56 protein-coding genes, 1 tRNA gene and 2 riboswitches are annotated in these 57,204 nt (G+C 43.9%); of the genes, 44 read left to right on the top strand and 13 right to left on the bottom strand.

Annotated features, from left to right (window positions below; translation table 11 throughout):
- Positions 1–67 precede the first annotated feature (67 nt).
- From NBH03_RS01310 to NBH03_RS01275, 9 genes are all read left to right on the top strand, one after another.
- A tRNA-Leu gene (locus NBH03_RS01310) sits at positions 68–150 on the top strand.
- 55 nt (positions 151–205) lie between these two features.
- Positions 206–337: a hypothetical protein gene (locus NBH03_RS15830; RefSeq protein ID WP_284703401.1), complete on the top strand. Its 132-nt coding sequence runs from the start codon at positions 206–208 to the stop codon at positions 335–337.
- 189 nt (positions 338–526) lie between these two features.
- Positions 527–3,091 (top strand): YhgE/Pip domain-containing protein, encoded by a 2,565-nt coding sequence (locus NBH03_RS01305; RefSeq protein WP_250796224.1) that lies wholly within the window; start codon positions 527–529, stop codon positions 3,089–3,091.
- Positions 3,091–5,271 (top strand): YhgE/Pip domain-containing protein, encoded by a 2,181-nt coding sequence (locus tag NBH03_RS01300; RefSeq protein ID WP_250796223.1) that lies wholly within the window; start codon positions 3,091–3,093, stop codon positions 5,269–5,271. Before NBH03_RS01305 ends, NBH03_RS01300 begins: the two co-directional genes overlap by 1 nt.
- 154 nt (positions 5,272–5,425) lie before the next feature.
- Positions 5,426–5,944, top strand: coding sequence for a peptidylprolyl isomerase (locus NBH03_RS01295; protein WP_015513423.1), 519 nt, complete (start codon positions 5,426–5,428; stop codon positions 5,942–5,944).
- Between the two features lie 94 nt (positions 5,945–6,038).
- Positions 6,039–7,046 carry a tetratricopeptide repeat protein gene (locus NBH03_RS01290; RefSeq protein WP_250796221.1) on the top strand — a complete coding sequence of 336 codons (1,008 nt, stop codon included), beginning with the start codon at positions 6,039–6,041 and terminating at the stop codon, positions 7,044–7,046.
- 74 nt (positions 7,047–7,120) lie between these two features.
- A complete protein-coding gene (locus tag NBH03_RS01285) occupies positions 7,121–7,864 on the top strand; it encodes an NAD-dependent protein deacylase (protein WP_250796218.1) in 744 nt (247 codons plus the stop codon).
- Positions 7,865–7,987: 123 nt separating this feature from the next.
- A riboswitch (FMN riboswitch) is annotated at positions 7,988–8,126 on the top strand.
- 219 nt (positions 8,127–8,345) lie between these two features.
- A complete protein-coding gene (locus NBH03_RS01280) occupies positions 8,346–9,887 on the top strand; it encodes an FGGY-family carbohydrate kinase (RefSeq protein WP_250796209.1) in 1,542 nt (513 codons plus the stop codon).
- Positions 9,888–10,316: 429 nt separating this feature from the next.
- Positions 10,317–11,390, top strand: a complete 1,074-nt coding sequence (locus tag NBH03_RS01275) for a hypothetical protein (protein ID WP_250796206.1) — start codon at positions 10,317–10,319, stop codon at positions 11,388–11,390.
- 100 nt (positions 11,391–11,490) lie between these two features.
- Here the strand turns inward: NBH03_RS01275 and srtB are convergent, their stop codons facing one another.
- A complete protein-coding gene (srtB, locus tag NBH03_RS01270; RefSeq protein ID WP_250796204.1) occupies positions 11,491–12,282 on the bottom strand; it encodes a class B sortase in 792 nt (263 codons plus the stop codon).
- A gap of 559 nt (positions 12,283–12,841) precedes the next feature.
- Between srtB and NBH03_RS01265 the strand changes: the two genes are divergently transcribed.
- Entirely contained in the window at positions 12,842–14,041 is a 1,200-nt protein-coding gene (locus NBH03_RS01265; protein ID WP_015513430.1) for an acetate/propionate family kinase, read from the top strand.
- Between the two features lie 225 nt (positions 14,042–14,266).
- Positions 14,267–14,521 carry a hypothetical protein gene (locus NBH03_RS01260; protein WP_250796202.1) on the top strand — a complete coding sequence of 85 codons (255 nt, stop codon included), beginning with the start codon at positions 14,267–14,269 and terminating at the stop codon, positions 14,519–14,521.
- A 290-nt stretch (positions 14,522–14,811) separates the two neighbouring features.
- Here NBH03_RS01260 and NBH03_RS01255 read toward each other — a convergent pair whose 3' ends face one another.
- Complete coding sequence (locus tag NBH03_RS01255) at positions 14,812–15,162, bottom strand: winged helix-turn-helix transcriptional regulator (RefSeq protein WP_117541071.1); 351 nt, start codon at positions 15,160–15,162, stop codon at positions 14,812–14,814.
- A gap of 248 nt (positions 15,163–15,410) precedes the next feature.
- Between NBH03_RS01255 and NBH03_RS01250 the strand changes: the two genes are divergently transcribed.
- The 11 genes from NBH03_RS01250 to NBH03_RS01200 all read left to right on the top strand — a co-directional run bounded on the left by NBH03_RS01250 (position 15,411) and on the right by NBH03_RS01200 (position 25,861).
- Positions 15,411–15,935 carry a nitroreductase family protein gene (locus tag NBH03_RS01250; protein WP_250796198.1) on the top strand — a complete coding sequence of 175 codons (525 nt, stop codon included), beginning with the start codon at positions 15,411–15,413 and terminating at the stop codon, positions 15,933–15,935.
- Between the two features lie 76 nt (positions 15,936–16,011).
- The gene (locus NBH03_RS01245) at positions 16,012–16,941 is read left to right on the top strand and encodes a SpoIID/LytB domain-containing protein (protein WP_250796187.1); all 930 of its coding nucleotides are present in this window, start codon (positions 16,012–16,014) and stop codon (positions 16,939–16,941) included.
- A 97-nt stretch (positions 16,942–17,038) separates the two neighbouring features.
- Complete coding sequence (locus NBH03_RS01240; RefSeq protein WP_250796164.1) at positions 17,039–18,304, top strand: FtsW/RodA/SpoVE family cell cycle protein; 1,266 nt, start codon at positions 17,039–17,041, stop codon at positions 18,302–18,304.
- A gap of 129 nt (positions 18,305–18,433) precedes the next feature.
- The gene (locus NBH03_RS01235) at positions 18,434–19,291 is read left to right on the top strand and encodes a M23 family metallopeptidase (protein WP_250796156.1); all 858 of its coding nucleotides are present in this window, start codon (positions 18,434–18,436) and stop codon (positions 19,289–19,291) included.
- A gap of 298 nt (positions 19,292–19,589) precedes the next feature.
- Positions 19,590–19,765: riboswitch (cobalamin riboswitch) on the top strand.
- Positions 19,766–19,888: 123 nt separating this feature from the next.
- On the top strand, positions 19,889–21,121 hold the full coding sequence (locus NBH03_RS01230) for a sirohydrochlorin cobaltochelatase (RefSeq protein WP_250796154.1): 1,233 nt from the start codon (positions 19,889–19,891) through the stop codon (positions 21,119–21,121).
- Positions 21,122–21,181: 60 nt separating this feature from the next.
- A complete protein-coding gene (locus NBH03_RS01225) occupies positions 21,182–21,646 on the top strand; it encodes a hypothetical protein (RefSeq protein ID WP_250796152.1) in 465 nt (154 codons plus the stop codon).
- A 153-nt stretch (positions 21,647–21,799) separates the two neighbouring features.
- A complete protein-coding gene (locus NBH03_RS01220; RefSeq protein WP_331476016.1) occupies positions 21,800–22,252 on the top strand; it encodes a hypothetical protein in 453 nt (150 codons plus the stop codon).
- A 3-nt stretch (positions 22,253–22,255) separates the two neighbouring features.
- Complete coding sequence (locus NBH03_RS01215) at positions 22,256–23,416, top strand: ABC transporter substrate-binding protein (protein WP_250796150.1); 1,161 nt, start codon at positions 22,256–22,258, stop codon at positions 23,414–23,416.
- A gap of 7 nt (positions 23,417–23,423) precedes the next feature.
- Positions 23,424–24,437, top strand: coding sequence for a FecCD family ABC transporter permease (locus tag NBH03_RS01210; RefSeq protein ID WP_250796142.1), 1,014 nt, complete (start codon positions 23,424–23,426; stop codon positions 24,435–24,437).
- Positions 24,438–24,441: 4 nt separating this feature from the next.
- On the top strand, positions 24,442–25,545 hold the full coding sequence (locus tag NBH03_RS01205) for an ABC transporter ATP-binding protein (RefSeq protein ID WP_250796138.1): 1,104 nt from the start codon (positions 24,442–24,444) through the stop codon (positions 25,543–25,545).
- Between the two features lie 67 nt (positions 25,546–25,612).
- Positions 25,613–25,861 carry a GIY-YIG nuclease family protein gene (locus NBH03_RS01200; protein WP_117541136.1) on the top strand — a complete coding sequence of 83 codons (249 nt, stop codon included), beginning with the start codon at positions 25,613–25,615 and terminating at the stop codon, positions 25,859–25,861.
- Here NBH03_RS01200 and NBH03_RS01195 read toward each other — a convergent pair.
- Positions 25,831–27,195, bottom strand: a complete 1,365-nt coding sequence (locus tag NBH03_RS01195) for a citrate/2-methylcitrate synthase (protein ID WP_250796136.1) — start codon at positions 27,193–27,195, stop codon at positions 25,831–25,833. The genes NBH03_RS01200 and NBH03_RS01195 overlap by 31 nt on opposite strands.
- 497 nt (positions 27,196–27,692) lie before the next feature.
- On the opposite strand from NBH03_RS01195, the gene cls reads away from it, so the two are divergent.
- Complete coding sequence (gene cls, locus NBH03_RS01190; protein WP_250796133.1) at positions 27,693–29,225, top strand: cardiolipin synthase; 1,533 nt, start codon at positions 27,693–27,695, stop codon at positions 29,223–29,225.
- Between the two features lie 2 nt (positions 29,226–29,227).
- Here the strand turns inward: cls and NBH03_RS01185 are convergent, their stop codons facing one another.
- Complete coding sequence (locus tag NBH03_RS01185) at positions 29,228–30,106, bottom strand: radical SAM/SPASM domain-containing protein (protein ID WP_250796129.1); 879 nt, start codon at positions 30,104–30,106, stop codon at positions 29,228–29,230.
- 239 nt (positions 30,107–30,345) lie between these two features.
- Between NBH03_RS01185 and thiD the strand changes: the two genes are divergently transcribed.
- Together thiD and NBH03_RS01175 are read left to right on the top strand one after the other, a co-directional pair.
- Positions 30,346–31,125: a bifunctional hydroxymethylpyrimidine kinase/phosphomethylpyrimidine kinase gene (gene thiD, locus NBH03_RS01180; protein WP_015513446.1), complete on the top strand. Its 780-nt coding sequence runs from the start codon at positions 30,346–30,348 to the stop codon at positions 31,123–31,125.
- A gap of 33 nt (positions 31,126–31,158) precedes the next feature.
- Positions 31,159–31,974, top strand: coding sequence for an MBL fold metallo-hydrolase (locus NBH03_RS01175; protein ID WP_117541091.1), 816 nt, complete (start codon positions 31,159–31,161; stop codon positions 31,972–31,974).
- Between the two features lie 7 nt (positions 31,975–31,981).
- Here NBH03_RS01175 and NBH03_RS01170 read toward each other — a convergent pair whose 3' ends face one another.
- Complete coding sequence (locus NBH03_RS01170) at positions 31,982–33,496, bottom strand: sigma-54 interaction domain-containing protein (protein WP_250796112.1); 1,515 nt, start codon at positions 33,494–33,496, stop codon at positions 31,982–31,984.
- 285 nt (positions 33,497–33,781) lie between these two features.
- Between NBH03_RS01170 and NBH03_RS01165 the strand changes: the two genes are divergently transcribed.
- From NBH03_RS01165 to NBH03_RS01145, 5 genes are all read left to right on the top strand, one after another.
- On the top strand, positions 33,782–34,624 hold the full coding sequence (locus NBH03_RS01165) for a beta-keto acid cleavage family enzyme (RefSeq protein WP_250796099.1): 843 nt from the start codon (positions 33,782–33,784) through the stop codon (positions 34,622–34,624).
- A gap of 30 nt (positions 34,625–34,654) precedes the next feature.
- The gene (locus NBH03_RS01160; RefSeq protein WP_015513450.1) at positions 34,655–34,843 is read left to right on the top strand and encodes a hypothetical protein; all 189 of its coding nucleotides are present in this window, start codon (positions 34,655–34,657) and stop codon (positions 34,841–34,843) included.
- Positions 34,844–34,928: 85 nt separating this feature from the next.
- Complete coding sequence (locus tag NBH03_RS01155) at positions 34,929–35,876, top strand: 3-hydroxyacyl-CoA dehydrogenase family protein (protein WP_015513452.1); 948 nt, start codon at positions 34,929–34,931, stop codon at positions 35,874–35,876.
- 106 nt (positions 35,877–35,982) lie between these two features.
- Positions 35,983–37,368 carry a short-chain fatty acid transporter gene (locus NBH03_RS01150; protein ID WP_215689142.1) on the top strand — a complete coding sequence of 462 codons (1,386 nt, stop codon included), beginning with the start codon at positions 35,983–35,985 and terminating at the stop codon, positions 37,366–37,368.
- A gap of 298 nt (positions 37,369–37,666) precedes the next feature.
- The gene (locus NBH03_RS01145; RefSeq protein ID WP_250796093.1) at positions 37,667–39,022 is read left to right on the top strand and encodes an MATE family efflux transporter; all 1,356 of its coding nucleotides are present in this window, start codon (positions 37,667–37,669) and stop codon (positions 39,020–39,022) included.
- Between the two features lie 41 nt (positions 39,023–39,063).
- On the opposite strand, the gene NBH03_RS01140 is transcribed toward NBH03_RS01145, so the two are convergent.
- The 5 genes from NBH03_RS01140 to NBH03_RS01120 are packed head-to-tail and all read right to left on the bottom strand — an operon-like array spanning position 39,064 to position 42,335.
- Positions 39,064–39,783 (bottom strand): PHP domain-containing protein, encoded by a 720-nt coding sequence (locus tag NBH03_RS01140; RefSeq protein WP_250796085.1) that lies wholly within the window; start codon positions 39,781–39,783, stop codon positions 39,064–39,066.
- A complete protein-coding gene (locus tag NBH03_RS01135) occupies positions 39,776–40,111 on the bottom strand; it encodes a hypothetical protein (RefSeq protein WP_250796077.1) in 336 nt (111 codons plus the stop codon). Before NBH03_RS01135 ends, NBH03_RS01140 begins: the two co-directional genes overlap by 8 nt.
- A complete protein-coding gene (locus tag NBH03_RS01130; protein ID WP_250796074.1) occupies positions 40,101–41,534 on the bottom strand; it encodes a [Fe-Fe] hydrogenase large subunit C-terminal domain-containing protein in 1,434 nt (477 codons plus the stop codon). The genes NBH03_RS01135 and NBH03_RS01130 overlap by 11 nt, the downstream gene beginning before the upstream one ends.
- Positions 41,535–41,560: 26 nt before the next feature.
- Positions 41,561–41,986 carry an ATP-binding protein gene (locus tag NBH03_RS01125; protein WP_117541104.1) on the bottom strand — a complete coding sequence of 142 codons (426 nt, stop codon included), beginning with the start codon at positions 41,984–41,986 and terminating at the stop codon, positions 41,561–41,563.
- 1 nt (position 41,987) lies between these two features.
- Entirely contained in the window at positions 41,988–42,335 is a 348-nt protein-coding gene (locus NBH03_RS01120; protein WP_215689148.1) for a DRTGG domain-containing protein, read from the bottom strand.
- Positions 42,336–42,708: 373 nt separating this feature from the next.
- On the opposite strand from NBH03_RS01120, the gene NBH03_RS01115 reads away from it, so the two are divergent.
- From NBH03_RS01115 to NBH03_RS01085, 7 genes are all read left to right on the top strand, one after another.
- Positions 42,709–43,203, top strand: a complete 495-nt coding sequence (locus NBH03_RS01115; RefSeq protein ID WP_250796065.1) for an NADH-quinone oxidoreductase subunit NuoE family protein — start codon at positions 42,709–42,711, stop codon at positions 43,201–43,203.
- Positions 43,204–43,205: 2 nt separating this feature from the next.
- Positions 43,206–43,763 (top strand): ATP-binding protein, encoded by a 558-nt coding sequence (locus tag NBH03_RS01110; RefSeq protein ID WP_227082569.1) that lies wholly within the window; start codon positions 43,206–43,208, stop codon positions 43,761–43,763.
- Between the two features lie 17 nt (positions 43,764–43,780).
- Entirely contained in the window at positions 43,781–44,155 is a 375-nt protein-coding gene (locus tag NBH03_RS01105) for a (2Fe-2S) ferredoxin domain-containing protein (protein WP_117541110.1), read from the top strand.
- A gap of 13 nt (positions 44,156–44,168) precedes the next feature.
- Positions 44,169–45,953: an NADH-quinone oxidoreductase subunit NuoF gene (gene nuoF / locus NBH03_RS01100; RefSeq protein ID WP_227082568.1), complete on the top strand. Its 1,785-nt coding sequence runs from the start codon at positions 44,169–44,171 to the stop codon at positions 45,951–45,953.
- 14 nt (positions 45,954–45,967) lie between these two features.
- Positions 45,968–47,713 (top strand): NADH-dependent [FeFe] hydrogenase, group A6, encoded by a 1,746-nt coding sequence (locus NBH03_RS01095; protein WP_250796062.1) that lies wholly within the window; start codon positions 45,968–45,970, stop codon positions 47,711–47,713.
- A gap of 138 nt (positions 47,714–47,851) precedes the next feature.
- Positions 47,852–48,073 carry a UDP-N-acetylenolpyruvoylglucosamine reductase gene (locus NBH03_RS01090; protein ID WP_227082566.1) on the top strand — a complete coding sequence of 74 codons (222 nt, stop codon included), beginning with the start codon at positions 47,852–47,854 and terminating at the stop codon, positions 48,071–48,073.
- A complete protein-coding gene (locus NBH03_RS01085; RefSeq protein WP_227082564.1) occupies positions 48,063–48,488 on the top strand; it encodes a type II toxin-antitoxin system VapC family toxin in 426 nt (141 codons plus the stop codon). The genes NBH03_RS01090 and NBH03_RS01085 overlap by 11 nt, the downstream gene beginning before the upstream one ends.
- 32 nt (positions 48,489–48,520) lie before the next feature.
- Here the strand turns inward: NBH03_RS01085 and NBH03_RS01080 are convergent, their stop codons facing one another.
- Together NBH03_RS01080 and NBH03_RS01075 are read right to left on the bottom strand one after the other, a co-directional pair.
- Positions 48,521–49,189: a YczE/YyaS/YitT family protein gene (locus NBH03_RS01080; RefSeq protein WP_215689152.1), complete on the bottom strand. Its 669-nt coding sequence runs from the start codon at positions 49,187–49,189 to the stop codon at positions 48,521–48,523.
- Positions 49,182–49,628, bottom strand: coding sequence for a MarR family winged helix-turn-helix transcriptional regulator (locus tag NBH03_RS01075; RefSeq protein WP_250796053.1), 447 nt, complete (start codon positions 49,626–49,628; stop codon positions 49,182–49,184). Before NBH03_RS01075 ends, NBH03_RS01080 begins: the two co-directional genes overlap by 8 nt.
- A gap of 664 nt (positions 49,629–50,292) precedes the next feature.
- On the opposite strand from NBH03_RS01075, the gene NBH03_RS01070 reads away from it, so the two are divergent.
- From NBH03_RS01070 to NBH03_RS01040, 7 genes are all read left to right on the top strand, one after another.
- Positions 50,293–51,474, top strand: a complete 1,182-nt coding sequence (locus NBH03_RS01070) for a M24 family metallopeptidase (RefSeq protein WP_250796036.1) — start codon at positions 50,293–50,295, stop codon at positions 51,472–51,474.
- Between the two features lie 15 nt (positions 51,475–51,489).
- Positions 51,490–52,674 carry a MalY/PatB family protein gene (locus tag NBH03_RS01065; protein ID WP_250796034.1) on the top strand — a complete coding sequence of 395 codons (1,185 nt, stop codon included), beginning with the start codon at positions 51,490–51,492 and terminating at the stop codon, positions 52,672–52,674.
- A gap of 23 nt (positions 52,675–52,697) precedes the next feature.
- The gene (locus NBH03_RS01060; protein WP_250796030.1) at positions 52,698–53,621 is read left to right on the top strand and encodes a transporter substrate-binding domain-containing protein; all 924 of its coding nucleotides are present in this window, start codon (positions 52,698–52,700) and stop codon (positions 53,619–53,621) included.
- Positions 53,622–53,636: 15 nt separating this feature from the next.
- Positions 53,637–54,311: an amino acid ABC transporter permease gene (locus NBH03_RS01055; RefSeq protein WP_250796022.1), complete on the top strand. Its 675-nt coding sequence runs from the start codon at positions 53,637–53,639 to the stop codon at positions 54,309–54,311.
- 6 nt (positions 54,312–54,317) lie between these two features.
- Positions 54,318–55,058 carry an amino acid ABC transporter permease gene (locus NBH03_RS01050; protein ID WP_250796020.1) on the top strand — a complete coding sequence of 247 codons (741 nt, stop codon included), beginning with the start codon at positions 54,318–54,320 and terminating at the stop codon, positions 55,056–55,058.
- Positions 55,055–55,807: an amino acid ABC transporter ATP-binding protein gene (locus NBH03_RS01045; protein ID WP_250796011.1), complete on the top strand. Its 753-nt coding sequence runs from the start codon at positions 55,055–55,057 to the stop codon at positions 55,805–55,807. The genes NBH03_RS01050 and NBH03_RS01045 overlap by 4 nt, the downstream gene beginning before the upstream one ends.
- 85 nt (positions 55,808–55,892) lie before the next feature.
- Positions 55,893–56,531 carry a DUF1847 domain-containing protein gene (locus NBH03_RS01040; RefSeq protein ID WP_015513466.1) on the top strand — a complete coding sequence of 213 codons (639 nt, stop codon included), beginning with the start codon at positions 55,893–55,895 and terminating at the stop codon, positions 56,529–56,531.
- A 107-nt stretch (positions 56,532–56,638) separates the two neighbouring features.
- On the opposite strand, the gene NBH03_RS01035 is transcribed toward NBH03_RS01040, so the two are convergent.
- On the bottom strand, positions 56,639–57,175 hold the full coding sequence (locus NBH03_RS01035) for a hypothetical protein (protein ID WP_250796007.1): 537 nt from the start codon (positions 57,173–57,175) through the stop codon (positions 56,639–56,641).
- Positions 57,176–57,204: the final 29 nt, after the last annotated feature.

Here is a 57,204-nt window from a genome sequence, read left to right as displayed (position 1 = left end):
AAAAATTTAAATTTTTTCAAAAAAAGGCTTGCATTTTTCAAAAGCATCTGGTATTATAAGTGAGCACGCAGAAGTGGCGGAATGGCAGACGCGCTAGATTCAGGTTCTAGTGAGGTAACACTCGTGTGGGTTCAACTCCCATCTTCTGCATGATTTATAAAACCTGAGTAGAGAAGGAATCCTAAGTGGATTCCTTTTTTGCTTTATGCAATATGTGATGTGGCTTATCAGGTATATTTGTGAGAAGGTCGGCATTGCAGACAGTCAGGATTCGTGGCGTTCCTATGACCGGATGAATAAGAAAATCATCGAAAGACTGGACAAAACACAGCTGTAAGCAGCACGCAAAGGCACCGGTTGAATGACAAAAATCACAATTAGACACTTTTTAAACAAGTGACCATTAATGAACAAAAAACATACAATTGATGGTTGTAAATTATGCTGTCCATTAATATAATATTTTTTATGAGAAAATCAACATGTTATCTATTAATGGAACAATTTATGAAAAAGGAGCATTTTTATGAGAAATGCATTTCGGATTTTTCGCCGGGATTTGAAGCGGATTTTGCGCAACCCGGCAGCATTACTGGTTATCATAGGTGTGTCGATCATTCCGTCGCTCTATGCATGGTTCAATATTGTTGCAAACATTGATCCTTATGCCAACACCTCCGGTATTAAGGTAGCTGTTGCCAATAATGATCAGGAGGCGTCGAGCAATGGCCTTTCGATCAATGCGGGTGACGAGATCATTACGAATCTGAAGGAAAATGATCAGCTGGGATGGACCTTTGTGTCGGAAGATGAAGCCGTTGAAGGCGTCAGATCCGGCAAGTATTATGCAGCGATTGTTATTCCGGACAATTTCAGTGAATCATTGTTAAGTGTCCTTTCAGGCAAGCTTAATACACCGGAACTGGAATACTATATCAATGAGAAAGCCAATGCCATTGCACCGAAGATCACGAGTACGGGTGCAAGTACGATCCAGTCTCAGATCAACAGTACATTCTCATCGGTTGCAGCAGAGTCTGTGTCGGATGTTGTTAAAAATTCTGTGACAGATGTAGCAGATGCTGTAGGCAATGTGAATACGGACATCAATGAGATGCTGAAGAAGGCAGATGCCAATATTCAGGCGTACGAAGATTTGTTGGACAAGTTTAACAACAGTTCTGATTCTACCAAGGATCTGATTTCAGATGCCCAGAAGGCAGCAGGTTCACTGGATGACGCAGCGGCCTCAGGCGCATCTGCTCTGGATGACGCGGATACGATCATTCAGAATACGAGAACAGCAGCCGGAGATTTTTCCGCCATCCTGTCCTGGTCACTTTCCAATGGAGAGCTACTTTTGAACCAGGCACATAGTTCTGCTTCAGAGGGGCTGACAGAGTTGGAAGCCAAGGCAGGCAAGATTAATACGACGGTTGGCGATGCACTGGATTCAGCCAATTCTGTTGTATCATTAAATGGTGAGATCCTGAATAATATGCAGGATCTTGTGAATCAAGTGAATGATGAAGTGGATGGACAGATTGCCAATGATATCATTGACAGACTGAACAGCAATATTGCCAGTCTTCAGGAGCAGAATGACAAGAATCAGAAACTGATCGACAGTCTGACTGTAGGTAATAACAGCATTTCGGATGCAATCTCCACAACATCCACAACACGTGAACAGCTGTCAGGAATTGCTTCTGACAGTATCGGCAGTATCCATGCTTTCAGGATTTCCATGGCTCAGAATGTTATTCCTGAACTGGACAAAACACTGGATACATTCTCAAGTCTGACGGGTGAGTTGTCCGGTCTGCTCAATGGCGTACCGACAGCTTCCGAGCAGTTCCAGTCGGTTTTTAATCAGCTGGATACAAGTCTTGCGGATATCAGGGACGCTTTAAGCGGTACGACCTCTGCACTGGCAAGTGTCAGTGGCAAGCTGAATGACATCCAGAGTGATGTGAATGCGCTTGTAAGTTCCGATGCATATAACAAACTGCTCAAACTGGAAGGCATTGATGCTGACCAGATTTCTGAGTTTATGGCATCACCGGTTGAACTGGATACAGAGACTTATTTTGCAGTGAAGAATTACGGTTCTTCCATGATTCCATTCTATTCCAACCTGGCAATCTGGGTGGGCGGTATTGTTCTGATCGCGATCATTAAGATGGAAGTAGACAGAGACAAATCTATGAAAAACTATACGGCATCAGAGATGTATATGGGCAGATGGCTGCTGTATGTCGTGATCGGTATCATTCAGGGGTTTGTTGTGTGTCTGGGTGATACGCTGCTTCCGGGGGCGCAAGTCGTGCATCCGGTAAGGATGGTTATTCTTGGTATGATTCTTTCTTTTGTCTATGTTAATATTATTTATGCATTGTCTATTTCATTCAAGCATATCGGCAAGGCACTGTGCGTTATCCTGGTTATTCTTCAGATTCCGGGATCATCAGGTACATACCCGATTGAAATGACACCGGCATTCTTCCAGAACCTGCACCCGTTCCTGCCGTTTGCGTATGGCGTCGGTGCTATGAGAGAATGTGTAGCAGGTGTATATGGACATGTCTATGAGAAAGATATACTGATTCTGTTATTATGCTATGTGCCGATTTCACTGCTGATCGGACTTGGTCTCAGGCCGGCCCTTGCCGGACTGAACCGCCTGTTTGACAGAAAGCTTTCAGAGACAGAGTTTATGATCTGTGAAGAACCGGATGAAACACTCAGCCGTCATGAACAGCTGAGAATGCTTTTGAAGGCATCTCTGTCTGTTGACAATCTGAGAGAAGAGACAGCTGCAAAGGCACAGGCTTTTGAAGGCAATTATAAGAAGATGGTGCGTTTCGGATTCCTGGCGATCATCATTATTCCGCTGATTTTCCTTGTTCTGATGTTCAGTCTGGAATCAAAGATCGTATTCCTTGTCCTGTGGATCCTTTCGATCATTATTATCGCTGTATGGCTGATCGTTGTTGAATTTATTCACAATAATCTGCAGGAACAGCAGAAGATTGCAGGTATGTCCTTTGATGAAATGCTTGAGAAATTCCGTGGAAAGGAGAAGGAATAATGAAGAATATTCTGCGTGTTTTTAAGAATGACTTAAACAAGATTCATAATAATGTTATTGCCATGATCGTTATCATGGGTATTCTTGTTATTCCGACTCTTTATGCATGGTTCAATATTGCAGCCAGCTGGGATCCGTATGGCAGTACGGATGGCCTGAAAATTGCCGTGGCCAGCGAGGATGCAGGGTATACAAGTGAACTGATCAACGTGGATCTGAATCTTGGTGATGATGTCATTAAGGCATTGAAGGAAAATGACAATTTCAACTGGGTCTTTACAGATGCAGATGATGCAGCCGATGGAGTTAAATCCGGCAAATATTATGCGTCCCTTGTTATTCCTGAGGATTTTACCAAGGATATGATGAGTGTTTTTACCAGTGATGTGACACATCCTCAGATTATTTATTATATTAATGAGAAGGAAAATGCCATTGCACCGAAGGTTACTGAAAAGGGTGCCAGCGCTGTACAGCAGCAGGTGAATGACACTTTCATTGAAACCGTTTCAAAAACAGCGCTGGAGGCAATTCAGCTTGTCAGCAATGCTGCTGATGATGAAGATGATCAGGAGTTGGCAGACAAACTGTCAAAAACCCTGAACCAGGTAGCTTTTGATTTGAGCAGTGCGGCCAATACAGTGCAGTCCTTTGCAAATCTGACAAAATCGGGTGCGTTGATGCTGGATTCAACCACTGAATTTCTGAAGCAGTCCGGCTCTGGTGCAGAAAACAGTGTCGAGGCTTTTGATAAAGCCGGTGAGGGCATTGATTCATTAAACAGCGCTTTGACAGGTACCACAAAGACGATTTCTGATGCATTGGCACAGAACAAGGAATTCTATACAGCTGTGTCAGATGCGGTGGGCAAAGCGCTGGATTCTTATAATACAGATGCGGAGGCCTCCGCCGATGCTTTATATGCCGTGTCAGACAGAATCCAGGATGTGATCGACCGCTATACAGAGATAGAAAATTCCCTGACAGACATCGGCAATGATTTTGATTCCCTGAAGATTTTAAACACAGCCATCAGAGATATCAATGGTTTGATCGATACGGCGATTGCAAGACAGACAGCCATTCGGGACAAGATCAATGAAGCCGCCGGCAGTCTGACAACACTGACAGGGGATGCATCGGATCTCAAGAAAGAAATAAATGATCTGATCGCACAGACAACGGATTCCGTTGAAGAAGTAAAGACAAGCTATGAAGAGAATGTCAAGAGTGGTCTGAATGATCTGGCCGGCAGTCTGTCATCCACAGATTCTTCCATTACATCTATGTTCACAGCGTTGAATGACAGTGTCCAGGATATTGCAGGTGTCACCGACAATGCATCCGGGGATCTGTCGGATGTTCAGAAAACATTGGAAGATTCGGTGAATCTGTTAAAAGATGCTTCTGACAAACTTACCACAGCATCCAGGAAAGTATCAGACAGCGGCAATATGGATGCCCTGACCGATCTTCTGGAGGAAAGTCCTGAGAGCATGGCTTCATTCATTGCTTCTCCGGTAAAACTTCATGAGAACCAGATTTATCCGATTGAGAACTATGGTTCTGCAATGGCACCGTTCTATTCAACACTGGCCATCTGGGTTGGTGCGGTTGTAATGGCGGCTATGCTGAAAGTTACTGTGTCAGAGAATGCGAAGAAGAGACTAAAGAATCCAAAGGAACATCAGCTTTATTTTGGACGAATGATCCTGATGGTTTGCCTCGGTATTCTGCAGAGTGCACTGATCTGTCTGGGAGATTTGTATTTCCTCGGTATTCAGTGTGAACATCCGTTGATGTTTATTATCACGGGCTGTTTTTCAAGTCTGATCTATGTCAATATTATTTATGCTTTGACGGTTTCCTTTGGCGATATCGGTAAGGCAGTTGCTGTTGTGCTGATGGTTATGCAGGTAGCCGGAAGCGGCGGTACATTCCCAATCGAATGTGCACCGAAGTTCTTCCAGGTTGTATATCCACTGCTGCCTTTCGTACACAGTATGAATGCGATGCGTGAGTGTATTGCCGGATTCTATGGCAATTATTACATGGTTGAGATGGCTAAGATGGCATTATATCTGATCCCATCCCTGCTTCTCGGTCTACTTCTCAGAAAGCCGATTGTCCGACTCAATGAAGTGTTTATCGAAAAACTTGAAAGTACAAAACTGATGTAACGGGAAACCGGTACAACAAGAAACAGATACAACAAGAAAAGCCCCTTTACAGAAAGGGGTTTTTTCTGTACAATGGAACTATTGAAGAATAAGATATTTTGCAGCTGCAAAGAGGTTGAAGGGCTGCAGAATGATAATGAAAGGAAGATATACAATGACAAATCCAGTTGTAACAATTACAATGACAAACGGAGATGTGATGAAGGCAGAATTATACCCTGAAATTGCTCCGAATACAGTGAATAACTTTATTTCCCTCGTTCAGAAAGGCTTTTATGATGGCCTGATTTTTCACAGAGTTATTTCCGGTTTTATGATTCAGGGCGGTGATCCGCAGGGTACAGGTATGGGCGGTCCAGGCTACAGCATTAAGGGTGAATTCGCCATGAATGGTGTGAGAAATGATCTGAAGCATACAAGAGGTGTTCTGTCTATGGCACGTTCCATGATGCCGAACTCAGCAGGTTCACAGTTCTTCATTATGCATGCCAATGCACCGCATCTGGATGGACAGTATGCAGCATTCGGCAAGGTTGTTGAAGGTCTTGATGTGGTTGATAAGATTGCATCTGTCAGAACAGGATGGCAGGATAAACCGGTTGAAGAGCAGAAGATCCAGTCTATGACAGTGGAATTGTTCGGTGAGACTTATCCGGAACCGGAGAAATGCTAATAAGCAACAGCTGAGTATGGCTGCCGCAAGATGCCGTTATCGCAGAGTGATCTGCGGCATTTTGGGCGGCCATTTTTAGAAGGGAGGGTGAGAGATGGCGATTCTTGTTGTGCGGATTGAAGATGTGTCAACCCTTTTAATGAATGAGTTTTTTGACTATAACGGAAGGTGTTATGCCCTGACACGCTCAAGGAAAGAGAATACGGATGTTTGTATCAACCTTGAGGATTTTTATGAGGGAACGGTTCAGAGCGAAAGTCTGGAGGACATACCGGTGGTCTTTGTAAAAGCACAGGATGACGGCTGGGCTGTGATCGGGTACTATAAGCGGGCAGAAGTGCGCAAGAAGATCATGCGTCCGTCTCTGTTCCTTGAAGGTAATATCCGGGCAGACGTCAGAGAAGCATGGCTGTTTTCTGAGGATGAGCGGAAGCAGATATTTGCAGCACATTTCGGAGAGCGGTATTATGAGGTTGTAGAAGATGATGATGCTCGTTATCAACCGTTGATGGCGTGTATGACAGACAACCCTGGACAAAACAGTCTGCTGCGGTATGATTGTGTGGATATCTTTCTGCAGAGTACCATCCGGAATCAGTATGAGGCGTGTCTGGCAGAATGCGAACGACTGGCTTCGGCGCTGATGTGTGAGACATGTACGGATCTGAGGGAAATCAAGCGGCTTGAAGTGTGTGGACGGCAGGCGGCTGTGCTGAATGGCAGAGAAGCAGACGGCTATTATTATGAAGCGATGGCGGATGAGCAGTTGGGCAGAGTACGACAGGGCATGAAAGCCATCGAGAAAGCCCTTCGTATCGAACCGGAGGGGGCGGATCTGATGGCGCTCAAAGGACAGCTCCTTGTGGGTATGGGAAAGGCTGATGCAGCGGCACAGTGGTTTCACAAGGCCTGGTATGAAAGTGGAGATGATGATTATCTGATGTTGGAAGGCCGGGCATGGCTTTTGGATGAAAAGCCGGATGATGCACTGGATTGTTTCAAGAAGATTAGCGACAAAGGACTTCTGGATGCGGCCGGGATCAACCTTAAAGACATGGAGCAAAGGTGGCCGCCGGTCAGCGCCAGAGGGGTTCGGGGTTAACAGAAGAAACTAGTACATCGTTTTCGAAATAACTACACCATTCACTTGCCAGCGGAATGAAAGGAGCGGATTTCATGAGTGAACAGGAAAACATTTTCAAGTTAAAAGCAATGATTGAGGCATCGGATAATATTGTATTTTTCGGTGGTGCAGGGGTATCTACAGAAAGCGGTATTCCGGATTTCAGAAGTGAGACAGGTATCTATAATACCGTTCACAAATACGGCTGTTCACCGGAACAGATTCTTTCTCATACATTTTTTATGAGAAAGCCGGAGATTTTCTATGATTTTTACAAGTCAACCATGGTTTATAGAGAGGCAGAACCTAATGAAGCCCATAAGGCACTGGCGAAACTGGAGAAGATCGGTAAGCTGAAAGCAGTTGTTACACAGAACATTGACGGACTGCATCAGAAAGCCGGTTCAGAGAAAGTCTATGAGCTCCATGGCACCATTATGAAGAATTACTGTATGAAGTGCGGTCAGTTCTATGATCTGGATTATGTGACGGCTTCCGAGGGTGTGCCGAGATGTGAGAAGTGCGGCGGTATGGTGAAACCGGATGTTGTGCTCTATGAAGAAGGTCTGGATGATACCACCATCAGCAAGAGTGTGCGGGCCATTGCGGAAGCGGATGTGCTGATTATCGGCGGTACATCACTGAATGTTTATCCGGCAGCCGGTTTTATTAATTACTACCATGGCAATAAGCTGGTACTGATCAATAAGAGTGAGACACCATACGATCATGAGGCCAACCTGCTGATCCATGACAGCATTGGCAAGGTATTGAAAGCCTGCGTGGCAGATTTGTAGAAAGTGCAGTGCAATCTGAGAAATGCTTTTGTACATTCGATGATAAATGTATATTTTTAGGCATTTTAACTAAAAATATATTGAAATAGGAGATATAAAGCGTTATAATGTCTATGTTGTAAAACATCTTTTCAGGGCAGGGTGCAAGTCCCTACCGGCGGTAAAGCCCGCGAGCGAAGAAGAATGGCATGATTATTTTTCTGATGCATGATCCGGTGAGATTCCGGGGCCGACAGTATAGTCTGGATGAGAGAGAAGAAGATTTGCATTTTATTTGAATGTTGACCTTTGTATGTATGCCCTGAATTCTTTGTGTGAGGATTCAGGGCTTTTTCTTTATGAAATATGAAAAAGAAAATTCTGACAGGATTCTTCGCCGGAATTTCCTGATGTGACTTTTGATAAAATGTAATCTCCATGAAAAGAATGCTGTACAGAGTCGCAGATGACTGACTTGCAAGAATGTATCGGAGGTATGGAAATGGAAAAGTTTTATCTTGGATTTGACGCAGGAACACAGAGTGTAAAAGTAACCGTATATAATGAGAAAATGGAATGCGTGGCATCTACATCAGCACCGACAACACTGACTTACCCTCATCCGGGATGGGTGGATATGGATGTGGATGAATATCTGGCGTTGACGATAAACGGCATGGCTGAATGCAGTCGGCAGATGCGCGAGAAAGACCTGGATCCGAAACAGATCCAGTCTATTATGGGGGATGGTATCATCTGCGGAATCGCAGGTGTGGATGAAGAGGGCAATGCCATCACACCATATATTAATTATCTGGATTCAAGAACCCAGGAGGATGAAGTGCTGATCAACAGCTGGGATTTGGATATCTGGGGCAGGGAAACAGGCAATCCTGAGGCAAAATGCATGTTTCCGGCACTGTTTGCCAGGTGGCTGCTGAAGAATAATGAAGCTTTTAAGGCCCGCGGAGCAAAGTTTATCCATAATGCGCCTTATGTACTGGCACATCTGGCGGGTCTGAAAGCAAAGGATATGTTTATCGACTGGGGCGCTATGTCCGGATGGGGCATGGGCTATAAGGTTGAAGAAAAGTGCTGGTCACCGGAGCAGTTGAAGATTCTTGGTATTGAGGCTTCCATGATGCCGAAGATTGTCAAACCATGGGATATTGTCGGACATTTGACAGAAGAAATGGCAGAGAAGACGGGACTGGCAGCAGGAACACCGATTTGCGGTGGCGCTGGCGATACGATGCAGTCCATGCTTGGCAGCGGCAATATGGGAGCAGGACAGGCTGTGGATGTGGCAGGCACCTGTTCTATGTTCTGCGTTTCCACAAAAGGCATTATTCCTGAACTCAGTAAGAAGGGGGCCGGACTGATTTTCAACAGCGGTACATTGCCGGATACCTATTTCTACTGGGGCTATATCCGTACGGGCGGCTTGGCGCTGCGCTGGTTCAAGGACTCTGTCTGCGGGCAGGAAAAAGACGGTGATTATTTTGATGTACTGAACAATGCAGCCAAAGATGTCCCGGCAGGCTCTGATGGCGTATTATTCCTGCCGTATCTGACGGGCGGTACCAATGACGTGAAAGAGGCCACAGGCTGTTTCCTTAACATGACGCTGGATACAGATCAGGCTACTCTCTGGCATGCGGTATTAGAGGCTATCGGCTATGACTATATGGAAATTACAGACCTGTACCGTGGTGCCGGTGTGGATATGAGCCGTATCACCATCACAGAAGGCGGCAGCCGCAGCGAAATCTGGAACCAGATGAAATCCGACATGCTGGGCAGCGAAGTGATCACATTGAAGAATGCCGGCGGCGCTGTGGTGACAGACTGTATCGTCGGTGCCTATGCACTGGGACATATCACGGATATGAAAGCGGCATTGACAGAAAGTCTGGAGATTAAGAAACTGTATTATACCAATGCGGAAAATCATGATTTTTACGCTAAACAGTATGCGCTGCAGAAAAAACTGGTGAAACAGGATATGAAAGAGGCGTTCCATACACTGAAAGCGCTGCACTAAAAAGGTGGGCTGCCCTTGAAAAATGATTGGCCTGCAGCTAAGAAGTATTGATAACGGGATTAAAATGAGCAGCGCGCAGACATAGAATATCGACAAAAGACTGGCAAATGAACCGTTCAACACAGGTACACTTTCGTTGACAGACACTGGCAGCAGTACATAAGGTCCTAAAAGACAGAATTTAAGTACCGGCCGTGTCTGAAACACCTGTGTTTGAATGGTTCATTTGTCAGTCTTTTTTGAAGTTTTTGGCTGTACGCTATTCATTTGAATCCCATTTTGAGGGTATTTGAGCTGCAGACAATTTGTTTTTGAGCAGTCCGCATAGATAATATTGGACTCGAAAGATTTAGATTGTTGGTGTAAAATAAAAATATCGGAATGGGAATAGAAATTAAAAAATGGATTTATTGGGGAGATGATGTGCGGATGGAAGAACCTTTGATCATTCGGCGGGATGAGATAATTTTTAAGATTGGATTTTATATATGTTTGATTGCGCTTCTGTGCCTTATCGTATCCTTTGCAGTGATATCGTATAATCAGTGGTGGCATGGTTCGGTTTATGATGAAAGTTTAATAGCCGAAATTTTTCTGTGGATATTTTCATTTTCTATTGGCGGAGTTCCGCTTGGTTTGCTGTTAATTTGGGATAGTTACAGACATGATTATAAGTTGGATGAAAATGGGATTACCATAAGATATCGCAGCAGTGTATTTCGAACGGTCAGAAGGTGGGGTGAATGTGATTGTCTGGGGGTGGAATGTCTGATTTACCCTAAAATCACCTGTTCAAGAGATATTGGCGGCTCTGTGCTGGAAATAAGTTATACGCCGGAAATATGGGACAAGATGAGTGTTTATATGGCACGGCATGGTGTTAAGGTATTGGAACCGGATTTGCAGCAGATTTGGTACAAGCAGCAAAGGAAAAATCCGAAAAGTATTTGTGCTTTGCAAGATATACAGGGTGAATTGAAAATTAGTGACCAGACGTTTTATGGGAAAAAATTAAATGGCGGGATAAAGTCGTTATCTGCGATTGTTATAGCTTTAATGCTGTTTGGTGGGTATGTTATTTTAGCGTTTGAATATGGTTCATTGCTTCGATATGCATGGTTATTATTGATTATTGCGGTAATTGCCGGATGGATTATTTATGGCGAAGATGCAGAATGGGGAAACGAATGGATAGTCAGCAGAACTGGGATACAAATTACGACACGGCGGAGTAAAAAAGTGATTTTTTATGAGTGGTCGCAAATCAATCGAGTAGGAGTGGGCAGTTGTGGTTCGGAGGCGGCATTTTTTTATATCTTTTTTACTGCAAATGGTAAATTTAAGAAAATGAGAGTACGGTTTACAGAAAAAAGATATAAAGAATTTCTTGCATTTGTGCCGGAGGGAAAAGAAACAGACCCAATGACAAGTGATTATCAGATTAGATGGCGTTCGGCGATGAGAAGCTACGGCAAAAGCCGGGATGACTTCGATGAATGGTAGAAATGAAACAGAAGAAAATGGCGTGCAGTCCAGAAAATCCATTGGAAAATCTGGATTAGCACGCCATTTTGCTGTTAAGACAAAGTTACTTGCAGCAAAGCTATTTAATTCGTTTAGCCAGTACGGCAAATCGTCCGTCCGTTGTATAGTAATCGCAGGTGGACAGTGTAATAATCTCATCTCCGAATGACGGTGCATTTTCCTCGTCATAGTACAGGGAAAGGTTTTTAATGTTGTTTAGATATTCTTCAAAATCATAGGCAGTCTCTGCGTTGATGAAATCATAGTATTTGAATTCTTCTGAATCCGGGTCATAGGCCTTGGACTGGAAGGAGGCAAATATTTTGTAAGTGCCCGGACGATACATGGTATCAAAAGTAACAACAGAGTGTTCTTTCAGATAATCATTGTCCTGGAAATCCATCAGCGGGCCGAACATGGTGCCGTTTTTCATATGATGGCCGTAAATAATGGTGTCAGTGCTGGATGGGTTGAAGGTACATCTGGAATCGACAAAAAGCATACCGCCGATATCATAATCGCCGTTGAAGTTCTTGCGCAGATAGTGCTCAGGGTCATCCGGGGTGTACATGACGGGATTGTTGATATTGGTGCCTTCAATGGAAAGCCAGCCGATGAAATCCTTATTCTCATTGTATAAATCACCGTATTTCTCCATCATGGCCTCAGATTCAGCCACAGGGTCTTCTTCATCGGAATCATCGGAATCATCGGAAGCCTCAGTGACATCAGTGTTAATTCTGTCAGCCAGTTGGTCAATGTTCTTCTGGGTTGTGTGTGCCTGCCATGCGTATTTGCCAAGGGAAAAGGCACTCCAGCCAAAGCAGATGATGGCAATGATCAATATGATTGTTCCAATTACTCTTTTCATATAGTATTCCTTCTTAAATATATTATTGTAACTGTTCAGAGCCAGCCTCCAAAATGCTACGCATTTCGTCGGTGTGGCGTATCCGCCAAATAAAATTTCAAAAACAGTTTTAAAAATGCAAGCATTTTATACCTGCTTTTTGAAATTTTGCCTGGCTCTGAACAGTTACATATTATTTTGTTATGCACTAAGTATAAGCGGGATTTTTATGACTGTCAATGAAGTAGTTTATTTTAATGTCAGAGCTTATGACCATAGGCTGGTTACCGACTATTTATCGCCATCCAACCATTTGTTGATGCAGTGGCAAACTACACCAGCCGCAACGGCGATAATAAAAGAAAGCATAAAAAATATTTTATTGAAATGATTTGCAGAAAATACCAGATTTTTTAAATTAGATATGGCGTTTTAAAAAGTAGTATGCTAGAATACATGTAGGTATGCTTTGGGTAATATGAACAGATTGATAATGATTTAACGAAATAAAATCGTGCAATTTGTACATTTAACAAAAAGCAGCAGTTACATCATTCAATTTTAAGGAGGAATTATTCCAATGAACATTTTAGTTATTAACTGTGGTAGTTCATCATTAAAGTTTCAGTTAATCGATATGACAACAGAAGCTGTACAGGCAAAAGGCCTTTGTGAAAGAATTGGCATTGACGGCAGCCGTATTGTTTACACACCAGCCGGCGGCGAGAAGATGACAATCGAATCTCCAATGCCTACCCATACAGAAGCAATCAAGCTCGTTCTTGATTGTCTGACAAACGCTGAATACGGCGTTATCAAATCTCTTAAAGAGATCAATGCAGTTGGTCACCGTGTTGTCCATGGCGGTGAGAAGTTTGCAAGCTCCACAATCATCACTGATGAAGTCATCAAAGTTATCGAAGAATGCAACGAACTTGCACCACTTCATAACCCAGCTAACTTAATCGGTATCAATGTTTGCCGTGAACTGATGCCAGGCGTACCGATGGTAGGCGTATTCGATACAGCTTTCCATCAGACAATGCCTAAGAAAGCATATTTATATGGTCTGCCGATCAAAGCTTACACAGACTACAAGATCAGAAGATACGGTTTCCACGGAACATCTCACAGCTTCGTATCCAAGAGAGTTGCTGAATTCCTTGGCAAGCCAGTTGAAGATCTTAAGACAATTGTTTGCCACCTTGGCAACGGTGCAAGTATCTGTGCAGTTGACGGCGGCAAGTCTGTAGATACAAGTATGGGCTTCACACCACTTGCAGGTCTTGTAATGGGTACACGTTCAGGTGATATCGATCCAGCTATTCTTGAGTACTATGCGAACAAAGAAGGCCTTACATTAAGCGAAGTAACAACAGTTCTGAACAAGAAATCCGGTATGGAAGGTCTTACAGGCGGCAAGAGCGACTTCCGTGATCTTGAAGAAGGTTACGAAGCAGGCGATCAGGCTTGTATCGATGCTATCGAAGTCTTCTGCTACAATGTAGCAAGATTTGTTGGTGCCTATGCAGCATCTCTTAATGGTGTTGACGTTATCGCTTTCACAGCTGGTATCGGTGAGAACAGCGGCTTCGTAAGAGGCAAGATCTGCGAATACCTTGGATACCTTGGTATTACAATCGACGCAGAGCAGAACAGCAAACGTGGTGAAGATATCATCATCTCCACACCAGATTCAAAGGTTACAGTTTGCGTAATCCCTACAAATGAAGAGCTGATGATCGCTAGAGATACAAAGGCTTTAGTAGAAGCTCAGTAATCGGATCAGATTCTATATGAATACAAAGGGACGTATGAATTTTTCATACGTCCTTTTTATGTTGAGAAAGTATAAGAGGGTGCGATATAATAACCACACAATGAGTGGTTGTTGGGGGATAAAGATGAATATTAGTAATAGGATAAAAGAAATACGTGCTATCACAGGATTGACTAGAAAGGATTTCTCGGACAAATATGGTATACCATTGAGAACTTTGGAGGAATGGGAAGCTGGACGAAGATATCAGAAAATGGCAGTTATATAGAGAATAAGAACCAAAAGCATAATTTAGATGCAAAATACGGATGGTATCGATATGATTCCAGGTTTGCAATTGCAATCTATAATAATGATAATGAAGTGGAAAGATATAACGTGTACAAAGTAAGAATGATTATACGGTGTGATGCCGATGGAAAGAAATATCTATATGATATGATTAATATAAAAAAAGAACCGAGTACCCCGCTTGGCTAGATAAAAATCTACGTACGGTAAAAAACCGGTTCCTTAAAAAGAATTTTAACACATTTGTCTTGAAAAAACAAGAGATAAAAAAATTAATACGAAAGTATATGAAGTCTCATTTCAACACCTTCAAAAATCGAAAATGAGATGGAAACATTTTTGGATATTCTTAAATCCGTACACAGTCAACAGGTATTTTCGCCGGAGGCAGAAGAAGCACGAGATTTAATTTATAAAGAAAACCGTATAGACCGGAGATGATCAAAGGTCTGTATGGTTTTCTTTTCTGTTTTTAGCCTTTAATTCTCCATTCCCCAGTCGGCAATGGCCAGCAGCACATTTGAAAGTGTTCGGCCCTTCTCGGTGAGAGAATACTCCACATGGGGCGGAATTTCATTGAATTGATGACGAAGAATAATGCCGTCTTTCTCCATATCCCTGAGACATCCGGAGAGAACCGTATTCGTAATTCCCGGAATATTCTTCGACAACTGGCTGAAACGCAGTTGCTCAGAACCAAACAGCTGGAGCACGATAAAAAGCTTCCATTTCCCGCCGATGATATCTAATGTGTGCTTGATAGGACACGTCATATTAGGATGGGCTTTCATAAAAGAAATATAATCATTTACGGACTCAAATTGACTCATAAGAACTTCTGATTCTCCTTTCTATTGTGAGAACATACCATGATTATTCATCCATAATACTTCCGAAAGAGTGTGCTGAATGCACCTGTTTTTAAACCATTCTGGTTCACAACCGTTTGAGTGGCCATGGTATGTTCCACCGTACTATGTTAGATTTATCTGCGTAATTGACACATCTTTAAACAGCATGTATCATGTACTTAGTATATAAAACATACCATAAATTGAAATGGAAAGGAAGATACAAAATGAAATTTAATAAAACAATTGCAGTAAGACAGTCCGTCAGAAAGTTTACAGAGGCCCAGATTACAGATGAACAGTTAAAGGCAATTCTTGAAGCTGCCAACGCAGCACCGGCCTGCATGGGCCAGTATGATCATCTGCATCTGACAGTTGTTCAGAAACCGGAGATTCTGGCACAGATCAATGCGGCATTCCAGAAGGCAGTGGGTGATCCGAACATGCAGGTTACATATGGTGCACCGACAGTGATTTATGTTTCATGCAAGAATGAGGATGAAGAGATTATCAAAGGATGCAATGCAGGTGTTGTCATGGAGAATATGCTGCTTGAAGCGGCAGATCTTGGTCTTGGTGCCGTTTATCTGTTTGGCGTAAGCCAGGTGCTTTTTGCCAATGAAGAAATTACAAAGCTGCTTCAGATTCCAGAAGGCTTCAGAACAGTTTCTGCTATTGCTGTTGGTACATCAGCTGATGCCCTTCAGGAAAGAACACTGGGTACAGACAAAATCAGCACAACAACGCTGTAAAACATATACCGAATTGGCACAATAATCCTGTTAATACATATATTGAATCAGGAGTATTGAGTGACAGGGAGGCCCTATGCGCCGATTTCTGATTGGATGGATTCTGATTGTCCTTTTACTGCCTTTTGCAGCAGCGTGGATTTATAGTGAATGGTCAGAGAAAAACCAGCAGATAGAACAGGAGTCATCGCAGCTTCAAATTGATGTTCAGACGGTATCGGGTGTGCAGAGAATGGGGACTTCAGATTTTCTCATCGGTGCTATTGCAGGCCAGATACCGGCGGAGTTTGAGGTGGAGACGTTGAAAGCGCAGGCAGTCATGGCAAGAAGCTGTCTATACAAACAGGCCGGAGATAGATATTATATTTCGGCTTCGGATACGGGGATGACCTGGTGCAGTGAAACAGAACGAAAAAAGATGTGGGGAACTTCCTACAAAGAGAATAATGACAGAATCCGTCAGGCGGTCCGGGAAACGGACGGGCAGATTCTGTATTCTGAAGGCGGGCAGATGATTTTGCCCGCCTGGTTTTATATAGGGAATGGAAAGACAAGAAGCGCGAAAGAGGCATGGGGAGAGGAAACGTCGTGGTTTCAGTCAGTGGAAAGCAGCTGGGATATAGAGAGTCCAGAGTATGAGACTACGACAGAAATGACAAAAAGGCAGCTGATCCGACAAATGAAACGGTATGATCCGGCATTTGATTGCCCGGCAGAGACGTTGACCTCAAATTGTGAGATTACAGCGGTGGACAGTGCAGGCTATGTGACAGAGATCCAGATCGGCAACCGGCTGATGAGTGGAGAAGATTTCCGCTATGCTCTGGAACTGCCTTCTGCCTGTTTTAAAATAGCCTTTGAAAGCAATCAGGTACAGATCAGAGTCTATGGCCGTGGACATGGTGTTGGCTTCGATCAGTATGGAGCCAATCGTCAGGCAAAAGAGGGTAAAAACTACGAACAGTTATTACAATATTATCTGACAGGGGTGAAAGTAGGGGAATAGGCTTGTTATGTCTGCTGCTTTTGTGATAAAATGAGCGTTAGCGGACAGAAGCAGAAAATCTGTTTTGGTTGAATGGCGAAAGGAGGCAGAAAGGCAAGTGGCAGGTCGGAGTAAAAAGAAGCCATTAAGTCGTCGGCAGGGGCTTGCGCGATATTTGCGGGAACTGGAAGTTGTTGATTATCGACTGATTATATCGATTGTTTTTTTGTGTGTGTTTGGCTTGATCATGATCTACAGTGCCAGTGCTGCGGAATCAGGAGTGTCTTTGGTGTTGAAGCAGTTCGGAATCGGTGCGGGCGGATTTGTTTTAATGTGGATCGTTTCATATGTAGATTATCATTTTTATGAGAAAATAGCAGGAATTATTTATATTGGGGCTGTTCTGTCCATGTTTCTGGTCAAGGTGCCGGGACTTGGTGTGACCAGAAATGGTGCCAGCCGATGGATTGATATTGGTCCCTTTTCTTTCCAGCCGTCAGAGTTTGTGAAGCCGGCAATGGTGATCCTTATGGCCTATTTGCTGACACGTATGGGACGAAAACTGTCGATATTGAAAGCGGATATTGTGCTGCTGATCCCAGGCGTGATTGCGGTAATGGTGATTCTGGTTGTGACCAAGAATCTGAGTACGGCTTTGATTGTTCTGGGTATCATTGCATTCATGTTTTTTATTGCTTATCCGACGAAGAAGATATGGCGGCTGATTGCAGTAATAGGCGTGGTGATCGTGGTTGGTTGGCTTGGCTATTATCATTTTGTCATTGTGCCGAACCATACGATGACATTGACCAACACTGTGACAGAGGCGGCCAGCAAGTCTTTCCGAGATGACCGTATTCTGGCATGGCTTTACCCGGATGATTATCCGCAGGCTTCCATGCAGTCCAGATATTCCATGTATGCCATTGGTTTTGGAGGTATCCTTGGCAGAGGTCTGGGAAGAGGAACCATGAAGTATTATCTGCCGTTTTCCACGAACGACTTTATTTTTGGTGTTATCGGTGAGGAATTGGGCCTGGTAGGATGCGGACTGGTTGTTTTCCTTTTTGTTTATCAGGTGTGGCGTATCTTTACTGTGGCGCAGCATGCCAAGGACAAATTGGGAAGTTATATGGCATTTGGTGTCGGTATTCATGTGGCGCTGCAGGTAATCCTGAATATTGGTGTTGCCACAGGCGTGCTGCCGAATACAGGTATCAGTTTGCCTTATATCAGTTACGGTGGTACAGCCCTTCTTCTACAGTTGTGTGAGATGGGAATTGTACTCAATATCAGCCGTCAGATTCCGGGCAGACGGGTTCGAATCGGTGATTCATCGCAGAAATCAGAGCACGAAGAGCACCGTCAGATACATGCGGCTTAAATCACATCAGTATTTTGATGTCTCAGCAAAGAAAATGAATTTTGCTGAGACATTTTTTTATGAAAATGTGTATACTTTCTTTGCAGTCTGGTCAGAATATGACCAGAGGTGATAAGAGTGAAAAATATAATGAATATTTTCAAAAAGAATGGGTTTTATGTCATGGCACTTGTGCTTGTGGCAGGTATTCTGGCTGTATCGGGTATTGCCGGATATGTTTCGGGACAGAAAGAACGCGGTGCGGAAAATGCAGTGGATTTCAAGGATGATGGGGCCGGAACGGCCTTGAATGAACCGGCATCTGCTGAAACGGATACACCCATCGTGGATGAGATGACGGGTTATAATGCGGATCTGGTACAGAAAATATTGTCAATGATCGAAAATGGCAGTCTGGCACTTGAAGATTTTGAAGATGAAGGGTCTATGAATGGACAGTCAGGTCAAAATGTTTCACAGGAAGCGTCTGCAGAGCTGGCTGATGATGCAGCAGGAACAGAGGCGGATGCAGCGGTTAATGCTGAGTTGGATGAATCGGATGCAGAAATGGCAGGCAGTGTGATCAATGCAGGCTATCAGTCAGGTGATCCGATGACATGGCCGGTTCGCGGAGAGATTGTGATGGATTACAGTATGGATGCAACCACATGGTACCCGACACTTCAGGAGTACAAATGCAATCCTTCGATTTTAATTCAGAGTGAAGAAGGAACGGATGTAGCGGCCGCTTTTGAAGGAACGGTCACCGATGTTTACAATGATGTCCGGTTGGGCAATGTAGTTGAGATGTCTCTCGGAAATGGTTATGAGGCTTCTTACGGGCAGCTTGAGAATGTGGATGTGGCTGTGGGTGACACAATAAGTCAGGGAGAAGTCATTGGTGAGGTCAGCCAGCCGACCCGCTACTATTCAGTTGAAGGCAGTCATTTGAATTTTATGCTGACACAGGATGGAAACCCTGTTGACCCGCTGGATTATCTGGATTAAAGACAATGGAATGATCCGGAGAAATTGTAGATGGTACCTTTTTGAAAACCGGGCATAAGATATAGAGGCGGATGAAAAAATGGTACATATTGAAAAATATGCAACCGTTTTTTTACAACAGCCCTGCACAGATATCGGCTGTTAAATAACAATTTTCATCGGCTGCTTTATCATATAAGGGCAGGTGTCAGTAAGACATCTGTCCTTTTTTTCTGTGAGGGAGTTACAGTGAAATCAGATTGTCTATTGTGTAAATTTCCTTATATGGTATAATATTGTCAGGACAAATTTGAAAACGGAATAGGAAGCAGCTGGTGCCGCGGGGAGCGGAGAATAGGGAAGCAGGTGAAAGTCCTGCGCGATCTCGTCACTGTAAGCAGGAGTCCATTGCTATTATGTCACTGAGTCATCGGGAAGGCAGCAATGGGTGTATGAACTGTGAGCCAGGAGACCTGCCAGACTGTGGTACGGGGAATATAGGTTCCGGGTCACGAGGATTGGCTGTACCGAATGTATGAACATTTTTTGTTTTTTCTCCCGACTTTTCCTTTTCGTTTATGATTTGTCACAATATTTCTATTTAGGAGGAAGAACAACATGAAGAAAATGACAACATTCGTATGTGTTGCAGCCATTACAGCCTCTCTTTTAGCAGGATGCGGCAGCAAGACAGCAGAGACAACAGCAGCATCAACAGAAGCAGCTGCAGCGACAGAGGCAGCATCAACAGAAGCAGCTGTTGAAGGTACAGATGCAGACAAGGAAGCAGCCAAGAAGGTTGCAGACCTTATTGATGCAATTTATGTACAGGAGAGAAATGACAACACAGATGAGCAGTGCAAAGAAGCAAAGGCTGCATGGGATGCCCTGACAGATGCACAGAAGGAACTGGTTGAAGGCGAGAATGCAGATCCTGATTATTTCGGCAGAGATACAGGTGATGCATCCAAGGATGACCCGCGTAATCAGGATGACATCGGCGAGAACGAGCTGCTGGTAGTCAGCTTTGGTACATCTTTCAACGACAGCCGTGTGAAGGATATCAAAGGTATCGAAGATGCTCTTCAGGAAGCCAATCCTGACTGGTCAGTCAGACGTGCCTTTACAGCACAGATTATTATTAACCACGTAGAAGCCCGCGATGGCGAATGCATTGACAATATGGATCAGGCGCTGGAACGTGCCGTTGCCAACAATGTGAAGAACCTGGTTGTTCAGCCGACACATTTGATGCATGGTGCAGAATATGATGAATTAACAGCAGCCGTTGAGAAATATCAGGACAAGTTCGAATCTGTGAAGATTGCAGAGCCATTACTGGGTGAAGTTGGTGATGATGCGTCAGTGGTTAATGATGACAAGAAAGCAGTTGCAGAAGCCATTACAGCAGAAGCAGTTAAGACAGCGAATTATGATTCACTGGAAGCAGCGAAGGAAGACGGCACAGCATTTGTATTCATGGGTCATGGTACATCTCATACAGCGAAGATTTCTTACAGCCAGATGCAGGCCCAGATGCAGGAACTTGGTTATGAAAATGTCTTTATCGGTACCGTTGAAGGTGAACCGGAAGATACAGCATGTGAAGCAGTCATTGAAGCAGTGAAGAATGCAGGTTACAAGAAAGTCGTTCTGCGTCCTCTGATGGTTGTTGCAGGTGATCATGCCAACAACGATATGGCCGGTGAAGATGATGATTCCTGGAAGAGCCAGTTTGTTGCTTCCGGCAACTTTGACAGTGTAGACTGTCAGATCGCAGGTCTTGGTGAAATTCCTGCAATTCAGGATATTTATGTAGCACATACAGCTGCAGCGACAGCGATTAAATAGATACAGCAGACTGAGTGCTGAATAGAGAGAAATAATTACGAGTAAAGGATTGGACATAAGATGAAGAAGAAAGTGATTGTATTATTATGGGCAGTTATTCTGTGCTGTACACTGGCAGTGGGCTGCGGCAAGAAGAATACATTAGCAGATGGTACATATACGGCAGATTTCAATACAGACAGCAGTATGTTTCATGTGAATGAAGCTTATGACGGAAAGGGCATATTGACAGTTGAGAATGGACAGATGACAATTCATGTTTCCATGCCGTCCAAGAATATTGTGAATCTTTATCTGGGAAGTGCCGAAGATGCACAGAAGGATGGCGCAGAGCTGATCCAGCCTGTGACAGATACAGTAACTTATTCTGACGGGACAACAGAAGAAGTGAATGGATTTGATGTGCCTGTACCTGTTATCGATGAAGAATTTGATCTGGCCTTAATCGGCAAGAAGGGTGTCTGGTACGATCACAAAGTCAGCGTATCCAATCCTGTTGCTGTTGAAGAGACAGAAAGCAAATAAAACAGTTGACAAACAACAGATAAAAGCTGACAATAATAAAGACGGGGCTGCTGCGGAATGTATAGGGCGTTTTGCAGCAGCCCTTTAGTAATAGGAGATTTTGCAGCAGAATTTATAAAGAGTTGGTTTTAACATAGGGGGAGGATTGCGTGTATGGAAGCATCAGAAATGAATCTGGCGGACGGTGAATATACGGTTGAAGTGACCATGGAAGGCGGCAGCGGCCGGGCTTCAATACAGTCGCCAACAGAATTGACAATAGAAAACGGACAGGCACAGGCAGAAATCGTCTGGAGCAGTTCTCATTATGACTATATGATGGTGAATGGTGACAAATATCTGCCGGTGAATACAGAAGGAAATTCCACATTTGAAATTCCGGTGTCGGTTTTTGATGAACCTATGACAGTGATCGGTGATACCACAGCAATGAGTGTGCCCCATGAGGTGGAGTATACGCTGACATTTGCCTCAGAGTCTGTTGTCTCGGTACAGAGCAGCGGCGGAAACGGCATGGGCGGAGCAGGTATTGCGATTGTACTGGCGCTTGTGGTGGCAGCTGTATCATCCATGAGATTGCGCAGACGTAAAAGCAGAAGGATATAGAAGATGAAGAAAATAATTTTATTATTCATAGTGACAGGTATACTGGTCGGGATGATGACCGCTTGCGGTTCTTCCGCTGACGGTACTCAGAAGACACATGACACAGAAATCAGTCAGCAGCTGACCTTCGACCACAGTGAGACGTTGGATTATGCACAGAAGTTTTCAATCGATAGGTATCAGGATGATTATGCTTTGGTGACGATTACAGATGACAGCCGGTATCTTGTTGTTCCGGAAGGAAAAGCGGCACCGGATGATCTGGATTCTGATATTGTTGTGATTCAGCAGCCGGTACAGAATATTTATCTGGCGGCTTCGGCGGCTATGGATATGTTTGTGTCTCTGGATGCATTGGATAGTATCCGATTCAGCAGTCTGAAAGCGGATGGGTGGTATATAGATGAGGCCAAACAGGCAATGGAAACCGGAGATATTCTTTATGCTGGCAAGTATTCAACCCCGGATTATGAAAAGATCGTTGAACAGAACTGCGGTCTGGCCATTGAGAATACCATGATTCTGCATACACCGGAAGTGAAGGAACAGTTGGAGAAGTTCGGTATACATGTGTTGGTGGATTATTCCAGTTATGAGCCGGAGCCCCTTGGCCGGACAGAATGGGTGAAACTTTACGGCTTACTGACTGGGCATGAGGTGCAGGCGGATAAGGCTTTCGCAGAAGAAAAGTCTGCTTTTGAAGAAGTGAAAAACAGTGTGGCGGATGAAGCTGATCAGGAACCGAAGACTGTGGCATTTTTCTATATCACAAGCAATGGGCAGGCAAATGTCCGCAAGAGTGCAGACTATCTACCGAAAATGATCGAGCTGGCCGGCGGACGATATATTTTTGATTCCCTGGGGGATGAGGATGATGCCATGTCAACCATGTCCATGCAGATGGAAGAGTTTTATGCCGGAGCGAAAGATGCGGATTATATTATCTACAACAGTACCATTGAAGGAGAATTATCTTCAGTGGATGATCTGTTGGCAAAGAGTCCGCTCTTTGAGAAGTTCAAGGCCGTGCAGGAAGGGCATGTTTACTGTACATCAAAGAATCTGTATCAGTCAACAATGTCGCTTGGAACGATCACATCGGATATCCGCCGGATGCTGACCGGCGATGATGCGGATCTGACATATATCTACAAACTGGAGTGAAAGATGAATGAAGAGTAGACGATACGGCGCAGCTTTTGTGATATTGGCAGCCTTGCTGCTGATTTTGCTGGCAATGAATTTGTGTATTGGATCGGTGAATATACCATTGTCTGAAATTCTACATATACTGATGAAAAACAGCGGCAGTGACACCTACACGGATATTGTGATGAACATCCGTTTTCCAAGAGCACTGGCTGCGGCTGTGTTGGGCGGTGGTTTGGCACTGGCAGGCTATCTGCTCCAGACGTTTTTTCATAATCCCATTGCGGGACCTTTTACGCTGGGCATTTCTTCCGGTGCAAAACTGGTGGTTGCCCTTGTGATGGTGGCCTCTCTCGGCAATGCCCTGAGATTGAGTTCATGGGTGATGATTGCTGCGGCTTTTGTGGGGGCAATGATCTGTATGGGATTTGTGATCCTGATGTCAAGTGTGATTGAGCAGATGGCTATGCTGATCGTCAGCGGTGTGATGATCGGCTATATCTGTTCTGCAGTGACGGATTTTATCGTCACCTTTGCGGAAGATGCGGATATTGTGAATCTGCATAACTGGTCCAAGGGCAGTTTTTCCGGTATGACATGGGAGAATGTCAAAGCCATAGTGCTGGTGACGGGAATTGCCTCTATCGGTGTGTTTCTGTTGTCGAAGCCGATCAGTGCCTATGAGATGGGTGAGGCTTATGCGGCCAATATGGGACTGAATGTGAAGAGATTCAGAGTCCTTCTTGTATTGCTGTCCAGTGTGCTGGCTGCCTGCGTAACGGCATTTGCGGGTCCTGTATCCTTTGTGGGGATAGCAGTGCCGCATCTGGTGAAGTGGCTGCTGGGCACCGCGCGGCCTATTCTGCTGATCCCGGCCTGTTTTCTGGGCGGTTCCGTGTTCTGCCTGTTCTGCGATCTGCTGGCAAGAACCATGTTTTCTCCGACAGAGTTGTCCATCAGCACAGTGACAGCCGTGTTTGGCGCACCCGTTGTCATTTATATTATGATACACAGAAGAAGAGAAAAGGCGGCATAGGATAATGAGGGAAGATTACTTTTACACAGAGGGGCTGACTGTTGGTTATCAGGGTGTGCCCCTGATCAGAGAGATTGCGTTCCAGCTGAAGAAAGGTGAGATATTAACGCTGATCGGACCCAATGGTGCGGGAAAAACAACCATATTAAAGAGTCTTATCCGCCAGTTAAAGCCACTGGCCGGCGTAGTCGTTCTGGAAGGACAGAAGACCGGTGAGATGAGCGGCAGAGATTTTGCAAGAAAGTTGTCAGTGGTATTGACGGAAAGAGTTCGTCCGGAGATGATGACCTGCAAGGAAGTGGTGGCAACAGGGCGATACCCGTATACCGGTAAGTTCGGGGTTTTGTCGAAAGAAGATTGGAAAATTGTCGATGAGGCAGTCAGATTGGTACACATTGAGGATCTGGCTGAACGGGATTTTACAAAGACCAGTGACGGGCAGAAACAGCGTGTCATGCTGGCAAGGGCTTTATGTCAGCAGCCGGATATCCTTGTGCTGGATGAGCCGACATCTTTTCTGGATATCCGCTATAAACTGGAATTTCTCTCGATCATTCAGGAGATGGCAAGAAATGACAGGCTGACGGTGATATTGTCCCTGCATGAGCTGGATCTGGCGGAACGTATTTCAGATAAAGTTCTGTGTGTCAGAGGGGACAGGATTGACCGCTTCGGAACACCGGAGGAGATTTTTTGCGGAGACTATATTTCTGAACTTTATGGGATGACGGCGGGTCATTATGATGCCGGCACCGGGGAGTTGGAGCTGCAGCCTGTTTCAGGGGTACCGAAAGTATTTGTTATTGCCGGGGGCGGCAGGGGCAAGGTTGTTTTTCGCAGACTTCAGAGGCAGGGCATGCCATTTGCGACAGGAATTCTGTGGGAGAATGACCTGGATTATCCGTCAGCAAAAGCATTGGCGGTTCAGACGGTTGCGGTGCGTACATTTTCAGCTGTCGATGCAGAACATATTGAGAAGGCAAAAGAGCTGATAGATAGTTGTGAAACCGTTTTGACAGTATTTGACAGAACAGAATGGACGAAACTGCCGGAAGGGTTGAAGGAGATTCTTGCGTATGCAGAAGAAAAAAGCAAACTCACAGAATAATGAGAAGAAAAAGGTTGATGTCTGCGGAGAGAACGGTGCCGCGGAAAAGGACAGATGCTATACGTATATGGTGCGCTGCTCGGATGGTTCCCTGTATACAGGATGGACGGTGGATCTTGAGATGCGTGTAGTGGCTCACAACAGCGGAAAAGGGGCAAAATACACAAAAAGCAGACGCCCTGTGACTCTGGCTTACTATGAAGTCTTTGAGAATCGACAGGACGCCATGCGACGTGAATATGCAATTAAGCAATTGCCGAAGAAAGAGAAGGAAAGGCTGGCAGCCTACCACCATCTGTCTTCAATGGCAACGTAGTCTTTGTGGTGGCCGACATACTTGTAAGCCGGACGGATGATCTTGCCTTCATTGGCCAGTTCTTCAATACGGTGCGCACACCATCCGGAGATACGGGAAATGGCAAAAATCGGTGTGAACAATTCCATCGGAAGGCCAAGCATGGTGTAGACAAAACCGCTGTAAAAGTCCACATTGGCACAGATCGGTTTGAACAGCTGGCGATGCTGTTGCATGAGTTTGATGGCAATGCCTTCAACACGGTTGTAAAGTTCGAATTCTTTGGTCAGGCCTTTCTCGTCGGAAAGTGCCTGGGCATATTTCTTCAGAATAACGCATCGTGGATCGGATTCTGTATATACCGCATGACCGATGCCATAGATGAGGCCCTTGCCGTCAAAGGCTTCGCGGTTCAGGATCTTGGTCAGATACTCAGTAACTTCATCATCATCATCCCAGTTGGTAACATGTTCTTCGATATCTTTGAACATTTGTTGAACCTTCAGATTGGCACCGCCGTGTTTTGGCCCTTTCAGGGAGCCGAGGGAAGCAGCGATGGCTGAATAGGTATCAGTGCCTGTGGAAGTAACAACATGAGTGGTGAATGTGGAGTTATTACCGCCGCCGTGTTCTGCGTGAATGATCAGTGCAATATCAAGAACCTTGGCTTCAAGTTCGGTATACCGGCCATCCGGACGGAGCAGGCGGAGAATATTCTCTGCTGTCGAAAGTTCAGGCTTCGGACGGCGGATGACAAGACTCTTGTCTAATATGTAATGACGATAGCTGTGGTAGCCATAAACAGCGATCAGCGGGAATCGTGCGATCAGCTGAAGAGACTGACGCAGAACGTTATTGACTGAAATGTCTTCAGGATGGTCATCGTAGGAATAAAGTGTCAGAACACTCTTCTGGAGTACATTCATCATGTTGGCATTCGGTGCATTCATGATGATGTCACGGACGAAGTTGTCCGGGAGTTCACGATAATTTCCAAGAATATCAAGAAATTCCTGAAGCTGGTCCTTGTTCGGCAGTTCGCCGAAGAGAAGAAGATAGGTAATCTCCTCAAAACCAAAGCGGCTTGTCTTATTGCCTTCAACAAGATTCATGACATTATAGCCCTGATAATAGAGCTGGCCATCAATCGGAATCTTGCGTCCATGTACGGATTTGAAAGCGACGACATCGGAGATCTCTGTCAGACCGGTAAGGATACCTTTACCGTTGGAGTCACGCAGACCACGTTTGACATCGTACTCAATATACAGATCCTGGTCAAAACGCCCTGAATTCATGCAGTATTCAGCAAGCTTGTCCAGACGGTTATTAAATTCTGTCATTTCTTTAGCCATTATTGTTCAATCCTTTTCTATAAAAATTTACATAATTGCATTATAATATGAAAATACTTTATCATTATATTGGTGTTTTTGCAAGTTGTTTTTTTGATTTTATGCGTCAGTGCAGAAGAATGGATGAAAATATTGATATGCAATTATAGAAAATAAAAATGTCAAAATGTATAAAAATGAAGAAAAACCGCAAAAAAAGTAGATTTATCGAAGAAAAACCACGGATAAATACAAAAGAAACTTACGCTTTTTGAATAGATTGTAAAAATTTGTATAAAAAATGCAAGATATAAAATGCGTTTATTCAAAATGTGTAGGCTTATTCTATGCAGCAAATAAAGAAAACAGAGAAAAAGGATGAATAATATAAGACATAAATGTATAAATATGCACAAAGGCGATAAAAAAGAAAAGGAGGGTGTTGACGGTTTAAAAAAGAACTGCTAGAGTATTATAACAGATACAAGGAAATACAAGGAGTTTGGAAAGGTGAGAAAATGGAGGCATTAAAAAATAATTCCCAGGCAATTGTAAGGGCATTGACAGTAGCGGTGGCTGTTGTTTTGCAGGCGATTACAATGGTTCTGGTGGGACGGTATCTTCATGAATATGCTTCCTGGGCTTATGTCCTGTTGGAAATTATAAGCTTTTTGCTTGTGTTTGGTCTCATTAATGATCAGGAGTCCTATCGTCAGTTCTGGTGTGTCATCGTTCTTGTTTTTCCGGTGACAGGCCTGTTTCTGTATTATATGTGGGGACGGCGAAGAAGAAACAGCAAGACACATATTCTGATCAGAGAGACAGAGGCGAAGATGCGCCAGTATGTGCCGCATCAGCCGGAAGTTATGGAGGAATTGCAGGAACTGCATCCTTATAAAGTTCAGATTGCTCGTTTTTTGGGAAGTGAAGGCTTTAACATGTATCGTCACACCGATGTGAAATATTTTCCGCTGGGTGAGGAAATGCTGGATGCAATGATCGAGGATCTGAAAAAGGCAGAGAAGTGTATCTTTTTGGAGTATTTTATTATCAGTGACGGCGTGATCTGGAAGAGAGTCAAAGAAGTGCTGATCGAGAAGGCAAAAGCGGGTATAGATATCCGTTTATTGATCGATGACTTTGGCTGCCTGGGAATCAACACCGCAGAATTTCGTGATGAGCTTGTCAAGTCCGGTATTCGACTGGCGGTGTTTGCCCCTATCCATAAAAACGTCGACAGATTGTCCTTTAACTACAGAAACCATCAGAAGATTACAATTGTTGACGGCAACATCGGCTATTGCGGCGGTATTAATCTGGCGGATGAATATGCCAATATTATCCAGCGTTTTGGACACTGGAAGGATACGGCGCTTCGTCTGGAGGGTGAAGGTGTGTGGGGGTTGACGTCAATTTTTCTTGAGATGTGGGAAGTGGCAATGGGGTATGAGATTACCACGGATTATACGGTTTACATGCCGACGGTCAAAATGCCCAGTGACGGATTTGTGCAGCCGTTTTGTGATGGACCGGCAAATAATCCCAATAATCCTGCGGAGGATGTGTATACGCATCTGATCAATAAGGCCCGGGATTATGTTTATATTACAACACCGTATTTGGTTATTGACAGGAAGATGACGGAAGATTTGTGCCGAACAGCCCGAAGCGGCGTGGATGTGAAGATCATTGTGCCGCATATCTATGACAAATGGTATGTCTATATGGTGAATGTGGCCAATTACGGGCCGCTGATTGCGAACGGTGTCCATGTCTATGAATACATGCCCGGCTTTATCCATTCAAAGACGGTTGTCTGTGATGATGAGTGTGCGGTCTGCGGAACCATCAACATGGATTACAGGAGCTTTTATCTGCACTATGAATGCGGTGTGTTCACTTGTGAGTCATCGGCTGTTGCGGATATCCGGGATGATATTCATGAGACATTGAAACAATGTCAGGAAATCTATCTCGATGAGTGGCAGAGCCGTCCATGGTACGAAAAGATCGTTCAGTGGATATTGCACCTGTTTGCCCCTGTATTGTAATATCAGAAACGTGTACGGTAGCCGCAGCGACGGCACAGATTTTCATGAATATGGTGAGAACGGAAGTCTTCGATGATTCGGAGACTTTTTTCTTTGCACAGAATCGTATCCAGGGATTCTATGAAAATATTGCCCAAAGCCAGATGGCCGTTGTGGTCCAGACAACATGGAACGACCTGGCCATCTGCCAGAATCGCCAATTGATGCCGCAGGCCATGGCAGGTGCCGTTGAAACCGTAATCCGGTGCGTGTTCATCCGGCCATTCAAAAAGCTGGTCAAAATTCACATAGGTATGGGGTGCAATGGCGTTGCCGTGAACCTTGCCCACATAGGCGTCAATGGGCTGGGCCAGATGATAGGCCTGCTCAAGGGTTTCGAGAATAAACTGGTTGCGAAGGCGCTGGTCAGCTTTGGCAGTACCATCCAGATTCCAGAGTCGGAAGCTGATATAGCCCGGTGTTGTCATTGTAAAAGTCCGGGCAAAATCAATGGCATTCTCAAGATAGGAGCGGAAATCCCGGGTATGCATGGTATTGGCATCAAAGCTGTGCAGGGACAGAGAAATCTGACGGGGTGCTGTTTCGCCCAGAAGCAGCTGATGTTTTTCGGGAAGAAGCAATGCATTGGTGGTTAGATTAACTTTTAATCCGTTTTGATGGGCGATGGCCAAAATATCGCCAAGCCATGGGTGCATCAGCGGTTCGCCTTTTACATGAAGGCAAATGTAGTCTGTAAAAGGGGTTACCTGTGCAGCAATCTTCGCAAATTCATCCACAGACATCATTCTTGCCGGACGGTCACTGGTGGGACAGAAACTGCAGCTGAGATTGCAGCGGTTGATGATTTCTATATAAATTTTCTGAAAACGTTTCTTTTTCATGATAAAACCTCTTTTTATAAAGTCATAATTCAATAATATAGATTCTGTTGAAAAGTGTCAAGTTGTTGAAAATCATTAAAAGAATGGCTGAATGCGCTGCCAAGCTGGTCCTCAATTAAAAAGTAACTGAAATGCTTTTTTATAATGGTTTTAAAGAAATCTGTCAATATAGATAAAGATATGGTATACTGTGAGTAAGCAAATTCAGATTGCGATTTCATTGACGAAAGGATGTTTTTATGAAGAAAGTATTGACAATTGCCGGTTCCGACTGTAGCGGTGGTGCCGGTATTCAGGCAGATATAAAGACGATGACAGCACACAAGGTTTATGCAATGAGTGTAATTACGGCATTGACAGCACAGAACACAACAGGGGTTTATGGGGTGCTGGATGCAGGTGCTGATTTTGTGGGTCAGCAGATGGACTGTGTGTTCAAGGACATTTTTCCGGATGCTGTCAAGATTGGCATGGTTTCCAATATCGAGACGATCCAGATGATCGCAGCAAAGTTAAAGGAATACAATGCGAAGAATATCGTGGTAGATCCGGTGATGGTTTCCACAAGCGGATGCGCGCTGATGCAGCCGGATGCCATGGATACGCTGATTTCTGTCCTGCTCCCGATGGGGGATATCATTACACCGAATATCCCGGAAGCAGAGAAGCTGTGCGGTTTTGAGATTAAGAATGTAGATGACATGAAGAAAGCGGCAGAAGTCATTGGAAGAAATCTTTCAGGCAGCGTTCTGATTAAGGGCGGACATTTGACAGAGACTGCAGATGACCTTTTATACCATGACGGTGAATTTATGTGGTATCGCGGAGAACGTGTCAATAATCCGAACACCCACGGCACAGGTTGTACTTTATCATCTGCCATCGCCAGCAATCTGGCTTTGGGTTATGATATGAAGACAAGCGTACAGAATGCGAAGAATTATATCACCGGTGCTTTAAAGGATGGACTTGACCTGGGAGAGGGAAGCGGCCCGCTGAATCATTGCTTCAATTTATAGGAAATTTGAATGACAGGAGTGGGATATAACCAAATGGAGAGACTGATTATGCTGGGAACGGGCAATGCCCTTGTGACCAGATGTTATAATACTTGTTTTGCAATTCAGGATGATGATGAATATTTCCTGGTAGATGCAGGCGGCGGCAACGGCATCATGCGCCAGCTTCAGGATGCAGATATTTCCATGGCGCAGATCCATCACATTTTTCTGACCCATGAACATACAGACCATTTGCTTGGTATGATCTGGATGATCCGTATGATTGCAACAAAGATGCGCAGGGAACAGTATGAAGGGAATCTTCGGATTTATTGTCACAGTGCATTGGTAGAAACAGTACGAACCATAGCCAATCTGACATTGCCGAAGAAATTTACAAGACTTTTGGATCATCGTATCCAGTTCGTACCCCTTCATGATGGGGATACGAAGCATATCCTGGATTACGATGTGACATTTTTCGATATCTTATCTACCAAGGCTAAGCAGTACGGCTTTACAATGCGCCTTAAAAACGGACAGAAACTCACCTGTGCCGGGGATGAACCTCTTAATGAGAACTGCTTTGGTTATGCCGAAGGCAGTGATTGGCTCATGCATGAAGCCTTTTGTCTGTATTCGCAGCGGGACCAGTACGATCCATATGAGAAGCACCACAGTACCGTCCGTGAGGCCTGTGAACTGGCGGCTTATCTCAATGTACCAAATCTTATCCTGTACCATACCGAGGATGACAACATCGAACGCCGAAAAGCCCTCTATACAGCAGAAGGGCGGTTATATTACAAGGGAAATCTGTATGTTCCGGATGATCTGGAATGTATAGAACTCGATAAAGAAGAATAATTGACGTCTAAATACCATATCGTTGGCATTTCTTGACCAGTGTTGAATGATCAATGCCGAGAGCCGTGGCTGCCTTCCGTTTTGTATGGAAGGTGGCCAGGGCTTTTTCTATAATGTGCTTTTCGAGTGCAATGGTGGAAGCTTTCAGATTGTACTCATCTTCGGGATGGGCATAGGAATCTGTGTCCCGGATACCAAGCACCAGAGCTACCGTTTTCTTGTCGATAATATTATTCTGGTTGATAACAACAAGACGTTCTGTGACATTTTCTAATTCGCGGATATTGCCCGGCCAGTTGTAATTTTCCAGAAGATGCAGGGCATCACTGTAGATCTCGATGGGCTTGTTGTATTTCTTGGTATATTTTTCAAAAAAGTGATAAAAAAGCACTTCTATATCTGATTTTCGTTCTCTTAAAGGAACAAGCTGAATTGGTACAACGTTTAATCGATAGTACAAGTCTTCTCGAAATGTATGTTCCTCGATGCATTGAAGTAAGTTCTTATTTGTGGCGGCAATAATGCGGACATCTACGGGGATGGCTTTGTGACCGCCGATTTTGGTGATCTCGTGGTTCTGCAGGACACGGAGCAGCTTCGTCTGCATCTGAACTGACATTTCGCCGATTTCGTCCAGCATCAGTGTTCCGCCGTTGGCTAGCTCAAAAATACCGGTTTTGCCGGACTTGCTGGCTCCAGTGAAGGCACCGGGCTCATAACCGAACAGTTCGGATTCCATCAGAGTATCCGGAATGGCGGCACAGTTGACCTTCAGAAACGGTTTACCGAAACGTTTGCTGGCCTGATAGATCTGATTGGTAATGACTTCCTTGCCTGTACCGCTTTCACCGGTGATCAGGACGGTGGCATCTGTCGGAGCAACCGCCAGGGCAGTAGAAACAGCCTGATACATTTGATCACTTTTAAAAATCACTTCGGACTGCTGAATTTGCTGGGTACGCAGATAACTGTTCTCGTTTTCTTTCTTCTCAATGGCGCTCTTTAACTGGATCAGCTGGTCCTTGACGGTTTCAAGCTGCTGGATATCACGGTCACAGGCAACTGCGTATTTCAATTCGTGCTTATCATTAAAAATCGGGAATCCGCTGATGTGGACCGTGGTATTCGTCTTTTTCATCACACCGATAATCTCGGATCTTTTTTGATATTTCAGAATGGTGGGAAGGATACCATTGGTGTAAAGTTTCTTTTCACGATTGATCTGGTGAACATTTTCACCAATAACCTCCGCTTTCGTGATACCGCTGAGCTTGGTGTAGGTATCATTGACATAAATGGTCGTACCGTCCGGGCTTGCGACATAAATGGCATCTGGCAGATTGTCGCAAATCTCTTCAAAATCAATATATTCAGTGAAAAGATGATGCTCGAAATGCTGTATCATTTTGTCCAGTTTTGAAAAAATAGTGCGCTGTTCCTCGGATAGTCCAGAGGCTTTCAGTTTATTTATCTGTACTTTCATACGCAGGTAATCCTGTTCAAATCGACCGTGTTGGCTCATGTTATCCTCCTAAAAGCGATAAAAATATAACGATGGTGATAAAAATCACCGCATGGTGAATATAATCACTTTCTTTTGCTGAAAAGTATACACTTTTTGGTCGTATTTGTCAAATAGTTCCTCTAAAAACCATTAAAAAACTGGAAAAAACGCATAAATGTACACATAAAAGTACAAAAATGAGGTAAAAAATAAAGTTGGCACAGATGTTGCTATTATATATTGGCGTAAGGAATTATTAGAAAAATTTAATAATTAATTTAGATTTTAAAGGAGAGATTAACAATGGCAAAGAAAACTATTATCACAGCAGCAGTAACAGGCGCATGGCCAAAGAAAGAGAATAACCCTAACGTACCAATGACTCCATCAGAAATTGCTGATGACGTATATGCTTGCTGGAAAGCAGGTGCAGCCATCGCGCATCTTCATATGAGAGATGACAACGGCAACGGTACAATGGACAAGAATAAATTTGTCGAAACAGTGAACCTGATCCATGAAAGATATCCAGACTGCGATATCATCCTGAACCTGACAACATCCGGTGATATCTATGCAACAGATGATACACGTCTTGAACATGTTCAGATCCTGAAACCTGAGATGGCTTCTTATGACTGTGGTTCCATGAACTGGTTAAATGCCAGCCTCTTCATCAACAGCCCTGCATTCCTTGAGAGATGCGGTAAACTGTTCCAGGAATTGAATGTTAAACCTGAAATCGAAGCTTTCGATCCTGGTATGATCGCAAATGCAGCTTACTATCTGAAGAAAGGTGTTCTGAAAGCACCATTACACTTCCAGTTCTGCATGGGCTGCGCAAACGGTATTCCTGGTTCCGTTAAGAACCTTGTATTCATGAAGGAAACAATGGATCAGCTTTGCCCGGGTTCTACATGGTCTACATTCGGTGTTGGACATTCCGCAATGGAAATTATGTACGCAGCAGTTGCTTTAGGCGGCCACATTCGTGTTGGTATGGAAGATAATGTTATGTACTCCAAGGGTGTTCTTGCTGACAGCAATGCACAGTTCGTTGAAAGAGCTGCCCGTGTGATCAGAGAATACGGCAATGAAGTTGCTACACCGGCTGAAGCACGTGAAATCCTTGGCTTAACAAAATAATCAAGTCGGGAACTTCACAGGAGGTGTGAAATGACCTGGGGACCAATGTATATGTATTATCATTGCCCGAAATGCGGCCTGAAGTTTGAGTATGCCGTTGACATGATTCCGGATTTCGGTGAGAAATTCGGATATTGTCCGAAATGTGATGTCATGGGCATTTACGAAAAAGACGGTGCGCGTCAGCCTGATGATGCAGATTATTTAGAAGTTGAATAAATATCGGTCGGCTGTTTAGAACATGACGAAAGAACTTCAGAATTATTTTGAACAGCCGTATCAATAGAAAAATAGGAGAAACGTCATGAAAGAAGTTAAAAAGATTTTAATTTGCGGCGGCGGTATGATGGGAAGCGCCATCGCACAGGTTTTAGCAGGACTTGACGATGTCACAATCACAGTATATGATAAATTCCCTGTAGATATTGAAGCAAAGATCAGAAACAACATGAAACTGCTGGTTGAAAAAGAAATAGTGACACCAGCCGATGTTGATAAAGTAATCAGCAAGATCAGCTTCACACAGGATATCGAGAGCGAAGGCGTTAAGAACGCGGATCTTGTGGTAGAATGTGTACTGGAAGATATGCAGCTGAAACAGGATCTGTTCGCACAGCTGGAAGGCATTGTTTCCGAAGATACGATCTTCTGTACAAATACATCCGTTATGAGCCCTACAGAAATTTCTGCAAAATGCAAACATAAAGAAAGACTTGTAGGTACACATTTCTGGAATCCTGGCTTCCTTATTCCACTGGTAGAAGTTGTCAGAACAGAAGCGACAACAGATGAAGTTGTTGAAACTGTGATGGATATGCTGACAAGAGCAGGCAAGAAACCTGTTCTTTGCAAGAAGGATGTACCTGGATTCATCGCCAACAGAATGCAGCATGCATTATGGCGTGAAGCGATTTCCATCGTTGAAAGAGGTATTGCAGACGCTAAAACTGTTGATGATGCCTGCAAATACAGCTTTGGTTTAAGACTGCCATACTTACCGCCGCTGGTAAATTCTGATATGGTAGGTACTCAGTTGACTTATAACATTCATGATTATGTATTAAAAGACCTTGAAGACAGCCATGAACCATCACCACTTCTGAAGGAAATGATCGACGAAGGCAAGATGGGCTTCAGAGCCGAGACAAAAGACGGCAAGAAGACAGGTTTTATGTCCTACACTGAAGATGAAATCGCTGAGATCAACGGTGGTCTGAATGAATATCTGATCAAGATGTTATACGGGAAATAAATAATAGAATAACTGCTCGAAGACGTTTTTAACTGTCTTCGGACAGTTAAAAATTTAGTTCTCTGGGGGAGACAGAGGGTTTTAAAAGAGAGAAAGGGAGTAGATTATGAGCGAGAAGAAGAGAAAAGGAACGCCGCTTTGGCAAATCAGTAAGAAATTTAATTTTGCAGCTGAGAAAATTATTCCGGATTCATTTGTTTTCTGTGTCGTTTTAACGCTGGTGGTAGCTGTGTTATCATTGACAGTTTGTCACATTGGACCTGTAGAATTGTTAACATCCTGGTGGGATGGCTTAAGCAGCCAGTTCACACTGGCATTCCAGATGGGCCTGATGGTTGTTGTTTGTGCAACATGTGCTCGAAGCCCACAGGTTTCCAAGTTACTTGATGGCCTTGCAGGTCTTGTACACACACGTGTAGCAGCCCTGATTCTGTTAATGGCTTTTGGTTATGTATCATCTATGCTGAACTGGGCTTTCTGTACAATCGTTACACCTATCCTGGCTATGCAGCTCGCTAAACGTGTCAAAGGTCTTCATTTCCCAATGATGGTTGCCGGCGGTTACTGCTGTATGATTCTTGGCCAGTGCCTTGGACCATCCGCAACACTGTATTCAAACCTTGCGACAGAAGGCAGCAACTATGCTGAAATCGTAGGTAAGACAATGACAGTTGCTGAAACTTGCTACAACCCGGTTAACGTTGTACTTTGGGTTGTCCTCGCTGTTTGCTTTATTGTGTTAGTATTATTTACACAGCCGGGCGATGACGAGTTAGTAGAATTAAGAAGTATCGCAACACAGGCCGATGTAGCACCAAAGGATTACCAGAGCCGTGAAAAAGCTACAACACCGGCTGAAAAGATGAACACATGCAAACCAATCATGTGGGTTGTTGGTGCCGCTATCTTTATCTATATCATTTATTCAATTGCAACAAAAGGTTTCTTTGCAACATTAAATATGAACATGGTTATCTTCATGTTCGTTGGTATCAACTGCTTCCTGTTCCCGCAGCCACATTCATGGATGGAAGCACACACAGACAGCATGCATCTGGCAACAGACGTTATCCTTCAGTTCCCATTCTATGGTGCGATCATGGGTATGATGTATGTTGAAGGCGGTCTTGGTTCTGTTATCGTTAATGCAATCGTATCTGTAGCGACAGCTCAGACAATGCCGATCTTCTCATTCCTGTCAGCTTGTATTGTTAACCTGTTCATCCCGTCACAGGGTGGTCAGTTCACTGTTCAGGGTCCTCTGATCGTACAGGCTGCTCAGTCTATCCCTGGTACAAACCTTGTTAACTGCTTGAATGGTTTCGTATTTGGTGATGAGTGTACGAACCTCTTACAGCCTCTGTATGTTATCCCTGCACTGTCTGTAGTAGGTATGAAACTGAAAGATGTATGGGGCTTCATGGCTTTCATGTGCGTATTCTGGGTAGTTATCACATGCCTGGGCTTATACTTCATTCCAATGTTCATTTAAAACTTGTATTTAGAAAAGAAATAGTTTCTGAATTTGCAAAATCCTTAATTATGTATTAAAAAGTCTCTCTATCAAGATTTTAAAAACTTGATAGAGAGGCTTTTTGATTGCGACGGAAGCTGGTGGATGCGATCCGTTCGTAATTGGGATGAGTGCACTTAAAGTGCAGATCCAGTTCCAGATATGTGAAACCTTAATCTGTTAATAATGGAAAATCTTCTGCAGATTTGTTAGTGTAGAAAACAGTTTTATGATATACTGATCATAGTCTGACTTGAAGGGAGCATATAAACAATTAATGGAAGAACGTTTTTTTACACATAACAGGGGATTTTATAAAACCTTTTTTGGCATGATGCTTGTTCTGACTTTGCAGAATCTGGTAGCCTATAGTGTGAATATGGCGGATAATCTGATGTTGGGAAGCTACAGTCAGAATGCGCTGTCAGGGGCAGCCACGGTGAATCAGATATTTTTCATGGTACAGCAGTTTGCGCTGGCTTTTGGGAATGCACTTGTCGTACTTGCTTCCCAGTATTGGGGAGAGAATAGGAAGGAACCGATTCGAGTGCTGACAGGGATTGCGTTGAAGGCGGGACTATTCTGCGGAATTGTGATTGTGGTGCTTTGTACAGTGATGCCAAAACAGCTGCTTGGCCTGTTTACTAACGCACCGGAAATTATCAATCAGGGACTTGGGTATCTGAATTTGTTGAAGTGGACATTTGCGTTCTATATCATAACGAATATTTTGATGGCAGCCCTCAGGAGTGTGGAAATCGTCAATATCAGTTTTTATATATCTGTTGTTTCTCTGATTATCAATGTGGCTATTAATTACACATTGATTTTTGGACGGTTTGGCATGCCGGAGATGGGAATTATGGGTGCGGCGATTGGTACACTTGTAGCCCGGATTCTGGAACTGGTCATCGTGGTGATTTATATTATAAAAGATAAGAAAATTGAGCTGTTTAAGCAAAAACTGTTGCAATCAGACGATTCCTTACGAAAAGATTATATGAAAGCGGCGATGCCGATTATTCTGGCACAGATTCTGTGGGGTGTTTCTGTGCCAATGCAGACAGCCATCCTTGGGCATTTATCAGATGACGCCATTGCAGCGAATTCTGTGGCAACAACCTTCTATCAATATTTGAAAGTGATTGTCATTGCAATGACATCGGCATCGGCGGTTATGATGGGAAATGGCGTCGGAAGAGGCAATATGAAACGGATTCGTTCAGATGCCAGAACATTGGCAACGATCGATGTGGCTGTAGGAATTGTTCTGGGAATTATACTGTTTGCTTTGAAAAATCCATTACTTTCCATGTATCGGTTATCCGGAGAAGCACTGCGGCTGGCAGATCATCTGATTGTGATTATGAGTTTTGTCATGGTGGGGATGTCCTATCAGATGCCGGTCAGTGCCGGGATTATTCAGGGCGGCGGAGATACGAAGTTCAATATGGTGATGAGTATGATCAGTACATGGGCGATTGTCATGCCATTATCTTTTGCAGCAGCATTCTGGTGGAAGCTGCCGGTAGAACTGGTCGTCATTGTGATTCAGTCGGATCAGTTCTTTAAAGGAATTCCGGCCTTTATCCGCTTTAGAAGTTACCGTTGGGTAAAAAAATTAACGAATTGATATAAGGGACTGATGCATGGTTACGTGCGTCAGTCCCGTTTCTATACAGCTGTTGTCAAGGCTGAAAGGATATCCTTTGGATTTCGGCTTTTGACAGACAAGGTATAATGTGGTTCATTGATGTGCTCCAGATAATGGGCATCAGAATCGCTGATGATATGGCAGTGTTCCAGATAGGGATGCTGCTTTTTCAGTTCATGATACTTGGTCATATCTTTGATCTCGGCACAGGTAAACTGGCTGTCCGGCGGAATGAAGCCCAGATTGGCCAGCAGACTGTTGGCCGTTTTGTCAATATGGGCAGGTATCATGATCCCGTTGTAATCTTTTGTCAAATCAAAAACATCATCAAAAGAAATATCTGTGGCATTAATGAGCAGATTCGGTATGGTGCCGATGATTTCATCATCGGCATTATAGAGCTGTTGTTTGCCGAAAATCTTCTCGTTGTTCGGAACAGCCATCAGATGACTGTAGACATATTCATCAAAGGCCAGAGCATCCTTTAAATCAGCAAAGAGGCAGACCACATGTACTTCCTCGGAAGTGGTCAGCTCCATTCCTGGAAGGGCGGTTAGACCGTAAGCCTCTGCCATAGTCAGGACTGCGGGACAATTCCTGCATGAATTGTGGTCTGTCACAGCGATGAGATCAAGGCCTTTGATCATGGCCATACCCACAATGTTGGCCGGTGTCATATCATCATCCCCGCATGGGGAAAGACAGGAATGGATATGAAGATCATAGTTTAAATCAGGCATGGATGCGCTCGTGAACCTTCAGTGCGGCGTCAAAAATCGGCATATCCGTGCTGAGAACGGTGATATGCTGCTGGACAGCCTTGTCCCTGGCAGCATCATCCAGAGAAATACCCTCGGCGAGAACAATGCAGCCAACATCACACAGGGCAGCAACAGCCAGTGTATTGATATTCCCCATGACTGTGACCCATACGCTGTCTTCAGGTGCCTTGCTCATGGCAATGCTCAGCAGGTCACAGCAGAAAAGTCCGGAGATGTTGCGGTCTGTGTCATCTCCGACATTGATTGTCTTAAATAAGCCGCTGTCAATTAATTCTTTAATGGTCATGGTCCTGTCCCTCCTCGGATTCAGTATCTGAATTAATCAGATTGTGTGAGTCAAGCAATGCGATCTCTTCTGTCAGTTTGTCCATATAATGCATCAGAATATGGATGCATGCATTCGGGTCTTCGCCGTCTACAATAGCTTCGTGTGAGAAGCGTGAGTAGGTTTCGGAAAGCAGATGAATGTGATTGCGGAGAATGTAAACACAGTCGTTTTTCTCGGCTTTGCCCCGAACGATATCTTCTGCCAGGGCACGGCATGACGGGGCACCGCAGGAACCGCAGTCAAGTCCCGGAAATTCATTGCAGAGTTCTTCGATTTGTTTCATCTTGGTGATGCTCTCAAGCATGGTATCACCAATCCTGAAAACCGGTTCATATTCAACCGTTGTATGCCATCCAAGCTCCACTTTCTGGGGAATATCTTCGCTGTGGGTTCTGGCCACCGGAAGATATTTGTTCAGACGTTTGATCTTGGCTTTGGCAACATAAGGATTCTCTACATTGAGAACACCGCCGACACAGCCACCGCTGCAGGCATTGAGCTCAATAAACTGCAGTTTTGCAAACTTCTCATCTTCCAGGTCTTCCAGAACACGAATGACATTCTCAATGCCATCGGCAGCCAGATAGCTGTCTGTGATCATGCCGCCGGCCTCACCGCCGCTGCAGCCCCAGCCAATGCCGATTCTGCCGGAAATCGCCAGGTCCATGGGATGCTGTTCGGCAATCTTCATATGTGGCAGTAAAAGGGGATAGACATCTTTGACGGCCAGAACACCGTTTACTTCACTGCGGGTTGTTCCCAGTGGGGATTTGACATAGGTGACCTTTGATGGACATGGTGAAATAAAAATAATGCCGATTTTGTCAGCAGGCAGGCCCGTCTTGGCCATAGCTCGTTTTTTGGCAAGGGTAGCTGCCACTTCAATGGGAGGGAGAATCGGCAGTAGATGGTCAATGAGGTTCGGAAAACGGACTCTGATCAGACGAACAACAGATGGGCAGGCTGTGCTGATAAACGGCCATTGATCTTGGTGTTCATCTACATATTTCCTTGAGGCTTCCGAGACAAGTTCTGCTGCGGCACCGACTTCATAGACATCATCAAAACCAAGGTAGATGAGGGCTGTCAGCAGAATATTGACATCATCCAGGTTATTGAACTGCGCATACAGAGAAGGTGCAGGAAGAGCAACCGTGTATGCGTAGTTGTTGAGTATATCCAGAGAATCGATATGTATTTTCTTTGCATGATGGCTGCAGGTCCGGACACATTCACCGCAGTCAATACAGAACTGGCTGGTGATGCGGGCTTTGCCGTTGCGGACGCGGATGGCCTGGGTCGGACAGCGTTTGATACAATTGATACAGCCTTTGCAGAGGCTTTCGTCAAGGTATACAGAATGAAAGAATTTTTTGTTCATTCTATCACCTTCCTTTCAATTACATATTAGCAGATTCGGACAGTCATAGTTACAGTGGTGCCGACACCCAGTTCTGTTTCTATCTTCATGTCATCGGAGTATTTCTTCATATTAGGCAATCCCATGCCGGCACCGAATCCAAGGGAGCGGATATTGTCAGGAGCTGTCGAGTAGCCGGCCTGCATGGCCTTGTCAATATCAGGGATACCCGGGCCTGAATCCTTCAGGATCATGGTGACTTCTGTGGGGGAGATATAAACCGTGATAATGCCGCCATTGGCATGGATCACCATATTGATCTCACCTTCGTACATGGCAATGGATACCTTTCTGACGACATCAGGGGAAACGCCCAGCTGCTTGAGCATATTCTTGAGGTCACTGCTGGCTTCACCGGCGCGAGTGAAATCTTCGCCAGAGACCGTATATTCTAATTTTATCGTATCGTTCACCTTAAGCACCTCCGACCAGTCCGGCCTTGTAGAGTATGCCACACGCCGTAAACATCGTATGCGGTGTGGCAAGCAGGCAGATGCCACGCTCACGGGCCAGTTCGATCATCTTCTCATCCGGCCGCTTACCTCGTACAAAAACCAGACACATAATATCCATCATCTCAGCGGTGCGGATAACCTGCGGGTTGCACAGGCCTGTCAGCAGCACCGGCTGATCTTTTACAAAGGCCAAAACATCGCTCATCATATCTGAACCGCATCCGGAATGGATTTCGCGTATATCAATATCATCTGATCCGTAAATCAGTTCAGCATCCAGCAATGGGATGAGATCTCTTACAAGCATGAAAATTCCTCCTGTCTGTTTCTCCGTGCAGGCTTCCAACTGCTTTGCACAGCGGACGACAGGTGTAAACACTGTCTGGCTGTTGTATTGCGGAGAAGGGATAATATTATTCGTAAACAGTATAGCATGGGTGGTGTACGATTTCAACAAAAAGTGCTAAAATATATGTGGGTTAAATTAGCGAGAATGACGGCGTGTATTTGTATAAAAACAAAAATTTAACAAACGTTGTTAAAAACTTACTAAACTCTACGCTAAAAATAGGTTGATTATTATGAAAAATAGTGATATGCTGTCATAAGAAAGCAAATTCATGTCTTTTAGCAGGACAATCGACCTGTAATATTATGAGAAAAAAGAAGGAGGGATTCTTTTGGCTTCAAATAAGAAAACAGTACCTTTCTATGGTACAGAAGAGCAGAAAGAACAATTGCTGAAAGTCATCCAGAAACTCAGAGATGAGAAGGGATGCCTGATGCCGATCATGCAGAAAGCGCAGGAGATTTACGGGTACCTTCCGATTGAGGTTCAGAAAATCATTTCTGATGAATTGAATGTACCTCTTGAGAAGATTTATGGTGTTGCCACATTTTATTCATGGTTCAACCTGAATCCGAAGGGCAAGTATGAGATTTCCGTCTGTCTTGGTACTGCATGTTATGTTAAGGGTTCCGGAGATATTTACAATAAGCTCATGGAGAAGCTTGATATTGCAGGCGGTGAGTGTACACCGGATGGTAAGTTTTCACTGGATGCCTGTCGGTGTGTCGGTGCCTGTGGTCTTGCACCGGTTATGATGGTGAATGGTGAAGTATACGGTCGATTGACTGTAGACGATATTGATGGTGTATTGGAGAAATATAACTAGTCATGATGCCTGAGATCGCGTTGAATGTATTAGATATTGCCCAGAATTCCGTGAGAGCGGAAGCTTCACTGATACAGATTTCAGTGGATGTGGATGAAGCCGCGGATACGTTGACCATTACTATAGAAGATAATGGCTGCGGTATGACAGCAGAACAGACAGCCCGTGTGACGGATCCGTTCTTTACAACCCGCACAACCCGCAAGATCGGTCTGGGGGTTCCGTTTTTCAAAATGGCTGCCGAGAGTACGGGAGGCAGTTTTTCTATTCAGTCTGAGCCCGGTGTCGGGACGAAGGTCACAGCGGTATTCGGTTTATCCCATATTGACAGGATGCCCCTTGGTGATATGAATGGAACGATTTATACCTTGATCACATTCAACACACAGATAGATTTTTTATATACATATACGTTCAATCAGCGTTCCTTTACGCTGGATACAAGAGAATTTAAGAATATTTTGGAGGGTGTGCCGCTGAATAACCCTGAGGTATCAGAGTATATTCGTCAATTTCTTAACGAAAACAGTCATGAAGTTGACGGCGGCGCAGTTGTATAGAATGAGGAGGAGACAGCATGAAATCACTTGCAGAATTGAAAGCCATTCGTGACAGAATGCAGGGTGAGGTCAATATGAGAGAGGATGATAATTCTCATCATATTCGTGTGGTTGTCGGTATGGCAACATGTGGTATTGCCAGCGGCGCAAGACCAGTGCTTAATAAGTTAGCTGAAGATGTTCAGGCTAAGCATCTGGACAATGTTATTGTTACACAGACAGGTTGTATTGGATTATGTCAGTATGAACCGATTGTAGAAGTTTATGAACCCGGCAAAGAGAAAGTGACTTATATTAAGATGACACCGGAGAAGGCTGATGAAGTGGTAGAACAGCATCTGATCCGTGGTCAGGTTCTTGGTAAATATACATTAAGCGCAACAAATTTATAGGAGGTAGACAGCTATGTATCGTTCCCATGTATTAGTTTGCGGCGGCACCGGATGTACATCCTCCGGAAGTGAGACGCTGATCAGCCTTCTTCAGGAAGAACTGAAGAAGAACGGCTTAGAGAATGAAGTAGCCATTGTTAAGACCGGATGTCATGGTTTATGTGCACAGGGTCCTGTTATGGTTATTTATCCTGATGCAATATTTTACTCAATGGTGAAACCAGAAGATATTCCTGAGATCGTCAGTGAGCATCTGTTAAAAGGTCGTGTTGTTACACGTTTATTATATGTAGAGGACGGCGGCAAGGCCAAAGCCCTGAAAGATACAGATTTCTATCGTCTGCAGCACAGAGTTGCCCTTAGAAACTGCGGTATCATCAATCCTGAGAGTATCGATGAATACATTGGTACAGGCGGTTATGAAGCCCTTGGCCGTGTACTGACCGAGATGAGCCCGGATGATGTTATTGAGACAATTCTTGCCAGTGGTTTAAGAGGCCGTGGCGGTGCCGGATTCCCGACCGGTATGAAATGGAAATTTGCTTCAGGCAACAGAGGCAACGTTCAGAAATATGTCTGTTGTAATGCGGATGAAGGTGACCCGGGTGCATTCATGGATCGTTCCGTTCTGGAAGGTGACCCGCATGTTGTTCTGGAAGCAATGGCTATTGCAGGTTATGCAATTGGTGCTTCCCAGGGTTATATCTATGTCCGTGCTGAGTACCCGATTGCTGTTGAACGTCTGAATATTGCCATCAAACAGGCAAGAGAATATGGTCTGTTAGGCAAGAACATTTTCGATTCAGGATTTGATTTTGATATTGATCTCAGACTTGGTGCAGGTGCTTTCGTCTGTGGTGAGGAAACAGCCCTTATGACATCCATCGAAGGCAACAGAGGCGAACCAAGACCAAGACCGCCATTCCCGGCTGTTAAAGGTCTTTTCGCAAGCCCGACTATCCTGAACAATGTTGAGACTTATGCGAATATTCCACAGATCATCCTGAATGGTGCTGAATGGTTTGCTTCCATGGGTACAGAGAAGTCCAAAGGTACAAAGGTATTCGCTGTCAATGGTAAGATTAACAATACAGGTCTTGTAGAAGTTCCTATGGGTACGACACTTCGTACCATCATCGAGGATATCGGTGGCGGTATTCCAAACGGCAAGAAGTTTAAGGCTGCTCAGACAGGCGGACCTTCCGGCGGTTGTATTCCTGCAGAACATATGGATATTCCAATCGATTACGACAACCTGATCAGCATCGGTTCCATGATGGGTTCCGGCGGTCTGATCGTTATGGATGAAGATACTTGTATGGTAGATATTGCCAAGTTCTTCCTGGAGTTCACTGTAGATGAATCCTGCGGTAAGTGTACACCTTGCCGTGTCGGTACAAAACGTCTGTATGAGATGCTTGATAAGATTACAAAGGGTGAAGGTACTCTGGAAGATCTTGACAAGATGGAAGAACTCTGCTACTACATCAAAGATAATGCATTATGCGGTCTGGGCCAGACAGCACCAAACCCTGTTCTGTCCACACTTCGTTATTTCAGAGATGAGTATATTGCTCATATCGTAGACAAGAAATGTCCTGCCGGCGTTTGCAAGGCTCTGCTGTCCTACAAGATTGATGCAGATAAATGTAAAGGCTGTACATTATGTGCAAGAAATTGTCCAAATGGTGCAATTTCAGGCAAACTCAAAGAGCCTCATGTTATTGATCAGTCTAAGTGTCTGAAGTGCGGTGCTTGTATGGAAAAATGCCGCTTTGGCGCAATCTACAAAGAGTAATGGAGGAGCAGACAATGGAAAATATTACAATCAAAATCAATGGTGTTGAAGTCAGTGCACCAGCAGGCTCTACCATTTTGGAGGCTGCCAGACTGGCACATATTGACATCCCTACACTTTGCTATTTAAAAGAAATCAATGAAATCGGCGCATGCCGTATGTGTATTGTAGAAGTTAAAGGTGCAAGATCCCTTGTTGCTTCCTGTGTATATCCGATCAATCCGGGCATGGAAGTATGGACCAATACACCGAAGGTTATCGAATCCCGTAAGAAGACACTGGAACTGCTTCTTTCCAACCACAAGAAAGAATGCTTAAGCTGTGTCAGAAGCGGAAACTGTGAACTGCAGCAGTTATGTAAGGAACTGGGTGTTGAAGATGAAAACTATTACTCAGGTGAGATGACACCGGCGATGATTGATACATCCGCTGCACATATGGTTCGTGATAACAGCAAATGTATCCTTTGCCGTCGATGCAGTGCTGTCTGTGAGAAGGTTCAGGGTATCGGCGTCATCGGTCCGAATGAGCGTGGTTTTAAGAGTTATATCGGTACAGCATTCAACATGGATCTGGCTGATACAAGCTGTGTATCCTGTGGTCAGTGCATTGCTGTCTGTCCGACAGGTGCTTTACATGAGAAAGACAACACAGACGAAATCTTTGCAGCAATTGCAGATCCTGATAAATATGTTGTTGTACAGACAGCACCAAGTGTACGTGCAGGTCTTGGAGAAGAATTCGGTTATCCGATGGGTACAGATGTAGAAGGCAAGATGGTTGCAGCACTGCGTCGTCTTGGTTTCGATAAAGTTTTTGATACAGATTTTGCAGCTGACTTAACCATCATGGAAGAAGCACATGAATTCCTTGACAGAGTTCAAAATGGCGGCAAACTGCCTCTGATCACATCCTGTTCACCAGGCTGGATCAAATACTGTGAACATTATTTCCCTGATATGACAGAGAACCTTTCAAGCTGCAAGTCTCCACAGCAGATGTTCGGAGCAACATTAAAGACCTATTTTGCTGAGAAGATGGGCATTGATCCTAAGAAGATCGTCAGCGTCAGCGTGATGCCATGTACAGCGAAGAAGTTCGAAATCGGCAGAGATGATGAAGATGCAGCAGGTGTTCCTGATGTAGATATCGCAATCACAACACGTGAGTTGGCTCGTATGATCAAGAAAGTAGGCTTGATGTTCAATGAACTGCCGGATGAACAGTTTGATAATCCGATGGGTGAATCCACAGGTGCAGCTGTTATCTTCGGTGCAACAGGCGGCGTTATGGAAGCTGCTTTAAGAACTGCAGTTGAGACACTGACAGGCGAAGAACTGAAGAATGTAGAATTCCAGGAAGTTCGTGGTACAGAAGGTATCAAAGAAGCAACATACAATGTTGCAGGCATGGATATCAACGTTGCAGTTGCATCCGGACTCGGCAATGCAAGAAAGCTTCTTGATAAGGTGAAATCCGGCGAAGCAAACTACCACTTCATCGAAATCATGGGATGCCCTGGCGGTTGTGTCAACGGCGGCGGTCAGCCTCAGGTACGCGGCAGCGTTCGTAACTTTACAGATGTACGTGCAATCCGTGCAAAGGCTCTGTATGAGAACGATGCGGCTAAACCAATTCGTAAGTCTCATGAGAATCCGGCTATCCAGCAGCTCTACAAAGAGTACTTTGGCGAACCGGGAAGCCATAAGGCTCATGAAGTACTGCATACAACATATGTAAAACGAGTTATCAATAAATAATCAATAGAAAAATCGCTCATGATAGTTTTACGCCAGCATCAAACTATTGTGGGCGATTTTTTATGATAGTATTTAATAATTGGTTATGATATAATAATAAAAAGATTTTATGGAAAAGGCATTACAAGGAGGTGCGTGATGACTATATTAAGACAGAGCGCGATGCGCGAATTGGAAAGACTGCCGGAAGATAAAATAACATTTGTTCTTCAGATTATGCGGGGAATTAATGGATTAGATGAGGATGAACGTCTAGCTAAAAAGAATGCTTTCAAGAGGCTAGAACATTTGCGGAAGAAAGCAGATATAAATGAAAATGATGAATTGAAAAGGTATCGTGAGGAAAAGTATGGTAGATAAAATTTTATTGGATACAAATATTTTATTGGACTATTTACTTATGAGGGAGCCTTTTTATGATAATGCCAGTGAAATAGTTAGAAGATGTGTAGATGGCATTTATAGAGGATGTGTAGCAGCACATTCAATATCTAATATGTTTTTTATTCTTAGAAAAACTTATAATATAAAAGAACGAAGAGAAATTTTACTTAGTATATGTGAGATATTCGATATTATTGGTATTGACAAGACAAAACTAATAATTGGACTTGAAAATGAAGATTTTTCTGATTTTGAAGATTGTCTTCAAATGGAATGTGCCAGGGATTATGGGGCGAAATATATTGTAACGCGCAATATTGCTGATTATGAGAAATCAGAAATTAAGGCTATTTCACCTTCTGATTTTTTGAAAGGGGAGCTTATGCACTAATGTGCAAAGCTCCTTTTTATGATATAAGGATTTTAAGCGTAAAGCAGCCGATCACGCTGTTGTCCGAAAAGCCTTGTTACGATGCCCAGTACTGTGCCTACCAGAACTGCCGCAATGACGGTGCCGATGCCCACACTGCCGGGACTGTGAATAGTGATCAGGCAGGTGATAATGGAAATCAGGACCATGGTGCAGTCAAAACGAATCTTGACCTTGGAAAAATCCATTCCGGTAATCTGGGATACGGCCTGCATGGCACCTTCGCCTGCCAGCGGCATCAGATTAGGCGGCAGATAGAAGAAGATTCCCACAGCGATGAAAACCGTACTGATGAGCATCATAATGATTCGAATCAGAATATTTTCCGGTGTCGGCAAAAAAGATACCAGGTAGTTGCAGAAGGTCGTAAAGTAACCGAAAACCACACCGACAGCAATCTGCAGCAGGTTGATCGGTTTAAAATTTCGACGCAGAAGGATAATCTGGATCAGAACGAGAATGGTGTGAAACAAAATTGTTGCCTTGCCCATTTCAATGCCCCAGACACAGGTCATGGTATAAGGAATGGAGCTAACAGGGGATACGCCCAGGTTGGATTTGACTGAAATGGCAATACCGATGGTCATGAGAAAAAGTCCGACAAAATACATGGGTATTCTGACTTTTAAATTATTGTTTTTCTTTGCAAGGTCTTTATTCATTTGATTTATCCTCTTTTCCTTTGTAATTCAGCATCGTATTGTAAATGCGGCTGAGATATTCTATCAGCTGTTCTTTATCAGCTTTAGAAAAATTCTGAAGCGCATAAGATTCAATGGTATCAAATTCATTTTCAAGGCGGCCCACATAGAGGCGGCCTGTCTCAGTCAAATAAACATTATAAAAGCGGTGATTGTCGGGACAGAGTCGACGTTCAATCAGCCCTTTAGTTTCCATACCGTTTAAAATAGCAGTGAGAGAAGCCGGTTCAATATGACATCCGGCGGCAATATCTTTCTGCACAGCACCGTTATGATTCTTCAGATAATCCAGAACTTTGGGCTGCCCGGAGGTCAGACCGGTGTCTTTGACGCTGGTCACAAGTGCCTTCTGAATCATAAAATGGTTGGCCATGAGTAAATAGTGAAGAGATTCTTTCATGAAAAATGCTCCTTTTATGTAGATTAAGAATTTATAGATAGAAAACGAATGATTAGAAATCTAACTAATAATATAAGAGAAATATTGGTGGCTGTCAAGGGCAGAGGAATAATTAAAAATAATAAAAGCGCTGTTGGCAGTACAGCGCTTTTATTATTAAAAAGAGGAAAGTTTATGAAAAAGATTTATAAACGAAAACTTTGTCGTTTCCTTTTCGTTTATGTCTATACTATACCATTCGCTTGTGACCAAATTGTGTCGAAGTTCTGAATAAAAAGTGAAGAATGGACACAAATCGTTATGGAAATGTAATTGTTGAAGGTGGATGTATATTAAAGTCGATATAGATTGTATTTATAAAGAGTAATAGTAAAAAAAGTCTTGACAATTATCATATCGGAATAGTATGATATAAAAAACAAAAAGCAAGGAGAGAAAATCATGATGTGTATGTGTTGTTGTAAGATGAATATGTGTTGTATGAATAAAAGAGAAGATATGAAACCGAAATATTGTGCGAGAATGTGAGAACAGCCAGCATAGATGATTGATCTGAAATAAATGATAGATGGTGTTATTTGAATCCGTACATGTACGGATTTTTTTGTATTATTAGAAATGAAAGAATGAGCATTTGAGATTTAGCATTAAGGAGGACAACAAAATGGCAGAAAGAGATCAGAAAGCAATAATTCAGAGACTGACAGAACAGATGGACAAAGACAATCTGGATGCGCTGATTTTGACATCAGGTGATGCGGTATTTTATGCAACAGGTTATGCATCAAGAGATTTATATAAAAACGGGCAGACAGGCGGAACGGTAGCCGTTGTCACAAAAGATGGCAGGACCGGAGTTGTTGTCAGTGAATTTGCAAGAAGAACAGCGGAAATGGCCGTGGATGGTGTGGAGATCATCTCTTATCCCACATGGATCTATATCGAAGATTATGCCATTGAAGGCATGGAAAAGGAAGTTCAGCCGGATTTGAATAAAACCTATAAGCTGGCTCTTCAGTTTTTGCCTGAAAAGAAAGAGAATCTTCGAATCGGTGTGCAGCCCTCTTATCTGACACCGTATGCATGGCAGTTTCTGACAGATACCTTTAAAGAGAAAAATCTCGTTGATATCAAGAAGCTGCTCATTGAGGCCAGAGCCATCAAAACACCATGGGAGATCGAAGTGCTAAGGGAAGCGGCCCATTACAGTGAACTGACCATGAACAAAGTAGCAAAGGCCATTGTTCCGGGCATGACGGAGGCCGATGTGCTTCAGCTTTTCAATACAACTGCATTTTCATGGTCACCGGATATCATTGATGTGGCCAACGCCCATACTATTGGTGAGAACTTTACACCATCCTTTATTCCGCCGCATACAAGAATCAACAGAGGTGATATTATTCGTCTGGACGGCGGTCCGACATTAAAAGGTTACAATTCCGATTTGGCCAGAACATTTGTGGTTGGAACAGCAACGGCGAAGAGCAGAGAAGAATTATACGCACATCTCTGGGCAGGTTATGAATATGCCATCAACAATATCGGACCGGGGGTGAAAATGAGCGAAATTTTCAATGACATACACAGAGTGTTAAAGGAGAGAGGCTTCAATGGTTATGTGAGAGGCCATCAGGGTCATTCCATCGGATGCTCACTGTTCAGTGAAGAATATCCATTCATCGCACCGGGTGAAGACAGAGTCTTTGAGGAGAATATGGTGATGAATATTGAACTGCCATATTACAGCTCAAAGAATCAGACATACAATATTGAGGACACGTTCCTTGTGACAAAGACAGGTATTGAACTGTTTACAAAGGCAAGTCCGAGTCTTTACATTTAGGAGGAACCGTTACCTATGGGAAAATATAATTTTGACCAATATATAGAACGACGCGGTACCGACAGCAGCAAATGGGACGGTTTTGAGAGTAGATTTCCGGGCTATAATGCCTCCGGTGCATTGCCTATGTGGGTAGCGGATATGGACTTTACAGCACCGGATGAAGTTATTGAGGTCCTGAAGAAAAAGGCAGCCTTCGGCATCTATGGTTATCCGGCACCAAAGGGAAAAAGCTTTGACAATGCGTTTATCAGCTGGATGAAAAAGAGACATGACCTGGATGTGACGGCAGAAAGCCTTGTAATCACTCAGGGCGTGGTACCGGCCATCACCTATGCGGTACAGGCATTCACAAACGAAGGTGACGGCGTTTTGATTCAGCCGCCGGTTTATTATCCTTTCAAGGACAGGTGTATTACCTATAATAATAGAAAAGCTGTTGAGAATCCGCTGATTGAAAAGGATGGCAGCTATACCATTGATTTTGAGGATTTTGAGAGAAAGGCCAAGAATGAGAACACGAAGTTATTCATTTTGTGCAGTCCGCATAATCCAGTGGGAAGAGTATGGACAGAAGTGGAACTTCGAAGGATTGTCGAAATCTGTCAGAAACATCATGTACTGATCTTTTCAGATGAGATTCATTCTGATCTGATCATGGAAGGTTTTAAGCATACACCGACATTAAAAATTGCCGGGACGAAAAATATCATCACGGCCTATGCAGCAAGCAAGACCTTTAATCTGGCAGGTCTTCGGACATCAATCGTTGTGATACCGGATGAATCAATAAGACAAAAATATATGGCACAGATCAGAGCGGATGAGGCCGCAGGCTTGAATCTTTTCGGATTACCGGCCACGGAAGCAGCTTATACATATGGTGAGGATTACCTGCAGGAATTGCTGGCTTATATTGGTGCCAACATTCAATATGCAGCGGAGTATATCAAAGAGAATATTCCAAATGTAGCTGTCAGTCGGACAGAGGGAACGTATTTCCTTTGGATAGACTTCAGAAAGACGGGATTGACATTGGATGAGATCAATCGAAAGCTTCTGGAGCAGGCGAAGGTGGCCGGAGATCTGGGCGGATGGTTCGGCAAGGAGGGAGAAGGCTTCATCAGGCTGAATCTGGCCTGTCCGCGAAGTATTGTGGAAGAAGCATTAAAAAGAATAGAGAGCGTTTTTGGAAATTAGAGAAGATTTGGAGGATAAAAGATATGAAATTAGGAAAGTTAGCACTGGTTGGTTTAACTGTAATTCTGGCAGTTGGTGCCACAGCCTGCGGCAGCAGCACAGCAAACAGCACATCATCAACGACGGCATCATCAGCAACAGCAGAATCAGCCGCCGGATCATCGGAAGCAGCAGATACTTCCGCGGACAGTGCATCTGCAGGAGAAGTACAGAAAGTTCTGATCGGTATTCGACAGGATTTATATCCGACATCCTATATTAATGAACAGGGTGAACCGGCAGGATATGATATTGATGTTATTAAGAAAATTGATGAACTCCTTCCGGAATACGAATTTGAATATGAAGCGGTCTCTCAGGAAGCACTTCTGACAGGCCTTGATACTGGCAAATATAAGGCGGCAGTAGCCGGATTTTATTCCAATGATGACAGACGTGCAAAATATCTGTTCCCTGAGGAATGCATCGGCGGCAATATTATCGGTCTGGCGGTCAGAAAGAGCGATGAAGCGGATATCAAGACACTGGAGGATGTAGCAACAAATAAGAAGTCCGTGGTTCCGATTGCACCGACATCCGGCATGTATGGGATTGTTGTTGAATACAATAACGAACATTCGGACAACCAGGTCGATCTTGTGGATGCAGAATGGACCAATGCAGCGGATGAGTATAAATGGGTAGCTGACGGTAGATATGATGTGGCCGTTGCCTCCAAGAATGTTGTGGATGATACATTGCCTAAGATTGGCCTTGAAGATCAGATTCAGTTTAATTCATTTACAGCAATTAAAACATGGAGTCTTTTTAACCCGAAAGAAACAGAACTGGCAGCGGCTTATGATAAGGCATTGAAACAGTTAAAAGACGATGGTTTTATTTCAGAAAAATCAAAAGAGTATTTTGGTGAAGATATTCTTCCGTATATTACAGATACAGAGGAATAGAAGCGGAGGATACAGATGGAATTTTTTCTTACAACAGTTTTAAAACTGATCCCTTTTTTAAGAGTTACCATTTTAATTGCATTTACAAGTATGGCATTGGGACTGATCTTCGGTACATTGTTGGCGGCAATGAAGATGTGCCGTATCAAAATACTTAAGACGATTGCCAACCTGTTTACAACATTTATCAGGTGTACGCCGGTGATTGTACTGATCTTTCTCGCCTATTATGGTCTGCCGGTCCTTTTTGGACTGGCAGGCATTGATATCAATGGTGTCAGCAAAATTGTGTTTTCAATCATAGCGTTGACAATGTATGCATCAGGTACATTGTCTGAAATCATACGTCCGGCATATCTGTCTGTGGACAAAGGACAGATGGAGGCGGCTTTGATGTCAGCTCTGACGCCGGCGCAGGCGATACGTCTGATCATTCTGCCTCAGGTGGTCTATGTGGCACTGCCGAATTTCGGCAACATGCTCATTGCCCTGATTCAGGAGTCTTCATTGGCTTATCTGATTGGTGTTGTGGATGTGATGGGACAGGCAAAGATTATTGATAATATGAGTTACGGTGCCCATATTATTGAGGTCTATTTTGCGGTTTCGCTGCTTTACTGGTTGTTGTCTCTGGTTACGGGAAAATGTGTGGATCTGTTGTCAGGAAAAATGGGAAAGGTGCTTGGGTGATAGGCGATGAATTTTGATTTGAATTTTGCCATACAGAATCTGTGGATGGCCTTTTCAGGTGTACCAACAACATTGCTGATCACATTTGTGGCAGCAGTGATTGGTATTCCCCTTGCATTTTTTATTGCCCTTGCAAGAATAAGAAAAGTGCCGCTGCTGGATCAGTTTTTAACATTGTATCTGTCATTTATGAGAGGTACACCGACGATTGTACAGATTTATCTTGTTTATAATGGTATTCCGATTATCATTAAAATGATTGTGCAGGCGCTGAATCTGGATTTTGATGTTTATAGTATCCCGCCGATTTTATATGCGTTCATTGTTTATGGACTGAACAGTTCGGCAACTTATTCTGAAATGTGGAAAGCAGGGCTCAGTGCAGTCGGCAGAGGCCAGCTGGAAGCAGCTCAGACCTCCGGTCTTACAAATTTTCAGGCTTATGTTCATGTTATTATTCCGCAGGCGGTGGGCGTCTGCGCGCCGAGTTTTTGCTCTTCTACATTAAATATGCTGAAAAATACATCCCTTGTATTTTTGATGACGGTGCAGGATATTACAGCCAGGGCAAAAATCGCAGCAGGACAGCAGTACAAATATGTCGAAGGCTATTTGGATATCCTGATCACGTATATTATTGTATGTACGATACTTGAATTATTATTTAAACTTTGGGAAAAACGGACAACAAGATATAAAACAGAATCACAGAAGGTGACAGTAAAAGAAAGCGGTGTGACGGCATGATAGAGATTAAAGGTGTAAAGAAAAGCTTTGGAGAAAACCATATCCTCAAAGGTGTCGATCTGGATATCAAAGATGGCGAGGTAATTGTCATCCTTGGGCCCAGCGGCAGCGGCAAAACGACGTTTCTGCGATGCATCAGTTTCCTTGAAAAAGCAGATGAAGGCAAATGGATTGAAAATGGTGCCGGGATTGATCTGCACAGTGCAGATAAAAAACAGATCCAGCAGCTGAGGCGGAAATCAGGATTTGTTTTCCAGAATTACAATCTTTTTGCCAATAAAACGGTACTTGAAAATGTAACATTGGGGCTGACGGTTGGAGAAGGCGTACCGAGGGATGAAGCGGAGAAGAGAGCCATGGAGGCATTGAAAAAGGTCGGAATGGCTGATAGAGTCAATTTTTATCCCAATGCTCTTTCGGGCGGTCAGCAGCAGCGCGTAGGTATCGCAAGGGCTATAGCCAGAAATCCGGAGCTGATCCTTTTTGATGAGCCGACATCGGCCCTTGATCCGGAAATGGTGGGAGAGGTACTGAAAGTTATGAGCGAGCTGGCAAATGAGGGGGTGACCATGATCGTTGTCACCCATGAACTGGACTTCGCAAAGGAAGCAGCGACAAAAGTCGTCTTTATGGACGGCGGTAATGTTATCGAACAGGGACCGCCGGAGGAAATATTTGTTTCCCCAACCCAGGAGAGAACGCGACAGTTCCTTAGCCGTTATTTACCGGAATTTACTTATAATATTTAAAATGATATGAAATGCAAAGAAATCTATTTTGCAGTTGACAGAATATGGAAATTATATAAAAATAGAAGAAAAGGGGGATTTTATTATGGGTGAAGAAAAGAGAACGTTAAGCTGTACGGACTGTGGTGTGCTGAATTGTCATAAGCGCAATGCATCGTATCCGGAGTTCTGTTTGACAGAAAAGCTGACAGACGAAGACATCGCAGAAACGACAGCGCTCTATGAGGATGAAGAAAATCGAAAGGTATCAGTGATCTCGGCGGAGATTGAGGGCGAATTCTATGGCAAGTATACACGTGTTGATGAAATCATTGAATTTGCAAAGCGAATGGGGTACAAGAAGATTGGCATTGCAACATGTGTCGGTCTGATTGAGGAGAGCAGGATTTTTGCAAGAATTCTTCGGAAGAATGGCTTTGATGTATACAGTGCAGTCTGTAAGGTGGGTTCTTTTAATAAAACAGATATCGGTCTGGATGAGAAGTATACATGTGTGACAGGCAATGTGATGTGTAACCCGATCCTGCAGGCGAAGCTTCTGAACAAAGCAGGCACAGATCTGAATGTAGTTATTGGCCTTTGTGTAGGACATGACAGTCTGTTTTATAAGTATTCAGAAGCGCTGTCAACAACGCTGGTTACAAAGGACCGTGTGCTCGCACATAATCCGGTTGGCGCATTGTACCAGGTTAAAGCGTACTATAAGCGATTACTGGATGATTAAGGAAAACTGAGAATGAAAAAGGACGCCTCCGTCCGGCGATGTCATTAAAAGGAAGATGACATTCGCCTGGTAGGGGCGTCTTTTTTGATGAATGCAATTTGGATCAATCAGCAGTTTTTCTGGATTCTTGCGGTCATGAACTGCTCGAATTCTTCGGCTGTTCCCTTAGTGAAGCCGTTTTTGTCCATGACGACGTAGCTGTTCTCGTAGCGGAGCAGAAAGTAGTGGGACCAGGTTTCGATGCCGGTAAATTGGAAGAGGCGGTACTCGCCGTGGCTCTTGCCTGCAGACTGGTACATGACATTCTTGTAAACTTTCATTTTGCGGGGAATCAGAAGGCTTTCACTGTAGGTGTTCTGCCTGGCTTTGATCTGATTCTTCGGCATGTTTTGGTAGTAGCTGTAGAAGGAATAGATGCAGACAGCGATCAGTGCGATGGTACACAGCAGAGTCAGCATCTGATGCGTGAGAATGCCCAGACGTCCGAAATAAACAGCAGCCAGTGCAGCCAGAATACCTACCAGCAGTGTCATCACATGATACTGTTTCGCCTTCTCAGGACGCTTATAATCCTTCTCAATAATATGATGGATGACGTCTTCATCCAATTGTGTGTGATTCTCAAAAAGCAATTCCATTGCCATAATAAAAGCCTCCGTAAAAAATGTAGATT

The organism is Coprococcus intestinalis (assembly GCF_023656595.1).
Taxonomy (GTDB): domain Bacteria; phylum Bacillota; class Clostridia; order Lachnospirales; family Lachnospiraceae; genus Coprococcus_A; species Coprococcus_A intestinihominis.
Note: the sequence above shows the minus strand (reverse complement) of the source record. Positions and strands in the feature narration are given on the sequence as shown.

What these genes read in the sequence shown, in the direction of transcription:
- NBH03_RS15830 (WP_284703401.1), top strand. Translation starts at nt 206, where the DNA reads ATGCAATATGTGATGTGGCTTATCAGGTATATTTGTGAGAAGGTCGGC.
- NBH03_RS01305 (WP_250796224.1), top strand. Translation starts at nt 527, where the DNA reads ATGAGAAATGCATTTCGGATTTTTCGCCGGGATTTGAAGCGGATTTTG.
- NBH03_RS01300 (WP_250796223.1), top strand. Translation starts at nt 3,091, where the DNA reads ATGAAGAATATTCTGCGTGTTTTTAAGAATGACTTAAACAAGATTCAT.
- NBH03_RS01295 (WP_015513423.1), top strand. Translation starts at nt 5,426, where the DNA reads ATGACAAATCCAGTTGTAACAATTACAATGACAAACGGAGATGTGATG.
- NBH03_RS01290 (WP_250796221.1), top strand. Translation starts at nt 6,039, where the DNA reads ATGGCGATTCTTGTTGTGCGGATTGAAGATGTGTCAACCCTTTTAATG.
- NBH03_RS01285 (WP_250796218.1), top strand. Translation starts at nt 7,121, where the DNA reads ATGAGTGAACAGGAAAACATTTTCAAGTTAAAAGCAATGATTGAGGCA.
- NBH03_RS01280 (WP_250796209.1), top strand. Translation starts at nt 8,346, where the DNA reads ATGGAAAAGTTTTATCTTGGATTTGACGCAGGAACACAGAGTGTAAAA.
- NBH03_RS01275 (WP_250796206.1), top strand. Translation starts at nt 10,317, where the DNA reads ATGGAAGAACCTTTGATCATTCGGCGGGATGAGATAATTTTTAAGATT.
- srtB (WP_250796204.1), bottom strand. Translation starts at nt 12,282, where the DNA reads ATGAAAAGAGTAATTGGAACAATCATATTGATCATTGCCATCATCTGC.
- NBH03_RS01265 (WP_015513430.1), top strand. Translation starts at nt 12,842, where the DNA reads ATGAACATTTTAGTTATTAACTGTGGTAGTTCATCATTAAAGTTTCAG.
- NBH03_RS01260 (WP_250796202.1), top strand. Translation starts at nt 14,267, where the DNA reads ATGGGAAGCTGGACGAAGATATCAGAAAATGGCAGTTATATAGAGAAT.
- NBH03_RS01255 (WP_117541071.1), bottom strand. Translation starts at nt 15,162, where the DNA reads ATGAGTCAATTTGAGTCCGTAAATGATTATATTTCTTTTATGAAAGCC.
- NBH03_RS01250 (WP_250796198.1), top strand. Translation starts at nt 15,411, where the DNA reads ATGAAATTTAATAAAACAATTGCAGTAAGACAGTCCGTCAGAAAGTTT.
- NBH03_RS01245 (WP_250796187.1), top strand. Translation starts at nt 16,012, where the DNA reads ATGCGCCGATTTCTGATTGGATGGATTCTGATTGTCCTTTTACTGCCT.
- NBH03_RS01235 (WP_250796156.1), top strand. Translation starts at nt 18,434, where the DNA reads ATGAATATTTTCAAAAAGAATGGGTTTTATGTCATGGCACTTGTGCTT.
- NBH03_RS01230 (WP_250796154.1), top strand. Translation starts at nt 19,889, where the DNA reads ATGAAGAAAATGACAACATTCGTATGTGTTGCAGCCATTACAGCCTCT.
- NBH03_RS01225 (WP_250796152.1), top strand. Translation starts at nt 21,182, where the DNA reads ATGAAGAAGAAAGTGATTGTATTATTATGGGCAGTTATTCTGTGCTGT.
- NBH03_RS01220 (WP_331476016.1), top strand. Translation starts at nt 21,800, where the DNA reads ATGGAAGCATCAGAAATGAATCTGGCGGACGGTGAATATACGGTTGAA.
- NBH03_RS01215 (WP_250796150.1), top strand. Translation starts at nt 22,256, where the DNA reads ATGAAGAAAATAATTTTATTATTCATAGTGACAGGTATACTGGTCGGG.
- NBH03_RS01210 (WP_250796142.1), top strand. Translation starts at nt 23,424, where the DNA reads ATGAAGAGTAGACGATACGGCGCAGCTTTTGTGATATTGGCAGCCTTG.
- NBH03_RS01205 (WP_250796138.1), top strand. Translation starts at nt 24,442, where the DNA reads ATGAGGGAAGATTACTTTTACACAGAGGGGCTGACTGTTGGTTATCAG.
- NBH03_RS01200 (WP_117541136.1), top strand. Translation starts at nt 25,613, where the DNA reads ATGGTGCGCTGCTCGGATGGTTCCCTGTATACAGGATGGACGGTGGAT.
- NBH03_RS01195 (WP_250796136.1), bottom strand. Translation starts at nt 27,195, where the DNA reads ATGGCTAAAGAAATGACAGAATTTAATAACCGTCTGGACAAGCTTGCT.
- cls (WP_250796133.1), top strand. Translation starts at nt 27,693, where the DNA reads ATGGAGGCATTAAAAAATAATTCCCAGGCAATTGTAAGGGCATTGACA.
- NBH03_RS01185 (WP_250796129.1), bottom strand. Translation starts at nt 30,106, where the DNA reads ATGAAAAAGAAACGTTTTCAGAAAATTTATATAGAAATCATCAACCGC.
- thiD (WP_015513446.1), top strand. Translation starts at nt 30,346, where the DNA reads ATGAAGAAAGTATTGACAATTGCCGGTTCCGACTGTAGCGGTGGTGCC.
- NBH03_RS01175 (WP_117541091.1), top strand. Translation starts at nt 31,159, where the DNA reads ATGGAGAGACTGATTATGCTGGGAACGGGCAATGCCCTTGTGACCAGA.
- NBH03_RS01170 (WP_250796112.1), bottom strand. Translation starts at nt 33,496, where the DNA reads ATGAGCCAACACGGTCGATTTGAACAGGATTACCTGCGTATGAAAGTA.
- NBH03_RS01165 (WP_250796099.1), top strand. Translation starts at nt 33,782, where the DNA reads ATGGCAAAGAAAACTATTATCACAGCAGCAGTAACAGGCGCATGGCCA.
- NBH03_RS01160 (WP_015513450.1), top strand. Translation starts at nt 34,655, where the DNA reads ATGACCTGGGGACCAATGTATATGTATTATCATTGCCCGAAATGCGGC.
- NBH03_RS01155 (WP_015513452.1), top strand. Translation starts at nt 34,929, where the DNA reads ATGAAAGAAGTTAAAAAGATTTTAATTTGCGGCGGCGGTATGATGGGA.
- NBH03_RS01150 (WP_215689142.1), top strand. Translation starts at nt 35,983, where the DNA reads ATGAGCGAGAAGAAGAGAAAAGGAACGCCGCTTTGGCAAATCAGTAAG.
- NBH03_RS01145 (WP_250796093.1), top strand. Translation starts at nt 37,667, where the DNA reads ATGGAAGAACGTTTTTTTACACATAACAGGGGATTTTATAAAACCTTT.
- NBH03_RS01140 (WP_250796085.1), bottom strand. Translation starts at nt 39,783, where the DNA reads ATGCCTGATTTAAACTATGATCTTCATATCCATTCCTGTCTTTCCCCA.
- NBH03_RS01135 (WP_250796077.1), bottom strand. Translation starts at nt 40,111, where the DNA reads ATGACCATTAAAGAATTAATTGACAGCGGCTTATTTAAGACAATCAAT.
- NBH03_RS01130 (WP_250796074.1), bottom strand. Translation starts at nt 41,534, where the DNA reads ATGAACAAAAAATTCTTTCATTCTGTATACCTTGACGAAAGCCTCTGC.
- NBH03_RS01120 (WP_215689148.1), bottom strand. Translation starts at nt 42,335, where the DNA reads ATGCTTGTAAGAGATCTCATCCCATTGCTGGATGCTGAACTGATTTAC.
- NBH03_RS01110 (WP_227082569.1), top strand. Translation starts at nt 43,206, where the DNA reads ATGATGCCTGAGATCGCGTTGAATGTATTAGATATTGCCCAGAATTCC.
- NBH03_RS01105 (WP_117541110.1), top strand. Translation starts at nt 43,781, where the DNA reads ATGAAATCACTTGCAGAATTGAAAGCCATTCGTGACAGAATGCAGGGT.
- nuoF (WP_227082568.1), top strand. Translation starts at nt 44,169, where the DNA reads ATGTATCGTTCCCATGTATTAGTTTGCGGCGGCACCGGATGTACATCC.
- NBH03_RS01095 (WP_250796062.1), top strand. Translation starts at nt 45,968, where the DNA reads ATGGAAAATATTACAATCAAAATCAATGGTGTTGAAGTCAGTGCACCA.
- NBH03_RS01090 (WP_227082566.1), top strand. Translation starts at nt 47,852, where the DNA reads ATGACTATATTAAGACAGAGCGCGATGCGCGAATTGGAAAGACTGCCG.
- NBH03_RS01085 (WP_227082564.1), top strand. Translation starts at nt 48,063, where the DNA reads ATGGTAGATAAAATTTTATTGGATACAAATATTTTATTGGACTATTTA.
- NBH03_RS01080 (WP_215689152.1), bottom strand. Translation starts at nt 49,189, where the DNA reads ATGAATAAAGACCTTGCAAAGAAAAACAATAATTTAAAAGTCAGAATA.
- NBH03_RS01075 (WP_250796053.1), bottom strand. Translation starts at nt 49,628, where the DNA reads ATGAAAGAATCTCTTCACTATTTACTCATGGCCAACCATTTTATGATT.
- NBH03_RS01070 (WP_250796036.1), top strand. Translation starts at nt 50,293, where the DNA reads ATGGCAGAAAGAGATCAGAAAGCAATAATTCAGAGACTGACAGAACAG.
- NBH03_RS01065 (WP_250796034.1), top strand. Translation starts at nt 51,490, where the DNA reads ATGGGAAAATATAATTTTGACCAATATATAGAACGACGCGGTACCGAC.
- NBH03_RS01060 (WP_250796030.1), top strand. Translation starts at nt 52,698, where the DNA reads ATGAAATTAGGAAAGTTAGCACTGGTTGGTTTAACTGTAATTCTGGCA.
- NBH03_RS01055 (WP_250796022.1), top strand. Translation starts at nt 53,637, where the DNA reads ATGGAATTTTTTCTTACAACAGTTTTAAAACTGATCCCTTTTTTAAGA.
- NBH03_RS01050 (WP_250796020.1), top strand. Translation starts at nt 54,318, where the DNA reads ATGAATTTTGATTTGAATTTTGCCATACAGAATCTGTGGATGGCCTTT.
- NBH03_RS01045 (WP_250796011.1), top strand. Translation starts at nt 55,055, where the DNA reads ATGATAGAGATTAAAGGTGTAAAGAAAAGCTTTGGAGAAAACCATATC.
- NBH03_RS01040 (WP_015513466.1), top strand. Translation starts at nt 55,893, where the DNA reads ATGGGTGAAGAAAAGAGAACGTTAAGCTGTACGGACTGTGGTGTGCTG.
- NBH03_RS01035 (WP_250796007.1), bottom strand. Translation starts at nt 57,175, where the DNA reads ATGGCAATGGAATTGCTTTTTGAGAATCACACACAATTGGATGAAGAC.